Raw genomic sequence first — 57,671 nt, 5'->3', positions numbered from 1 at the left:
TTTTTCAAACTCCATACCTTCAACAACATCTAAAGACGTTTCTAAAGAACGTGCTTCTTCAACACTGATTACCCCACTTTCACCAACTTTATCCATAGCTTTAGCGATAAGAGACCCGATCTCACTATCTCCTGCAGAGATGGATGCAACTTGAGATATTTCGCTGTTAGATTGAACTTTTTTTGATTTTTCTAAAAGTAATTCAATAGCTTTTTTAGTAGCTTTCTCAATTCCTTTTTTTACAAAAATAGGATTAGCTCCAGCAGAAACCATTTTAAGTCCTTCTTTTACGATGGCTTGAGCTAAGATTGTTGCTGTAGTAGTTCCGTCTCCAGCAACATCATTAGCTTTAGTAGCAACCTCTTTTATAAGTTGTGCTCCCATATTTTCGAAAGGATCTTCTAATTCAATTTCCTTCGCAATAGAAACACCATCATTTGTAATAAGAGGAGGTCCATATGCTTTTTCTAAAACAACATTTCTTCCTCTAGGTCCTAAAGTGATTTTAACAGCATCAGCTAAAATATTAACTCCATTTTCTAATTTTTTTCTTGCATCAGCATTAAATTTTAATAATTTAGCCATGATAAAAATCCTCCGTTAAAACTTGATTTCCTCTTTTAAATATTTTATAAGGTCATCTTTTGTTTCTTCATTTCTAAGTCCAAATTCAATGTTGGCTTTTAAAAGACCTATTTTGTTTCCAATATCGTATCTTTTTCCTTCAAAATTATATGCAACAACCTTTTTATTGTCATTTAACATTTGTAAAATAGCATCTGTTAATTGAATCTCTCCACCTTTTCCAGGAGTAGTAGTTTCTAGATATTTAAATATCTCACCATCTAAAAGATATCTTCCAAGACAAGCAAGGTTTGATGGAGCTTCTTCTAGTGATGGTTTTTCAATAAAGTCAACCATTTCTACAGTATTTTCATCTAAAGTTGCAGATGGTTTAACGATTCCATATTTAGAAACATCATTGTTTTCAACTTCTTGAACTCCAATTACGCTACTTCCATATTTTTCGTAGACATCAATTAGTTGCTTAGCTACAGGTGCGTCAGGATTATAAACGATATCATCTCCAAGAGCGATAACAAATGGGTCATCTCCAATAAATGATTTAGCTTTTAAAATAGCATGTCCAAGACCTAAAGGATGGTTTTGTCTAACATAATAGATATTTGCCATACTTGAGATATCATCAATTTTTTTTAGAAGATCAAATTTTCCATCTCTTTCTAAAGTATTTTCTAATTCAAAAGAGAAATCAAAGTGATCTTCGATAGAGTTTTTGTTTCTTCCAGTAACAATTACAATGTCGGTAATTCCAGACTCTACAAGTTCCTCGACAATGTATTGAAGAGATGGCTTGTCAACTATAACAAGCATCTCTTTTGGTTGGGCTTTTGTTGCAGGTAAAACTCTAGTCCCTAATCCCGCTGCAGGTATAACAGCTTTTGTAACTTTTTTCATAGATAAATCCCCCTAAAAATTATTTTATTTTAGCTCCAACTTTAACAGTTGAGTCTACTTCAACAAGTTTTAATCTTTTCTTTTCAGTAGAGCTTAAAAGCATTCCTTGAGAAAGAACCCCTCTTAAATTAACCGGTGGAAGGTTTAAAATAGCTAAAACTTTCTTTCCAACAAGTTCAGAAGGTGTTGGATAGTATTTTGCAATTCCAGAAACAATTTGTCTAACTTCGTTAGCAGTTTTTACTTTGAATTTAAGAAGCTTATCAGCGCCTTCGATGTTACTAGCTTCTAATATTTCAACTACTTGGATATCTACTTTATCGAAATCAGCAATTTCGATTGGGTTTTCAATTTTTAAGTCTTCATTTATAGCAAGAGGATCTTTTTTAGCCTCTTTCTTTTCAACTTCAAGTCTAGGGAATATAGGTTCAGCAGTACCTAAAACATGACCTTCAGAGAATAAATTCCATCCGTTTACAGAATCTAAATTAGCATCTAAGATGTTAGTGTTAACACCAAGCTGATTCCAAATCTTTTGTGATGCAGTTGGCATATATGGAGCTGTTAAAATAGCAACTTTGTATAATGATTGAACTAAGAAGTTCATAACAGTTGCAAGTCTCTCTTTTTTAGCTTCATCTTTTATAAGAAGCCAAGGAGCAGTTTCATCAACATATTTATTCATTCTAGAGATAAATTTCCAGATAGCTTCTAAAGCTCTAGAGAATTCAACTCTATTTATATGATAATCTACAGCTGAAATTGTTTCATCCCAAAGAGTTTTAACAGTTTCATCAATCTCTTCAAGAACCTCTCCTTTTGTAATAACTCCATTGAAGTATTTACCGTACATTCCAAGAGTTCTATTTAAAAGATTTCCAAGGTCGTTAGCAAGGTCAGAGTTAATTCTTGTAACGATAGATGGAGTTGAATAATCTCCGTCATTTCCGAAATTAACTTCTCTCATTAAACAGTATCTAAAAGCGTCAACACCATATTTTGCAATTTCATCTAATGGAGCTACTACGTTTCCTTTAGATTTTGACATTTTTTCACCTTCAGAAGTCCACCATCCGTGAGCAACTATTTTATCTGGAAGTTTTACTCCAGCAGAAAGTAACATACAAGGCCAAATAATAGCATGGAATCTTAAGATATCTTTTCCTAAAAGGTGAACAACTTCTCCATTATTCCAGAATTTATCGAATAATTCAGCACTATTTTCATATCCAACAGCAGTTAGATAGTTTGTAAGAGCATCAAACCAAACATAAGTTATATGTCCAGGTGCAAACTCTATAGGGATTCCCCATTCAAATGTATTTCTAGAGATAGAAAGATCTTGTAATCCTTGCTTTATGAAAGATACAACTTCATTTTTTCTAGAGTGAGGAAGAATAAAATCAGGGTGTTTTTCAATATGATCAAGTAAAGCATCTTGATATTTTGACATTTTAAAGAAGTATGACTCCTCTTTAACTGTTCTTAACTCTTTTCCACAGTCAGGGCAGTGATTACCATTTACAATTTGATTTTCAGGAACGAAAGTTTCACAAGAAACACAGTATTTACCTTCGTATTCACCCTTATATATATCTCCTTTATCATGAACTGTTTTTAATATTTTTTTAACAGCATCTTTGTGTCTAGGCTCAGTTGTTCTGATAAAATCAGTATAGTTTATATCTAATGCTTTCCACATATCTATAAATCTAGGAGCCATAGAATCTGTCCAAGCTTGAGGAGTTAAGTCTCTCATTTTAGCTGCTTCCTCAACTTTTTGTCCGTGTTCATCAGTTCCTGTAAGGAAGAAAACATCGAATCCTTTAGATTTTTTATATCTAGCTAAAACATCAGCTGCGATAGTCGTATAGGCACTTCCAACATGTGGATCTCCATTAACGTAGTATATAGGTGTAGTTACATAAAAATTTTTACTCATCTATTAATCTCCTTTCAAATCATTATTTTCTTTTAGTTTTTTGTATTCAATTTTTGTTCAGCTATTTTATCCATTTCGAATAATGTAGTTTTAACTAATTCTAGATAGTCATCTAGATTAGCATCACTTGGAATAAAAATAGGTTCACCAATTACACAAACCATTTTAGAAAATGGTTTTGGCATTTGGAATTTATCCCAAGCTTTTTCAAAAATCCATTTATTGTTAAAAGCAACTCCAACAGGTACGAGAGCTTTTCCAGATTTTTGAGCAAGGTAAAGCATTCCAGGCTTAACTTCGTAGATAGGTCCTTTTGGTCCATCTAAAGGAGTTCCAGCACTATATCCAGCTTTAACAAGTTTGATAAGTTTTAAAACAGATTTTATCGAGTCTTTACCAGAAGACCCTCTAACCATAGTGAAGCCCATTTTTTCTAAAGGAACAGAGATTAGCTCTCCATCTTTAGAAGGACTTGCTAAAACGGCTTTTTTTTCTGAGAAGTTTAGGAGACCTAAAGATGCACCAACAAGTTTATTGTGCCAGAATCCACAAACATACCCTTCACCATCTATAAGTTTAGGACTTTTAATAACCTCTATTTTCATTGTTTTAGAAATAATTTTTAGTAGGTAGTAAAGCATTAAACCATATTTTTTATATTTGTTATTTTCCATTAAAAAACCACCTATAATCAAAGTATTTTCAAATAATTATAACATAAATTTAGAGTAAAAAAAAGCACCAATACTTATTGTATCGGTGCTTTAAATTGAGATTAGAATAATCCAGGGATGTTGATTCCACCAGTAACAGCAGACATCTCTTTTTCAGCTAACTCATCAGCTTGTCTCATAGCTTCAGTAACAGCAGAAAGAACTAAATCTTCTAACATCTCTTTATCTTCAACAGCATCTTTTATAGTCTCTTCAGATATTTTAATAGAAACGATATCTTTTTGTCCGTTAGCTCTAACTACAACAGCTCCACCACCAACAGAAGCCTCAACTTCTTTCTCTTTTAATGAATCTTGAACAGCAAGCATTTGTTGTTGCATAGCTTGAGCTTGTCTTAAAATATCAGATTGAGAGTTTCCTCCAGTAGTTTTTTGTCCTTTTATTTTTCTAACCAATTTAATCCCTCCTAGAACATATTATGTAATTGTTATGATTATATCATAATTTAGAGTAGATTTTCAACCAAAGATTTAAAAGCTTAAATATAAAATCGGTTTGAAAAAGATCTCTTCATTTTCTACAAAGCTTTTAAGATTCTTTGTATTGGTAAGGTTTTTTAAAGATAGAATTTTTTGTATAGGAAGTAGCGAAGCTTCGAAGATAGATCTTAAATCCTCTTCATATGCGATCTCTATAACACTGAAATTATCAGCTATTTCTAAATCTGTTGCTAGAGTTGTAACTGTAGTATTAAGACTTCCTAAAGAGTCTATAAGACCATTATCTAAAGCTTCTTTTCCTAACCAAATTTTTCCTTGAGCAATTTTTTCAACATCTTCAATAGTCATACCTCTTCCAGAGGCCACTCTATTCAAAAATTCGTGATAAACTTTGAAGTTAGCTGAATAGATTTTTTCCTTTCTTTCATCAGTCATAGGTGAAGTTAAAGAGTATAAATCAGCAAATTTTCCTAAGTTTATTTCGTTCATATTTATTCCAACTTTATCACTTAAAGTTTTAAAGTTTGGAATTAAGCTAACCACACCAATAGAACCTGTAATACTATTTTTATCTGCAAAAATCTTTTTTGCTGCAGTAGAGATATAATATCCACCAGATGCTGCGACACTTCCGATAGATATATAAACTGGTTTTTCAATATTTTTGATAGAGTTATAGATAATATCAGAAGCTAAAGCAGACCCACCTGGTGAATTAACTCTTATAACAATTCCTTTGATAGAGTTATCTTCAGAGGCTTTTTCTAAAGCTGAAATAAATCTATCTGGAGTTATAGTACTGGCTGTCGGATTTCTAGAAGCGGTATAGTTAATTTCACCATCAGCATATATAATGGCAATTTTGTTATCTGCTGAAACAGATTTTAAAGTAGTAGCATAGCTTTCTATATCCATTATATTATCAATATTTTTTTCTTTTTTAAAGTTCTCCCAATATTTAAGAGAGGTTATTAAATTATATTTAGATAGAGCTTCAGATGATTCACCCATCAACTCGCCATTTAAAATAGCATCATCAATAGAACCTTTTTCGATAGAAAGATTTTTAGATATATCTTCTACGAAATAAGAATAACCTTTATTTAAAACTCTTTTTAAATCAGAACGATTTTCTTCCGACATCTCATTTCTCGTATAATTTTCACCATAGGTTTTGAAATCACCAACATGAATGACATTGACATCAATACCTAATTTTTCAGTTAAATTTTTAAAATAAGGAATATCCTTACTATAACCACTTATATTAACTGAAGTTGATGCAGAAGGTGGCATCAAAGTTTCGGTAGAATAACTACTTAAAAGTAAAGAGTTATTGTCCATTAAAGCACCATATGAGTATATAGGTTTATTAGAGACTTTAAATTCATTTAAAACCTCTCCTAATTCATTAATTTGACTTTTACTTAAAGTATTATTATCGAAAAATAATAAGATACCTTCAACATTTGAATCATCTTTCGAAAGCGATATAGACTTTAAAAGTTGATAAAAGTTAATGCCTTTAGAATTGAAACTCAACGGATTTTGAATAAGAGTTTCAGTGTAAGTTTTTGAAAGATCAACTTTTAAATATGATTTTTTAGTTATTGTAGTCTTTTTGTTATTTGAAAAATAATTGAAAGCAATAACTCCTAGAAGTATAAGAAAAGCAAACTTTATAATCATAGATGAAATCTCTCTGACAATAAATTTAATAAAGTTAAAAAGCCACTTAAAAACAAACATATTATATAGCACCTTTCTCTTTTTCTAATTCAGCTTCCAATAAATCAAGTAATCTGTTGAACTCTGTAGATACAGCAGTGAAGGCTTCTTTTTTACTTAAATCTACTCCTGCTTTTTTTAATTGGTTCATCGGATGGTCATTTCCACCTGACTTTAAAAGAGTTAGATACTGCTCTTTAGCAGAATATCTTTCTTGTTCAGAGTATTTTTCATTTGTTATTCTATCGTATAGATTTGCAGAAGCAGCAAAGCTAGTTGCGTATTGGTAAACATAGTATGGTGAATTAAAGAAGTGAGGAATTCTAGACCAAATAATCTTTTGTAATTCATCCATAGTAAGTTCGTTTCCAAAATAATCTTTAAAAAGATTTTCCATGATTTTATTTAAAACTTCAGGAGTAATAGCTCCTCCTTTTTCAACAATTTCATGAGCGGCATATTCATAATCAGCAAATAAGGTTTGAATATAATAAGTCCCAACAATTCCGCCAATAGCTTGTTCAATAAGAGCTATTTTTTCTTTTGAATCAGTTGTATTTTTTAGCATATTATCTAAAAGTAATCTTTCGTTAAATGTTGAAGCAACTTCTGCAACAAAGATAGTATAACTACTTGTTGGATAAGGTTGATTTTCAGTAGATAACATAGAATGCATAGTGTGTCCTAATTCATGAGCTAAAGTAAAAACAGCGTCCATAGTGCCATTATAGTTTAGCAACATATAAGGATGAACATCATAAATATTTAAAGAATAAGCTCCGCTTCTCTTATTTGGTGTTTCATAAACGTCTAACCATCCTTCACTAAGAGCATTACTTAACCCTTTATAATAATCTATTCCTAAAGGTTTAACAGATTCTAACACAGTAGTTTTGGCCTCTTCATATGAAAACTCTTTATTGTAGTCTACAATATTAATTGAGTTATCATAGTAATAGTAGTTTTTAAGATCTAAAGCTTTTTTTCTTAATGCGATGTATCTTTTAAGTGGAGCAGTATTCTCTCTAGTAGATTGAATTAAAGTTTTATAGACATCTAAAGGTATATTTTTAGGGTTTAAAGCTTTTTCTAAACTAGAGTTATAATTTCTAGATTGAGCAGCAGCAAAATCTCTTTGAAGGATACTTTTATAGATTGCAGCATATGTATTTTTATTTACATTAAATGAATTATAAAGAGCTTCAAAAGCTTTTCTTCTATCATTTTGATTTCTATTTGTCGAAACTATTTTAGAATAAACTCCATTAGTAACAGTTGTTTTAGTTCCATCGTTTAGTTCAATTTCATTCCATTTGATATCAGAGGTTGAAAGTTCACTGTAAATATCAGAAGGAACACCTAGATATTGACCAAAATATGAAAGTAATTTTTCTTTATCAGCAGAAAGAACATGCTCTTGTAATCTATAAATTTCCATCAAAGGGAATCTATTGTTTTCAAGTACAGTATTTCCTTCAATCCATGTTAACATAGTTTCCTTTGGAATTGTTAAAATTTCAGGTGTAATCCAAGATGAAGAGATAGAGTAGTTAGCATATATGCTTTCAATCTCTTGTAGTTTTACAGAAGCGTTTTCATTAGTTGAATCTAAATCTCTTTGAAGATATGGATATAGATAAACTTTATCTAGTAATCTAGAAACTTTTTCTTCGAGTTCTATAAACTCTACAAAAGTTGAAGAGTTTTGTGAAATCTTTCCCTGATATTTAGGAACTTCACTCATAAGTTCTTTAAGTTTTATTAAGTCTTTATCCCACTCATTCCAGTTAGAGTAGATATCATTTAAATTCCATTTGTATTCTTGAGAAATATTATCTCTATTTTTTTCCATAGAAAAATCCTCCTTAGTATTTTTTACTGTAGTTTGTTGTAAAGTGCTTTGAGAGTGTGACGATTTTTTTTCATAAAAATATTTTCCAATAAAAGCTGTATTAGCAATAAGAATAAGAACTATAAATTTTTTCATCGAATCCCCCTATCTTCCTTTAATATATTTTATATATTACAACAAAAAATAAAAAATAGAAAGAAAAGGTTTCCCGATTCTCTCTATTTTTTAGAAATTAATTATCTATTTGATCTTTTGGTAGGATTTTATTCAATGTCACTCCTATAAGAGCAGCGATTGCTAATCCAGAAAGTGAGACAGTTTTCCAAATAATGATATTATCAATAGCTATTCCAAGAACAAAGATAAGAGAAGCGATTAAAAGATTTCTAGAGTGAGAGAAATCAATTTCGGCATCAATAACTGTTCTAACACCAACTGAAGCAATCATTCCGAAAAGAATAACTGAAACTCCACCCATAACAGGAGTAGGAATAGTTTGTAAGATAACTCCAAATTTTCCAATAAAGCTAAGAGCTATAGCATAACAAGCGGCGATTCTCAAAATTGTAGGATCGTATACTTTTGTAACCGCAAGAACTCCAGTATTTTCTCCATAAGTAGTGTTAGCAGGACCACCTAAAAGTCCAGCAGCAACAGTTGCAACTCCATCACCTAAAAGTGTTCTTGAAATTCCAGGGTTTTTAAAGAAATCTTTTCCAACAACAGCACCATTAGTTGTGATGTCACCAATATGCTCAATAAAAACAACAAGAGCGATAGGAGCAATAGCTAAAACTGCAGTTGTAGAAAACTTAGGTAGAGTAAGTAAATCTTTTAAAGCTTCAGATGAGAATCCAATCCAGTTAGCAGCAGCGATAGGAGTAAAATCAACTAATCCTAAGAAGATAGAAACAACATAACCTAAAATAACTGATATTAAGATTGGTACTAATCTAAAGAATGATTTTTCTAAAATTGAAATGGTAATCATAGATATGATAACTATCATAGCTACGGCTAAGCTTTTTAAATCAAAATGTCCATTTGAGTATCCAGCCATTGATAGAGCTACAGGACTTAGTCTAAGTCCAATAACCATAATAATTGGACCAACTACAACAGGTGGGAAAAATGATTTGATTTTTTCAACACCAAAAACCTTTATCATCCAAGACATAAAGATGTATACAAAACCAGCAGAGATAACCCCACCTTTAATTGCGGCAATTCCCTCTTCTTTTAAAACAAGAGCTAGAGCTCCAATAAAAGCAAAAGATGAACCTAAGAAAACAGGAACAATTCCTTTAGTACAAAGGTGAAAAAGTAAAGTTCCTATTCCAGCAGATAAAAGTGCAACTGAAGGATTTAAACCAGTTAAAAATGGAACTAAAACTGTGGCTCCAAACATAGCTAGTACGTGCTGAATCCCAAGTAAAAGCTTACTTTTTGTTGATAAATTAGTCATTGTAAAACGCCTCCCGAATTTTTTTTGCTATTAAATAGCCTACATTATTTTAAAATGAAAGTCAATCTAAACTTAAACTTCCTAAAAGTTTTCCTTCGGAATAAGAGATAAAAGCTTTGTTTTGAGTAATAATGTTACTTAAACATGTTGAGTCACCTCTGTTTAGTGTATGTTTATCTAAAGAGTACTTAAATCCTTTTAAAGTTAAAGCTGTAACTTTATCTGAGAAAGGAATGAATGATATAGTTTTTCCGATTTTATTTTCAATTTCAAAACTTTGTGGTACAAAAAATAATTCTTCTATTTCACTAACAAATTTAAGTTTTGGATATTTAAAAATAAGATTTATATTTGTTAAAGTATGATCTATTCTTCCTCCAAATCCACCGATAACAATAATTTCATTATATTTTAAAGATGAAACGTATGAGATAAGAAGTTCTCCATCGGTGAAATCTTTATCCTTATTAAAAATATTTAAAATAATATCTTGAGTTTTTAAATATTCAAAGTCTTCACTTTCAAGAGAATCAAAATCTCCCCAAACTTCTTTAGGGCTCAATCCAAGTTGAATTGCTTTTTTACTTCCTCCATCAGCACAATAGAGATGTTTTTCATCTATATTTAAAGATTTATAAAAATCAGGTGAGTTTGAAAACTCACCATTTAAAAAGATAAATGCTTTAGTCATCATCAATATCTGTATCTACTATTATAAAAATAGGTAGATGATCAGAGACCTCCTTTCTAGTTTTAATATAATCATCTCTAGTAATATCTAGAGCACCACTTTTTCCTTTAAATTCAGTGGTGAATTTTTTAGAAAGAAAGATATTGTCATAAGAGTTTGCAAAACCTTTAGTTCCAATTGTTGTTTTAATTGAGGGATCTAAAGAGTAGATGATATTATCTTTATGATTTAAAAGATTTTCAAAGGCTGAATCATTAGCAGCTAAATTGAAGTCACCACCTATCAAAATATCGTTTTCTACAGGATCCAAATTTTGAAAATAGTTGTAAACCTCTATGATTTTATTGGCTTCAAATTGTCTTTGTGAAACTTTCTTACCATAGATAGAGTGTATTAAGACATATGTAAAATCAAAATTATTAATTTTAAAAGTTGCACCATATGGTTCACGTATAAAATCATCATTTGTATCTGGATAAAACCCTTCACTTTTTATAAATTGAACTTTATTTTTTTTATATAAAAAAGCGTAGTACTCTTTGTACTCTGCAGTTCCAACAGGATATGGAGAGATTTCATACCCCCATTTTGAATTACTTATTTTTTCAACCTCAGATATTAATTTATAAAGTCCTTTTTTATTCATAACTTCAACCAATCCAATGATATCGAATGGTTCAATAGATTTGGCAAGATGTGTGTAGTCTTTTTCTCCTTTTCCAAGTCTTAGAGTATTAAAAGAAGCAATATAAGCTTCTGTTTTTGAGTTTGAGTCGCTTGAAAAAGTTAAAATGGATATAATAAAAAATAAAAAAATTTTCTTTAACATAAAATCACCTCAAAAAAAATACCCTAAAAAGGGTATTTTTAATAATTTTCTGGGAACATTATTTTTTCTACACCTTCAATAATAATATGTAATATCATCATGTGTATTTCTTGGATTCTATCAGAAGTTTCTCCAGGAATGATGAACTCATAATCACACATTCCTTTAAGTTTTCCTCCATCTTTTCCAAGAAGTACAGTAGTTTTTAGTCCCATTTTTTTAGCTGCTTCAACAGCTTTTATAACATTAGCAGAGTTCCCACTTGTAGAGATACCAATAAACATATCTCCCTCTTTACCGTAAGCTTCAACACCTCTAGAGAAGATGTAATCAAATCCATAATCATTTCCAACACAAGTTATATGTGATGAATCTGATAATGATATTGCAGGTAAAGCTCTTCTATCTTTTCTAAATCTTCCTGTAAACTCTTCTGCAAAGTGTAGAGCATCACAGTTACTTCCTCCGTTTCCACAGATTAGTACTTTGTTTCCATTTTCAAAGATAGATGCAAGATCTTTCGCAACTTTTTCAGTTTCTTTTTTTTCAGCTTCCTCTTTTATAAATTTTTCTAAAAGATCAGCAGTTATTTTGTACGAATCTAATAAGTTCATATTAGCCTCCTAAATTACATAGATTAAAGTTTAAAATTTTTAACGAAATTGATAAATTTAATGATGTGTGCTAAATTTTTCTTATCTTTTGTTATAACTATTTGATAAGAATCAGTAACTTCATCGATAGTTCTAATAACTTTAAATTCATCGCTTTGTATCTCTTTATAAACAGCATAATAAGGCAGAATAACGTTTCCAATCCCTTCTTTTACCATCCCTTTAATAACTCCTAAATTTCCTAGTACAGGAATTTTAGTGTTGAAACAAACATGGTTTTTATCCTCTAGATAGCTGATAGCTTTTTCATTATTATAAATATTTTTTCTAGATATTAAAGGTTCTTTAGATATAGCTTCTAATTTTTGTGTATTCTTTGTTCCTACAAGAATATAAGGAACAGAACCAACAGTTAAAACTTCTAAATTAGGATCTGTTATATGTTCTTCATCAATTAAAAGAATATCCAGTTCTCCCTCTTTTAAAAGCTTTAAAAGCCAAGCTTTAGTAGATATTGTAATATCGTATTCTATCTCGTCATGTAAAGATATAAAATCTTTCATTAAAAGAGGAAGTAAAGGTTCACCAATAACAGATGTAGCACCGATTGAAATCTTAGCTTTATCTAAGTTAATGATTCTTTCCATCTCTTTTTCAGCTCTTTTAACTTTTTCAAAAATTTCCTCTGCCATTTTGAAAAGAGCTTCCCCAGTATAAGTTAATTTTATCTTCTTTGAACTTCTATCAAAAAGTTTAGAATTTAAAATTTCCTCAAATTTTTTAACTTGAATTGAAACCGCTGATTGATTTATGTATAATTTATTAGCTGCTTTAGTAAAACTTTTTTCTTTGGCTACTTCATAAAATATTCTAAGATAATGTAAATCCAATTGTATCACTCCCAACTATTATTCTTATGTATAGTTACTATTCTATTTTAGCATAATTTTAACACAATGAATACAATTTATTTTAAAAAAGTAGTAGGAAGTTTATTTCCTACTACTCAATAAAGGTTAAAAGTACTTTATTATTGGAAGTTTTTTAAGTTTTCCATTAGTTTATCATACTTATCTTGGAATTCTTGTTGAATTCTTCTCTCTCTATCTAAGATATGAGCCGGAGCTTTAGATGTAAATCTTTCGTCAGAAAGTTTAGCATTAGCTTTATCTAAATCTTTTTTTACTTTCTCAAGTTGCTCATTTATTTTTTTAATTTCAGACTCTACGTCTAAAAGACCAGTTAAGATCATAAATACTTCAGAGTTTCCATTAACTCTAAATCCACTTTGCTCAGGAGTCGCTAAATCAGATCCAACCGTTAATTCTTCAATTTTAGCAAGTTTAGTTATGAATAACTCATTTGCTTTTAAAGTTTCTAATTCAACAGGATTTGATGTTCTAATAACAACTTTAGCTTCTTTAGCAGGTGATATTCCTCTTTCAGCTCTTATATTTCTTAATGAAGAGATTAAACCTTGAATATATTCAAAAGCTTTTTCTTTTTCGTCACTAACTAAAGAGTCGTCACAAACAGGGTAGCTAGAAAGCATAATAGTCTCTCCATCTACTTTTATTTTTTGCCAAATCTCTTCAGTTATATAAGGCATGAATGGGTGAAGAAGTTTTAATCCAGCGTCTAAAACTGTCCATAAAACATATTGAGCAGTTTGTCTAGATTGAATTCCAGATTCTTCTTTGTTGTATAGTCTAACTTTAGCTAACTCAACATACCAGTCACAGAAGTCTCCTCTTAAGAATTCGTATAATGATTTAGCAGCTTCATCTAATTGGAATTTTTCTAATTTATCTGCAACATCTTTAGAAGTTTTATTTAATTTAGAGAAAATCCATTCGTCAACTAATTCAAGTTGAACATTAGATTTATCAAATGATTTCATATCGAAATCTTCAAGGTTCATTAGAACGAATCTTGAAACGTTCCAAATTTTATTAGCGAAGTTTCTTCCCATCTCAATTAATTTTTCAGAGAAGTGAACATCTTGTCCCTGAGAAGTATTATATAACATAGTAAATCTTATGGCATCAGCACCATACTCTTCAATTAAGTTTAATGGATCAGGAGAGTTACCTAATGATTTAGACATCTTTCTTCCAATCTCATCTCTTACAATACCGTGTAAGTAAACATTTTCAAATGGAATATCATCCATAGTATACATACCAAACATAACCATTCTAGCAACCCAGAAGAACAGAATATCTGCTCCAGTAACTAGAGTAGATGTAGGGTAGAATTTAGCTAATTCAGTTGTTTTATCAGGCCAACCTAAAGTTGAGAATGGCCATAGAGCAGATGAGAACCAAGTATCAAGAACATCAGTTTCTTGAGTTAATTCAACATCATGTCCGTAGTGAGCTTTAGCTTGAGCAAAAGCCTCCTCTTCAGTTTTAGCTACGAAGATATGCATATCAGGACCATACCAAGCAGGAATTCTATGCCCCCACCAGATTTGTCTAGAGATACACCAGTCTCTTATATTTTCTAACCAGTTGTAGTAAACTTTTTCCCATCTCTTAGGCATAAGTTTAACTTTTCCGTTTCTAACAACTTCTAAAGCCTTTTCAGCTAAAGGTTTCATTTTAACGAACCATTGCTTAGATACTCTAGGCTCTACAACAGTGTTACATCTATAGCATCCACCAACATTGTGTGAGTGAGATTCAACTTTAACTAAGAATCCACCTTCTTCTAAATCAGCTACCATTTTCTTTCTAGCATCGAATCTATCCATTCCAGCGTAAGCAGGATAATCGTTAGAAACTTTACCTTCAGGAGTCATCATATTGATGATTGGTAAGTTGAATTTTTGTCCTAAAGTGAAATCATTAGGGTCATGTGCAGGAGTTATTTTTAAAGCACCCGTACCGAATTCCATATCAACATACTCATCAGCGATTACAGGAATCTCTCTTCCAACTAATGGTAAAATTACATTTTTACCAACAAGGTGTGAATATCTTTCATCGTTAGGATTTACAGCAATAGCAACGTCAGCAAGCATAGTTTCAGGTCTTGTAGTTGCAATTATTAAAAATTCGTCAGAATCTTTAACAGGATATTTTATATTCCATAAAGAACCAGCTTTTTCTTCATGCTCTACTTCATCATCGGCAAGAGCTGTTCCACATCTTGGACACCAGTTAACCATATATTCACCTTGATAGATTAATCCATCGTTGAATAATTTGATAAAGATATCTTTTACAGATTCAGAAAGTCCTTCATCCATAGTAAATCTTTCTCTATCCCAGTCTAATGAAGCTCCAATTCTTCTTAATTGGTTAGTAATAGCTCCACCATATTGTTCTTTCCATTCCCAAACTTGTTTTATGAATTCGTCTCTTCCTAAATCTTCTTTAGTTAATCCGTTTTCAGCTAATTTTCTTTCAACTCTGTTTTGAGTCGCGATACCAGCATGATCTGTTCCAGGCATCCATAGAGTGTTGTATCCACTCATTCTTTTATATCTAACAAGTACATCTTGGATACTGTTATTAAGAATATGTCCCATATGTAATATTCCAGTTACATTTGGAGGTGGGATAACGATAGAGTAGTTTGCTTTATTATCATCTAAAGTAGCAGCAAAAAACTTTGACTCCTCCCAATATTTATACCATTTTCCCTCAATTTCATTAGGGGAATAAGTAGTAGCTAATTCATTCATTTAAAATCCTCCTATTCAATTTCTCCCTTTAAACAGTTTTCAATATATTCTAAAACTTGTTCTTTTCCATTATTATTAAGTGATGAGTGGAAGAAAACATCATCATTATGGAAATCAACCTTTGTTCTGATATCTTTTAAAGCTTTAAATTTCTCATTATTCGATACTTTATCCATTTTAGTAAAGATAATTTTAAATGGTGTTCCATAGTGGTCTAACCATCTAAGCATATCTAAATCTTCTCCACTTGGAATTCTTCTTATATCTAGAAGAACAAACACAAGTTTTTTTCTAGGGCTAGCAAGGTATCTCTCCATTGTTAATCCCCATTCTTTTTTCATCTCTTTAGGAACCTTAGCGAATCCATATCCAGGTAAATCAACAAAGAAGAATTCTTTGTTGATTAGGAAATAGTTAATTAACTGTGTTCTACCTGGAGTTTTACTAGTTTTAGCTAGTTTATTTCTTCCTGTGATACTGTTTATAAGAGATGATTTTCCAACGTTAGATCTTCCAACAAAGGCAAACTCTATATGGCTTAACTCTTCAGGATAATCTTTTTCAAATACAGCTGATTTTACGAAATCTGCTTGTTTTACAATCATCTTATTACCTCTTTCTATTATTTTTCAAGGGCAAGTTTTTCAACATCGTCATAAGTTGAAGCAAAGTAAATTTTAATATCTTTCATTACTTCTTCTGGGATTTCCTCTACATCTACCTTATTGTCCTCAGGTAAGATTATATTTTTAATTCCAGCTCTATGAGCCCCAATTACCTTCTCTTTGATTCCACCAACAGGTAAAACTTCACCAGTAATAGTGATTTCACCAGTCATAGCAAAAGTTTGCTTAACTTTTCTACCAGTTAACACTGATAAAATAGTTGTTGTGATAGCAGTACCAGCAGATGGTCCATCTTTTGGTGTTGCTCCTTCTGGGAAGTGAAGGTGAATATCTTTTTTATCTAAAACAGTTGGTTCAACATTGAATTTATCAAAGTTAGCTTTTAGATATGTAAAAGCAACCATAGCTGATTCCTTCATAACATTTCCAAGAGTACCAGTTAGAGAAAGGCTTCCTTTTCCTGGGATTTGTACACCTTGAACTTCAAGTGTCATTCCACCAACGGCTGTCCAAGCTAAACCATTTACAACTCCAACTTTAGAAACAGCTTTTTTCATTTTTTCAGGTCTAAATTTAGGATGACCTAAATAAGATTCTAAATTTTTAACAGTGATACTAGTAGATTTTGCATCTTTATCAATGACATCTCTAGCAACTTTTCTAAATAATCCAGAGATTTCTCTTTTCAGATTTCTGACACCAGCTTCTCTAGTATATTCATCTATAATTTTTAAAACAGCTTTATCTGTGATATTGATTTTAATATTAGATAAACCATTTTCAACTTGAGCTTGTTTAATAAGGTAGCTATTTGCTATATGAAGCTTTTCAAACTCAGTATATGAAGAAAGAGTTATTATTTCCATTCTGTCTCTTAAAGGACCAGGAATACTTCTTAAATCATTTGCTGTAGCAATAAAGAATACTTTAGATAAGTCAAATGGCATATCTAAATAGTGATCTTCAAAATGCTTGTTTTGCTCAGGGTCTAGAACTTCTAACATAGCAGAAGCAGGATCTCCTTTGAAGTCGCTTGACATCTTATCGATTTCATCAAGAAGGATAACAGGGTTAACACTTCCAGCATTTTTGATAGCCTTAATTATCTTTCCAGGCATAGAACCTATATAAGTTCTTCTGTGTCCTCTTATTTCAGCTTCATCTCTAACTCCACCTAAAGATATTCTGATAAAGTTTCTACCCAAAGCATCAGCAACAGATTTAGCTAAAGATGTTTTTCCAACTCCAGGAGGTCCAGCTAAACAAAGGATAGTTCCTTTCATATCTGGATTTAGTTTTTTTACAGCTAGATAATCAAGAATTCTATTTTTTACATCTTTAAGTCCATAATGGTCTTTTTCTAAAACTTCGTGAGCTATCTTCAGATCTAAAGTTTCTGTAGTTAAAACTCCCCAAGGAAGTTCTAAAACAGATTCAATATATGCTCTAGAAACAGTAGCTTCTGCAGAATAAGGAGCCATTTTACCTAATTTTTTTAGTTCTATTTCTAATTTATCTTTAGCTTCTTTTGGAAGAGGAGAGTTTCTAACTTTATCAAAAAGTTCATCAGTCTCTTCATCTCCACCATTTTTACCAAGCTCTTCTCTAAGAGTATTTATTTTTTCTCTTATAAAGTAGCTCTTTTGGCTTTCATTTATTTTTTCCTTAACTTTTTGATCTACTTTTTGTTCAATAGAAGCAATTTCAATTTCATTGTTTAAAATTTCAACTAATTTGTATCCTCTATCTTTAACATCAAGAAGTTCTAAAAGTTCAACTTTTAAAGATTCTTCAATTTCAAGATTAAATGCAATTGAATCAAAAATCTTTCCAGCTTTTCTAAGTCCTTTTAGTTGAACCATCAATTCAGCACTAACTTGGTTAGTTAGTGTTGAGTATTCTTCAAAAAGGTTGATAACTTTTCTTTTTAGAGCAGTCAACTCAGGAGAAGTTTCTTCAGTTGCAGATATAACACTGTAATCAGCAAAAAGAATTCCATCTTCCTCAACAATATTTTCAATAAGTACTCTTTTGTCTACATCTATAAGAACTTTTATACTTTTATTTGGTAGGGGAATAGATTGTACGATATTAGCTAAAACCCCAATTTTATGGATTCCTTCTGGAAGAGCTGGATTTTCTTCTAAAGAATCTTTTTGTAAACTTAAAACTAGTTTATTTTTTGTTTTCATTGCAAAATTCATCGTTAATAAGCTTCTTTCTCTTCCAACATAAAGAGGAGATGCTGTTCCTGGGAAAAGAACCATTTCCCTAGTAGGTAAAAAAGGTAATCTACTCATTAGTAATCACTCCTTAGTGTTCAATTTTAACTTTTGTAGAATCTTGAATTGAATCAGCGGTAATTGTAACCTTTTTGATAGATTTATCTGAAGGAATCTCAAACATAAGTTCTGTCATAATGTTTTCGATAATAGATCTAAGTCCTCTTGCACCAATTTTTCTTTCTAAAGCAAGAGTAGCAATTCTTTTTAGAGAGTCTTCTTCAAAATCAAGATCAACATTTTCCATCTCGAAGAATTTTTGATACTGTTTTACAATAGAGTTTTTAGGTTCTGATAAAATCTTTATCAGTGCAGATTCGTCCAGAGGAGATAAAGTAGTAATAACTGGAAGTCTACCAACTAGTTCAGGAATGATTCCTTGCTTTACTAAATCCTCAGGAAGAACTTTTCCTAAAAGTTCAATCTCTTTTTCAGTTTCTAAAGCTTCTTGAGAAGCTCCAAATCCAAGAACTTTTTTATTTGTTCTTGATTTGATAATTTTTTCCATACCTTCAAAAGCTCCACCAACTATAAATAAGATGTTTGTTGTATCTATTTCTATAAGTTCTTGATTAGGATGCTTTCTACCACCTTGTGGTGGAACTTGAGATTGTGTACCTTCAATAATTTTTAAAAGAGCCTGTTGAACTCCTTCTCCAGAAACATCTCTAGTAATTGAAACATTTTCAGATTTTCTTGCGATTTTATCAATCTCGTCTATATAGATAATTCCTCTTTCGGCAGCTTCAACATCATAGTCAGCAGCCTGTAGCAACCTAACTAGAACATTTTCAACGTCGTCTCCAACGTATCCAGCTTCAGTAAGCGTTGTAGCATCAGCGATAGCAAAAGGAACATGAAGTGTTCTAGCTAGAGTTTGAGCTAAAAGAGTTTTTCCAGAACCAGTAGGTCCAATAAGAAGTACGTTAGACTTTTGTAACTCAACATCTTTACTTCCTTGATCTTTATGCATAATTCTTTTATAGTGATTATAAACAGAAACAGCTAAAACTTTTTTACTATCATCTTGACCTATAACATATTCATCTAGTCTAGATTTGATTTCTTTAGGTGTAGGTAATTGAATTCCTGTTAAAGAGTTATTAGAAGTATCTTCTTTTTCTTGTTTTTCACCGTAATAGATATCATTTTCATATCCAAGCATATCAAAACAAGTTTCGATACACTCATCACAGATGAAAGATCCATCAATACCAGAGAAAAGTTTTGAAACTTCATCTTGTCCTCTTCCACAGAAAGAGCAATGTTCTTTTTTGTTCATCGTTTCCCTCCTTATCTAACGAATACGTGGTCGATTAAACCAAATTCTTTAGCTTCTTCAGCACTCATAAAGTTATCTCTTTCAGTTGCAGTTATAATCTCTTCAACTGATTTGTTTGTGTTTTTACTTAAAATTTTAGAAGTTAAATCCTTCATTCTTAAAATCTCTTTAGCTTGGATTTCAATATCAGTAGCTTGTCCTCTAGCTCCACCAAGAGGTTGGTGAATCATAATTCTAGAGTTTTCAAGAGAGTATCTCTTTCCTTTAGCTCCAGCTGAGAGTAATAGAGCCCCCATACTAGCAGCTTGTCCAATACAAACTGTCTGTACATCAGGTTTAATGTAATTCATAGTATCGTAGATTGCCATACCAGAAGTTATAACCCCTCCAGGACTATTTATATACATAATTATATCTTTATTAGGATCTTCAGCTTCTAAAAACAGGAGTTGAGCAACGATAGCATTGGCTATTTGATCATCAATCTCACTACCTAAGAATATAATTCTATCCTTAAGAAGTCTAGAGAAGACATCGTAAGCTCTTTCACCTTTTCCTGTGTTTTCAATAACTGTTGGACTGTACATTTTTATCCCTCCTTTAAAAACTTACTTTAAAAATTTAAAGTTAAATACTTAAAAACTTAGGTATTTAACACTAATTTTTTAAAAGTAGTATTGAGTAGAGGGTTATCTCTACTCAATACAGGATTTTATTACTTTGCGTTGTTTACAATAACTTCAACAGCTTTTTGAGCTAAGCTCTCAGTTTTTAAGCTATGGTTGAATTCGTCTAAGTTAGAGTTTTTAGTTAACTCAGCTTCTAATTGCTCTTTAGTCATACCGTACATTTTAGCGATATCTTCTATTTTAGCAGTTAACTCTTCAGCAGTAACTTCTAAGTTTTCAGCTTTAGCAATAGCTTCTAATATGATGTCAACTTGAACTTTGTTATGAGCCATTGGAGCGATTTGGTTGAAAGCTTGCTCTTTAGTCATACCAGTCATTTTTAAGTATTGATCGATATCCATTCCTTGCATAGCTAATTGTTGGTTCATTTCAGCCATTCTGTTTTCAACTTCTCTAACTACCATTGATCTAGGAACTTCTATTTTAGAGTCAGCAACTAATTTTTGGATTAATTTTCCAACGAAGTTGTTTTGAACTCTAGCTTCTTCTCTAGTAACGATTTCAGCAGTTTTCTTAGCTTTTAAATCTTCAACAGATTCAAATCCAGCTTCTGTAGCGAACTCTTCAGTTAACTCAGGTTTAGCTAAAGTTTTGATTGAGTTGATTTTTACTTTGAATACAGCAGGTTTTCCAGCTAAAGCTTCAGCATGGTATTCAGCAGGGAAAGTAACGTTAACTTCTCCTTCTTGTCCTACAGTGTATCCAACTAATTGATCTTCGAATGTATCGATGAACATTTTAGATCCTAATTTTAATTGGTGAGAATCAGCTTTTCCACCTTCGAAAGCAACACCGTCAACGAATCCTTCAAAAGCAAGGTCAACAGTATTTCCCATCTCAGCTTTGTGCCCTTCAGCAGCATCTTCTAATTTAGCTTTAGCGTTTAACATATTTTCAATCTCTTTATTTAAAAGCTCTTCTGTCATTTCGAAAGTTTCTTTTTCAACTTCTAAACCTTTGTACTCTCCTAAAGTGATTTCAGGATAGATATCAACTTTGAAAGTCATTTCAAGAGTATCTTTCATTTCAGTAACAAGATCATAAATGAAACTTACTGGAGCAATTTTCTCTTCAGAAACGATTTTTTCGAAGTTAGCTTTAAGAACAGATTCTACAACCTCTTCTTTTATAGCGTCAGCAAAAGCAGCTTCAACTTTGTTTAATGGTGCATGTCCTTTTCTAAATCCAGGAACCTCAACTTTAGTAGCTAAAGTTTTAACAACCTCTGATTTAATTGGTGATAACTCTTCAGCTGTTAAAGTAACTTTAATCTCAACTGCTGAGTGTTCGATTTTTTTTAATTCGTGTTTCATCATTTCCTCCTTAAAGTATTATGTATTAACGTCTTAAATCTTATGAGATTTAAGATCTTTTAAACGAAATTGATAATATTCCTCGCCTCTATTAATTATCTTTTCAGGATAGTAAATCACATCATAAAGAGTGTCTTTATTTGTGTGATGTAACTTAGAACTTAAGTCAAAAGCTACAAGAGGGTAGGATTTGCCATTTTTCAATAAGAAACCATTAAAGTGTCTATTTTCAATGCCAAAAAATTTTGTATCTATAATTTTAACTCCTCTATCTATAAAATAGGGATGCTTATTCTCAAGGCCAAAAGGACCCAATTTTTTAATATCATTTATATTATTTTTATTGATTTTATCAATAGGTAACTCTAAATCAATCTCTAAAAATTTAGGTTGATTAATGTTGTGTTCATGAACTTTAATCTCTCTTTGGAAGAGCAATTCAATCTCAGGGAGATCAGCTTCATTGGCAATAAATCCAGCTGCTAAGTCATGACCACCAAAACGTATCAATTTACTTTCAATAAGTTTTAAAATATTGAAAATATTTACACCAGGAATACTTCTACATGAAGCTTTTGCAAGACCATCTTTCAATGAAATCATAGCAACAGGTAGATTGTACTTTACACTTAATCTAGATGCAACCACACCAATAACTCCAGGATGCCATCTTTCAGATGCAACAAAAATATATTTAAGTTCATTCTTATCTATTTTTTGTGCGATCATTTTATTTGCTTCATCAAATATCATTCTTTCTAGTTCTCTTCTTTGCTTATTTGCTTTTTTCATCTCTTCAATAATGTTATATATTTCGAAATCGTCTGTTTTCATAAAGAAGTCAGCACCTAGTTTTGAGTTACCAAGTCTTCCTAAAGAGTTTATAAGAGGGGAAACAAAATAACTAATATCTGTGGTACTGATATCTTTGTTATAAAGTTTTAAGTACTTCATAAGATAAACAAGTCCTTTGATTTTAGTATTTTTAAGAGTTTCAAGCCCTTTACTTATAATAATTCTATTTTCATCAAACATAGGAACTACATCTGCAACAGTTCCAATCATAATAACATCCATAAATTGATAAAGTTTAGAGAAATCTTCATTGAGATGAGTATATACACCTTGAGCAACCTTTAAAGCTACTCCTGCACCTGCTAAAAATTTAAACTTATAATTATCACTAAGTTTAGGATTGATGAAGAGGATATTATCCTCTTCATCATCTTTAACACTTTTGTGGTGATCAGTAACAATAACCTCAATACCAAGACTACGTGCATACTCTACATCTTCATAGGAGTTGACACCTGTATCTACAGTAATCACTAGTTTTCCAGAATTTTTATGGATAAAGTCGATAGTCTTTTTGTCTAGCCCGTAACCTTCATCCATTCTATTAGGAATATAGTAATCAATATCAATTCCAATCTCTCTAAAAGCTAATACAAGGAAGATAGCTGCAGTGATTCCATCAACATCATAGTCTCCATAAATAAAAAGTTTTTCATTTTTGTTTTTAGCGGAAACTATTTTTTCTACAACGCTATCCATCATTTCGAAATCAAAAGGATTTCGAAATTTATTAATAGATGGATTAAGAAAATTCTCTACATCATCTTTTTCTAAAAAGCCCTTTTTAATTAATAAAGTAGCTAAAAATTTAGAAACATTCCATTGACTAGCCTTAGTTTCAATAAGATTTTCAGATACTGTCTTATATTCCCAGTGCATAAATTACCCTTTTAAGCTATCAAGTAACTGGGAGATTTTAATAGCGTGTTCTATAGTATCATCCAGTTTAATTCTCATTTCAGGAGTATATCTTAAGGCTAGTTCTTCAGATACTCTTTTTCTAAGAAAACCTTTTATTTCATTTAATCCTTCTAAAACTTCTTTTCTATTAACTGTTGCTCCAGCTATTGGCATGATGCTGAAGAATAAGTCCGCAAATTTTAAATCTTCAGTAACTCTTACGCTAGTAACAGAAACCATAGCTTTTTTTAATTTTGGATTTTTAATCTCTTCGAAAAGAGCTTTAGAAACAACTCTAGAAACTTCCTTTTCGATTGCAGCTAATCTTTTTTTATTCATAATAAATCACCTACTTTTACTTTAAAGTTCTTTTAACTTCGATAATATCGAATGCCTCTACGATATCTCCTTCTTTAATATCGTTGAAGTTTTCGATTCCTAAACCACACTCTTGACCAGCAACAACTTCTTTAGCGTCGTCTTTGTATCTCTTAAGAGTATTTAATTTTCCTTCATAAACAATAACACCATTTCTTAAGATTCTGATGTTAGATTCTTTTCTAACCTTACCATCAACAACAACACATCCAGCAATGTTTCCAACTTTAGAAACTTTGAATACTTTTTTGATTTCGATTCTTCCAGAGTACATCTCTTTGAACTCAGGGTCTAACATTCCTGTTAAAGCTTTTTCGATATCTTCAGTAATATGATAGATAATGTTTGAAGTTCTGATTTCAACACCGTTAGAGTCAGCTTCTTTTAAAGCGTTTGTAGTTGGTCTAACGTTGAATCCGATTATGATTGCATTTGAAGCTTCAGCTAGCTTTACGTCACTCTCTGTGATTGCTCCAGATGCAGCTTGAATTATATTAACAATAACTTCTTCATGAGAAAGTTTTAATAATGAATCTCTTAATGCTTCAACAGAACCTCTTGAATCAGCTCTTAAGATTAAGTTAAGTTCTTTTAAGTTTGCATGATCCATTTGTTGAGATAGAGTTTCAAGAGAGATAGATTTTCTGCTAATTTCAGAAATCTTTCTTTCTTTAGCAACTTCTTCTACGATTCTCTTAGCATGTTGCTCATTTTGAATAACATAGAATGTATCTCCAGCAGATGGAACATCATTGAATCCGATAATTTCTATAGGTTGAGAAACAGTTGCAGATTGAACTTTAGCTCCTAAATCATTAACAAGGGCTCTAACTTTTCCCATAGATTCTCCAGCAACGATAACCTCTCCAATTTTTAAAGTTCCTTCTTGGATTAGAACGTCGGCAATAGGTCCAACTTTAGGATCAAGTCTAGACTCTAGAACGATTCCTTTAGCTCTCTTTTTAGGGTTAGCTTTTAACTCTAAAATTTCAGCAGTGATTAGGATTGTATCTAATAGAATATCTAAGTTCATTTTAGCTTTAGCTGAAACTTCAACAAACTCAGTGTCTCCTCCCCATTCAACTGAAACTAAACCGTGCTCCATAAGCTCTTGTTTAACTCTCATTGGGTTAGAACCATCTTTATCGATTTTATTAATAGCAACGATAATAGGTACATTTGCAGCTTTAGCATGTGATAAAGCTTCTATAGTTTGTGGCATTACACCATCATCAGCAGCAACAACAAGGATTGCGATATCTGTAACTTGTGCTCCTCTTGCTCTCATATCAGTGAACGCCTCATGTCCAGGAGTATCTACGAAAGTGATTTTCTTTCCAGCTTTAGTAATTTGGTAAGCTCCAATCTTTTGTGTGATTCCTCCAGCTTCTCCAGAAGCAACAGAAGTAGTTCTGATAGCATCAAGTAAAGATGTCTTTCCGTGGTCAACATGTCCCATGATTGTTATAACAGGAGCTCTTTCAATAAGATCTTCAGCTCTATCTTCTATTTCAAGAGCAAATTTATCTCCGAAGTCTAATTGAATCTCTTCTTCAAGTTCAACGAAAGCATCGTAATCTTCAGCTAACTCTTCAGCTAATTCTAAAGATATAGTTGAGTTTATAGTTAACATTTGTCCTTTTAAGAATAGTTTTTTGATAAGTTCAGAACTTCCAACACCTAATCTATCAGCGAAGTCACCTAGAGTGATTTCTCCTCTGATTTTTATGATTTTCATTCCATCTTCTTCTATAATTTCAGGTCCTTGTTCAGCTTTATTTACGATAAAGTCAGCTCTTCTACCTTTTCTTTTTTTCTTAGATTTCCCTTCGTCATTTGAAGCGTCATTATTAGTTTTTGCTTTGTTTTTATTTTTGTTTTTATTTTTTTTAGCAGTAGTAGTCTCTTCTGTAAAATCTTCTGCGTCATTAAAATCCATAGTTTTCTTCATTGTTTCCTCCTCTATATAGGTATTACTAGAAACAACATCATCATTTTTTTTAGCAAAATGTGCCAGAACAATTTTTTCTTGTTCAGCAGTCAATCCACCTAGATGTGATTGCACATCAATTCCAATATTGTTTAAAATATCTAAAAACTCTTTGTTGCCATAACCGTATTTCTTAGCTAATTCGTGTACTCTTACTTTCATAAAATTAACACCTCCAAAATAGCCTAGTCTATCAATCCTCTTGCAACTTTTTTGTTTTTTATAGCAATAACATTAACTTCATCTTTATTAAAGATTTCGCCTAGTTGTGTTTTGTCTCCATAATGAGCATAAGGAATATTTAACTCCTTAGCTTTTGCAATTAATTTTTTATCGTTTTTCTCGCTGATATCTTCAGCAATTATAAGGAAATGAATATGTTGAATTTCTTCCATAACCATGTTGATACCAAAAGTTAAATGCTCAGAGTTTTTCATTGCCTTTAAAATGTTTAAGTAATCTTTAGATTGTTTTTTCAGAAGATTAACCATAAGTAATAAATCTTCTATTTTTAGGCTATATTTTTTATTTTTAGAAATTCTTTTTATACATTCGTGTGTTTTACAAACATAGATTGCTCTAGCTTGATGTTTTTGCTTTTCATCAAATGAATAGTTGTTTTCATTTATTTTAGCGATTCTAAAAAGATCGCTTTTCTCTCTTTTTTCTTTACAAACAACACATGTTCTTTCAGGCGTGTGATTATGCATTTTCTTCCTCGGCTAAAACTTCAGTATTAGTTGTATTTTCAGCGTTGTATGATTCAACAGTTTTAATATCAACTCTCATTCCAGTCAATTTAGCAGCAAGTCTAGCATTTTGTCCATTTTTACCAATAGCTAGTGATAGTTGAGAATTTTCAACTAGAACTCTAGCAGTAGCTCCCTCTTCAAGAACTTCAACGCTAATAACTTTAGCAGGGCTAAGAACAGCAGAAACGAACTCTTCAACATCTTCTTTCCAAACAACGATATCAATTTTTTCACCGTTTAGTTCATTAACTATGTTTCTGATTCTTAATCCTTTTTGTCCAATACAAGCTCCAACAGTATCGATATTTTCATCTGCAGAGAAAACAGCAACTTTAGCTCTAGAACCAGCTTCTCTAGCAACAGATTTAATTTCGATAACTCCTTCAGCAATTTCTGGAATTTCTAATTCAAATAACTTCTTTAAAAGTCCTTCGTTTTTTCTAGAAATTACTATTTTAGGGAATTTGTTTGTTTTTTCAACTTCAGCAACGTAAACTTTTATTCTTTCTCCAACTCTGTAAACATCAGCAGGAGATTGTTCAGCAGTTGTAAGAATTGCTTCTGAACCATCAAATTCAATGAATATGTTTCTCTTTTCATCAATTCTTCTGATAACTCCAGTTATAATATCGTGCTCTTTTCCTTTGAATTTATCGAATATGTTTTGTCTTTCAGCTTCTCTAACTTTTTGAATAACAATTTGTTTTCCATTTTGTATAGCGTTTCTTCTGAATTCCTCACAATTAACCTCTAATTTAACAATGTCACCAACTTTAGCTCTTTTGTGACCAGCCTCAATAGCATCCTCAACAGATACTTCAAGAGCAGCATCGTATAAATCTTCAGCTGTTGCAACAGTTTTAATTTCGAAGACTTTAACCTCTCCAGTTGATCTGTTGATTTCAACTTCTACATTTTCTTCCTCACCATAATGCTTTTTATAAGCAGCAAGCATAGCTTGTTCTACAGCCTCAAGAAGACTTTCTTTGTTTATTCCTTTTTCTTTTTCAAGCTGCTCAAGAGCTTCTAAAAAGATTTTTCCATCTTTACTTTTCATAATGTTTTTTCCTCCTAACTATAACCAAATAATAATTAAATATCACTAAAATCAAAGACAATATTTGCTTTTTTTATCTCTTTGAAAGGTATTTCAAGAGTTTGTCCTTTTATATTTAAGAAAAGTGTTTCGTTCTTAAAATCTTCAATAATACCCTCAAAATTCTTGTTATCATTAAGTTTGTGCTTTAAGCTAACTTTAATTTTTTCACCGTTGAATCTTATGAAGTCTGCTTCTTTTTTTAATGGTCTTTCAACACCAGGAGAAGAAACTTCTAAGAAGAATTTATGTGGAATTAATGCATCGATAGTTTCGTCAATATCGTTGCTAAGAGAACCACAATCTTCAAGAGTTATATCTCCGTCAGTCTTCTCTATAAAAATACGAACATAAAGATATCCACCTTCTTGGATATATTCTAAGTCCACAAGTTCAACATTTCTTTTTTCAACAGCTGGAATAACTACTTTCTCTATTTTTATAAGAGTTTCTTCCATCTCTCTTTTATCAAGTTTTATCATAATTTCACCTCTTTCCAAATAAAAACTATAAAGAAAGAGTGGGATTTCCCCACTCTTTTCAGCTCTAGTATAAATTATCCATTTAGAGTATAGCATAAGTATAAAAAAAAATCAATGAAATAGTGTTATTCAAAGTCGTTTATATATAATAATGTAGAAAAAAAGTAAAAATGACTAGAAGTGATGAATAGTTATAATATATTGTATAAATAGTTGAAAAAGTAACAATATAAATTTATTATTTGTATTGTGTTTTTTTAAAACGTAGTGTATAAAATATATTATAAAAGTTTGTTTTTTATTAGGAAAAAGAAATAGTGAGGTGTTATTTTCAATGAAAAATGGAAAGAAAGTAGTAATAGGTGTAATCGGTTCGGACTGTCATGCAGTAGGAAATAAAATTATTCATCACGTGTTAGAAAGTAATGGATTTGAAGTAATCAATATTGGGGTATTATCACCACAAATTGACTTCATAAATGCAGCTGTAGAAACAGAGGCAGACGCAATAATAGTTTCATCGCTATATGGGCATGGTGAATTAGATTGTCAAGGAATGAGAGAAAAGTGTGAAGAAGCTGGATTAAAGGATATTTTACTTTATGTTGGAGGAAATATTGTTGTTGGAAAACAAGAATGGTCAGATGTAGAATCAAGATTTAAAGCTATGGGATTCAACAGAGTTTACAGACCAGGAACTCCAATAGAACTTACTACTGAAGACTTAAAATCAGATTTAGGAATTTAAGCTAATAAAAATAAAGAAAAGAGATGATTTCTATGAGATGTTATCTAACTATTGACTTTGGAAGTACTTATACAAAGTTAACAGCGATAGACTTAGTAGGAGAAAGAATTCTAGCAACTGCAAAAGATATAACAACAGTTGAAGATGATATAATGATTGGTTTTAATAATGCATATAAAAAACTTGTAACTGAGATAGAAAAAGAGATTCCTATATCAGAGATTGAGTTTATAGATAAGATTGCGTGTTCGTCTGCAGCAGGTGGTTTGAAAATGGTGGCAATTGGATTAGTCCCAGAACTTACGGCAGAGGCGGCTAAAAAAGCGGCCCTAGGAGCAGGAGCAAGAGTTATAAAAACATATTCATATGAACTTAATTCTCGTGAAATGGAAGAAATAAAAAATACATCTGTGGATATAATTTTATTAGCAGGTGGAACAGATGGTGGAAATAAAGAGTGCATAATTCACAATGCAAGGCTAATAGTAGAACATGAGGTAAATAAACCTGTTGTTGTAGCAGGAAATAAAGCGGTAGCAGATGAAATAGAAAATATTTTTTCAGAAGCCGGAGTTGATTACTATTTAGCAGATAATGTTATGCCAAAAATAAATAAATTAAATGTAGAACCTGCTCGTGAAGAAATTAGAAAAGTATTTATGAGTAAAATAATAGAAGCAAAAGGAATGAAGAAGGCTGAAGACTTTATAAGTGGGATATTGATGCCAACGCCAGCAGCAGTTTTGAAAGCTGCAGAGGTCTTGTCTGAGGGGACTGATGAAGAGGATGGAATTGGAGATTTGATAATAGTTGATATTGGAGGAGCAACCACTGATATACATTCTATTGGAAAGGGAGAACCATCTAAACCAGGAGTACTGCTGAAAGGTCTAGAAGATCCATTCGCCAAAAGAACTGTTGAAGGAGATTTGGGAATGAGATACTCTGCAATCTCTTTATTGGAAGCAGCAGGAAGTAGAAAATTAAGAAATTATTTAAATGATGTAGAGAAAAAATGGGATATAAAAGGAATGTGTAATTTTAGACATGATAATATCAGAATGGTTCCTCAAACGAGAGAGGACGTTTTGTTTGATGAAGCTATGGCAAAAGTTGCTACTGAGTTATCTATGACAAGGCATTGCGGGGTTTTAGAATGTATCTATACGCCGATGGGAACAATGTTTAATCAGAGTGGAAAAGATCTTTTAAATGCACCATATATAATAGGAACTGGGGGAGTAATTGTTCATAGTGAAAATCCAAAAGGAATTTTAGAGGCTGGTAGATTTAATCCGGCTGAACCAATATACTTAAAACCAGAAAATCCAAAATACATGGTTGATAAGACATATATTTTATCAGCTATGGGGTTATTAGCTCAAAAAGAGCCAGATTTAGCAGTGAAAATAATGAAAAAATATCTAATTGAAGTATAAGTTTTGAGGAGGAGTCTGATCGATGAATTTAAAATTTAAAAAATGGACTGAAGAAGAGTTCTTTAAAGTGAGAGAAGAAGTTTTAAAACAATGGCCAACAGGGGCAGATGTAGATTTAGAAGAAGCAGTAGCTTATCATAAAACATTACCTGAGCACAAAAATTTTGCTAAAAAATTAATAGATGCTAAATCTAAAAATATAACACTAGCTCAACCAAGAGCAGGAGTAGCTTTAGTAGAGCAACATATAGAGTTATTAAACTTCCTTGATACAGAGGGAGGAGCAGATTTACTGCCTTCAACTATAGATTCTTATACAAGACAGAATAAATATGAGAATTGTGAAAAAGGAATAGAGGAATCTAAAAAAGCAGGAAGATCATTACTTAATGGATTCCCAGGTGTAAACCATGGAGTTAAAGGTTGTAGAGAGGTTGTAGAAGCAGTAAATTTACCTCTACAATTAAGACATGGAACTCCAGATGCAAGATTATTATCAGAGATAATGTTAGCAGCAGGATACACTTCAAACGAGGGTGGAGGAATATCTTATAACATTCCTTACGCAAAATCAGTTACTCTTGAGCAAACAATAAGAGATTGGCAATATTGTGATAGATTAGTTGGATTATATGAAGAAAAAGGGGTATCTATCAATAGAGAACCGTTTGGACCATTAACAGGAACTTTAGTTCCGCCATCAATATCAAATGCAGTTCAGATAATCGAATGTTTATTAGCAGCTGAGCAAGGAGTTAAAAATATAACTTTAGGATATGGACAATGTGGAAACTTAGTTCAAGACGTTGCAGCAGTAAGATCTATGATGGAGCAAGCTGAAGAGTATTGTAAAGAGTTTGGATATGAAAATATGCAACTGACATCTGTATTCCACCAATGGATGGGTGGATTCCCAGAGGATGAAGCTAAGGCGTTTGGAGTAATTTCAAATGGTGCTTCAGCAGCAGCATTAGCAGGAGCAACAAAAGTTATTGTAAAAACACCTCACGAAGCTATTGGAGTTCCAACAAAAGAGGCAAATGCAATGGGTATCAGAGCAACAAAAATGGTGTTAAACTTATTAAGAGGTCAAAAGTTACCAAACTCTGAAGAGGTTCAATTCGAGAAAGATATGATTAAAAAAGAAGTGAAGCAAATTATAGATAAAGTGTTAGAGTTAGGAGAGGGAGATTTAGCAGTAGGAACTGTTAAAGCTTTCGAGCAAGGAGTATTAGATATTCCGTTTGCACCATCTAAGTATAATGCAGGAAAAATGTTACCTGCAAGAGATAACAATGGAATGATCAGATACCTAAATGCAGGAAACTTACCACTATCAGAAGAAATAAAAGCTTTCCATACTGCAAAATTACAAGAGAGAGCAGAATTTGAAGGAAGAGAGATCAGTTTCCAAATGACAGTAGATGATATATTTGCTGTTGGAAAAGGAACTTTAATTGGAAGACCAGCAGGAAAATAGTTAGAATAAATAGAAGTTAAAAAGTTTGATTTATTATATAAGGTTAGGGGAAGAGATTCCCCTCGTAAAAATCAGGAGGAATTAAAATGAGAATAGTTGATGTAGTATGTTCAGCAGGAAAAACAGGATTCTATTTCGATGATCAAAGAGCTATAAAAAAGGGAGCAGGACATGATGGATTTGCTTATGTAGGAGAACCAATGACAGAAGGTTTTTCTTCAATAAGACAAGCTGGAGAGTCAATATCTGTTCAACTTATTTTAGAAGATGGTCAAGTTGCATTTGGAGATTGTGCAGCAGTACAATATTCAGGAGCGGGAGGAAGAGACCCATTATTCTTAGCTAAAGATTTTATTCCTGTAATAGAGAAAGAGATTGCTCCAAAATTAATAGGAAAAGAGTTAGAAAACTTTAAATGTTTAGCAGAAGAGTTTGATGGAATGTTGTTAGATGGAAAAAGATTACATACTGCAATCAGATATGGAATTACTCAAGCTTTACTAGATGCAGTAGCAAAAGCTAGAAGAGTTACTATGGCTGAAGTTATTCAAAAAGATTACAATACAGGTTTAGAGATTTCTAAGAGACCTATATTTACTCAATCAGGAGATAACAGATATGAAAATGCAGACAAAATGATTATAAAATCTGCTGATGTTTTACCTCATGCTTTAATAAATCATGTTGAAACAAAGTTAGGAAATAAAGGGGAGCTATTACTTGAGTATGTTGGATGGTTAAGAGATAGAATTATCCACTTAAGAGATACAGAAGATTACGCACCTATTTTACATATAGATGTATACGGAACAATTGGAGCGGCATTTGATTGTGATACTATAAAAATGGCAGATTATTTACAAACTTTAGTGGATGCAGCAAAACCATTTAAATTAAGAATCGAAGGTCCTATGGATGTAGAGGATAGAGATAAGCAAATTGAAGCTTTAGCAGCATTAACAGCTGAAGTGGATAAGAGAGATATGGGAATAGAGTTAGTTGCTGATGAATGGTGTAATACTTACGAGGATATCGTAGCTTTCGCAGATGCAAAAGCAGGTCACGTAGTTCAAATAAAAACTCCAGATTTAGGAGGAGTAAATAACATAGCAGAAGCAATTCTTTATTGTAATAAAGTTGGAATCGGGTCATATTCGGGTGGAACATGTAACGAGACTAACAGATCAGCTGAAGTTACTACAAATATAGCTATGGCTTGTGGAGCTCTTCAAGTATTAGCAAAACCAGGAATGGGTGTTGACGAAGGATTTATGATTGTGTTCAACGAAATGAGTAGAGTAGAAGCTTTAGTAAACAGAAGAAAGTAATAGACTTTTGATTCTGGAAAAGGTGGGGGTATCCTACCTTTTCCTTTAATTTTATAGAATAGTATAAGAGGTGAAAAAATGACAATAAATAAACCAGCGAAATGTGGAACATTAGAATCTAATGATATATTTATTATGCTAACTCCTTATGAAAATGGAGTTGTTATTGAATTAGAAAGTGTTGTAGAAAAGCAATTTGGAAATCATATCAGAATGGTTATAGAAGAAAAAATAAAAGAGATGGGAATTACATCTATATTAGTTAAAGCTCAAGATAAAGGGGCTCTTGATTATACAATAAGAGCAAGAGTAGAGGGAGCTATAAAAAGAGGTTATTAAAATTTCCTTTAAGGTGAGGTGTTAGTGTGAAATTAAGAAGAACGATGTTATTTATGCCAGGAAATAATCCAGGGATGCTTCAAACAGCAGATACATTTGGAGCAGATTCGGTTATATTTGATTTAGAAGATGCGGTGGCTTTGACTGAAAAGGATGCAGCGAGAATATTGGTAACAGAAGCTATGAAAACAATGAATTATGGAGATACAGAGGTTGTAATAAGAATAAATCCATTATCATCTCCGTTTGCAATGGAGGACATTGATAAAATGGCGAGATTAAAGCCGGATGCCATTCTTTTACCAAAAGCAACTCCCGAGGATATTGCTATATTAGAAAAAGAGTTGGAGAGAGTTGAGAAAGAGGAAGGGTTTGAGACCGGTGAGATAAAGGTTCATGCTTTAGTAGAAACAGCTTATGGAGTGGAGACGGTTTATGAAACTTTAAAAACATCTAAAAGAATAGAAGCTGTACTGTTAGGAGGAGAAGATTTAGCAGCGGACTTAGCAGTGAAAAGAACTAAAGATTCAGATGAGTTATTCTATGCTAGAACAAAAATTGTAAATGCTTGTAAAGCTTTAAAAATAGATGCTGTAGACACACCTTTTACAGATACAAACGACTATGAAGGATTAGAAGCTGATTCTAGAAAGGCTAAGATGCTAGGATTTACAGGGAAGTTAGCTATAAATCCAAGACAGATTGATACAATTCATAATGTATATTCTCCAACAAAACAAGAGATAAATCACGCATTAAGAGTAATGGCAGCAAAAGAGGATGCAGAAAAAGAGGGGTTAGGAGTATTCTCTCTAGATGGGAAAATGGTTGACCTTCCAATTATAAACAGAGCTATTCAGACTTTAGAGATTGCTGAAATGATTGGTTTAATAGATTAATTTTAAAGGTGAGGTGTTCTAATGAAAAATATTTTAGGAAGAGATATTCCTGAATTTATAGATGGATATGGAGAGGTAAAGCAATATGAGGGATACCTTTCAAAAAAAGATGGAGCAATAAAAAAGAATTTTAAGTTTAAAACTGTAACTAGAGAAGACTCTAAGTTACATAGAGATTTAAATGAATTAATGGATAAGTTACCATTAAAAGATGGTATGGTTGTATCTTTTCATCACCATTTGAGAAATGGAGACTATATTTTAAACATGGTTATGGAGGAGATTGCAAGAAGGGGCTATAAAGATATTACGATTGCAGCAAGTTCAATTTTTCCATGTCATAAAGGGTTAGTAAAGATGATGGAGGATAAAGTTGTAACAGGAATATATGCAGCTTATATCTCAGGACCAGTAGCAGAGGCTATATCTAACGGAAAGCTTTCTAAACCCGCAATCATGCATACTCATGGTGGAAGGGCGAGAATATTTGAATCAGGAGAGAGAAATATTGATATCGCATTTATGGCAGCTCCAACAAGTGATGAATATGGTAATATAAACGGTGTAGATGGGAAGTCAGCTTGTGGAGCTTTAGGCTATGCTCACACAGATGCAGAGCTAGCGGATATCGTTGTAGCGATAACAGATAATTTAGTAGAGTTTCCAAATTCAACAATAGAGATAAATCAAACATATGTCGATTATGTTTTAGTTGTAGACGCTATCGGAGATCCAAATGGAATTGTATCAGGAACAACTCAAATTACTAAAAATCCGATTGGATTAAAAGTAGCTGATTTAACGGCAAGATTTATAGAAGAGTCAGGATACTTAAAAAATGGAATGAGTTTCCAAACAGGAGCAGGAGGAATATCTTTAGCTGTAGCAGCTCAACTTAAAAATATAATGAAGCAAAAAGAGATTTGTGGAAGTTTTGCTTCAGGTGGAATAACAGGATATATAGTTGATATGTATAAAGAGGGATTGTTTAAAGCTTTATTTGATGTACAATGTTTTGATTTAGATGCCATAAAGTCAGCTAAAGAAAATTCAGCGCATATAACAATGTCAGCTTCTATGTATGCTAATGCAAACAATAAAGGAGCTGTAGTAAATAAGCTTGATGTTGTTATTTTAGGAGCAACAGAGATTGATACAAACTTTAATGTGAACGTAACGACAGGATCTAACGGAGTTATAATGGGAGGATCAGGAGGACATTCAGATACAGCAGCAGGATCAAAGCTTTGTATAATAGTATCTCAACTTGTAAACTCTAGACTATCTGTTGTAAAAGATAGAGTTACGACATTGACAACTCCAGGAGAAACAGTAGATATACTTGTTACTGAAAGAGGGATTGCAATAAATCCATTAAGAAAAGACTTGATTGAAATATTTAAGGATTCTAAGCTTCCTATAAAATCGATTGAGGAGTTAAGAGAGATTGCAAAAGCTATGACAGGACAAGAAAATGATATTGAGTTTGAAGAAGAAATTGTAGCAGTTGTAGAGTATAGAGATGGAACTGTTATTGATACAATAAAAAAAATAAAAAATTAAAACTTTTTTATAAAAAACTCGGTCTAAAAGTTATAATAAAGAATAAAAGTGTAAATAAAGTAATATCCCCCCGTTTTAAAAGAACCTCATTTGAGGTTCTTTTAATTTTTTGGAGAATAAATATAAAGGAAAAAAATGGTAAAATAGGAAATAATACTTCAGGAGGATGATGCAATGATACAAAATATAAAAAACTATGTAAGTGAGTTACAGTTAACACATTTTTATAGTCAAATGAAGGGGGCGTTTGAGAATTATAAACGTTCGAATTCAAATCTTTGGGCAAATACACTTTGTTATTTTACAACTCTATCTTTTATTCCAATATTAGCGATAGCTTTTAGTATTGGTCGATGGTTTGGTATAGATAATTATTATTTAAGGCAATTAACAGAAAGTTCTCCGTTGAATGAAGAAACTATCAAATTAATTTTAGATATAGCTCAAAATTTATTACAAAATACTCGGAGCGGAGTGATAGCAGGAGTTGGATTTATATCCTTGGGATGGGTTATTGTTTCGATGTTCTCTGTAATCGAAAAAGCTTTAAATAGTATTTGGGATATAAAAAGAACTAGAAATTTTTTTAGAAAAGTAAGTGACTATTTACTTGTGTTTTTTCTGTTGCCTATAAGTGTTATAGGTGCAAATGTTTTAAATAATATAAAAGTAGAATTTTTATATGTAGAGCATATATTGAATTTAGTGGCTCCATATTTAGCGTTATGGATATTTTTTATATTTTTTTATATGGTTTTACCAAATACAAAAGTAGCTTTAGTTCCAACTATTTGGAGTAGCTTTATAGTTTCGTTTTTACTTAATCAAAGCAATATGCTTTTAGTAAAATTACAAATAATAATAGCAACATATAATAAGATTTATGGAAGTTTTTCAGTATTGTTATTATCATTAATTTGGCTCAAAGTTGTTTGGTTTTTAATATTAATTGGAGCACATTTTTCATACGTTTTACAAAATAGAGAGAATTTGGGAAAAATAGAGGATATAAAAAAAATTAATTTCAAGTCTAAGTATTTAGTTACAAAAAAAGTATTGTTATTTTTAGTTAAAAATTATTTAGATAATGAGAAACCAGTTTCGGCTCTGCAAATTTCGCAAGAGTTGAAAATTCCGATGGAGTTAAGTAGAAATGTTTTAGAAGAGTTAAAAAAGTTAGAATATATCTCTGTAATAGAAAGTGATACCAACGATGAAAAAAGATGTAAGCTTACAATGAGTGTAGAGATTATAACGTTTAAAAAACTATATGAAGATTTAGAAACTGTAGGAGAGAATTTAGAAATTGAGGTTGTAAATTTTGATGAAAATATCAAACTAATAGACTATTTTAAAAATATTTGATTGACAAAGTTTTTAAAATATAATATATTTTATCTACATAACGTATGTAGGAGGATTTTCATGAGAGATAAAATACAAGAAATACTTACAAATGATGTGAAAGCATCTTTAAGTAAAGTGGCGAAAGAGTTAGAGATGCCGCTAATAGAAGTTTTAAGACAAGCACCAACAGTAAAAAAATATGATGTAGCTAAAATAGATGATCTATTTGCAGTTTTAAGAAGTTGGGAAAAAGTATTTTTAATAGTTATAACACCAGCATTTGTAATTGAGATTCAAGATAAATTTGCCGAAGGATTCTATGGACATGGATATTTCAATTTCCATGATAAAAACTCTTCTATTGGAGGACACTTAAGCGTTGACAAAATAAAAGAGATTTTCTTAGTAAAAGATGTTATGTTCGGAAGAGAAAGCTATTCAATTAGATTCTATGGAGAGGATGAAAAAGAGATTTTTGCAATCTACGTTCCAAGAGATGAAAAGAAGGAATTAATTCAAGAGTGTGTAGATAGTTTTAAAAGTTTATAAGAATGAAAAAAGGAAGAGAAATTTAAATCTCTTCCTTTTATTTTTATATAGTTATTTTATTGAATTCATTATAGAAAGTCCAAATTCTTTTGCTTTGTTTAAATCAGATTCATCTGGATGAGATTTAGCAGCTTCCCATCTCTTTGTTCTTTCTTCACTTGCGGCCATTCTATGATCTGAAGGTAGTGTTGAGAACCAAGCAATCAACTTAGGATCAATTGCACCTTGACAGAAGTAACCTCCAAGAACATTGTTGTTATTATCTTTTAAAAGTGTTTCGATATTAGTTACGCAATCTTTTGCGTGGTCTGAGTCAGGGTAAGCTCCTAAAGTAAAGAAATAAGCGACATTTTTATCGAAGATTTGTTTAGATAAAGTTAAAGCTGTTTGATCAAAAGTAGCTCTATCAATCCATCCTCCAACAAAGATTAAATCGTAGTCTAAATTAACAATTTCAGAAATTGGAAGAAGACTAGCTTCTGGAATATTTTCATGTATAGCTTTTGCTACTTTTTCAGTATTTCCAGTTTTTGATGAGTATGTAATAAGTATTTTCATAAAATTTAAATCCTCCTATTATTTTTGATTAAATTTGAATTCTTTATAAAAATAAAGTTTAATAGCTTTTCCGTTTAACATAACAGGAGTAAGTTTCCATCTTTTTAAAGTTTTTTCAACTTCGTTTTGGAATCCTAAGCTATCTTTATTGTTGTAGAATTTAACCTCTTCAATTTCACCATTTAATCCAACAAGGAATCTAACTTTAATAGAAACTTCCTTATTATAACTAATTCTTTTAGCGGCTAAAGGATAGTCGGGATCTGGTTGAGAAATAAATGAATATGTTAAACCTTGCACACCTTGATTTTTAGCAGCAAAAACACCTTGAGATAATTCAATTAAATCATCGCTATTATTGCTTGGTGCTTTAGATTGCTGAGATTCAGATTTTTTTGTTGTTTTTTTATCTTCTGTAATCTCTTTTTTAGGAATCTTTTTTTCGGGTATTTTTTTTGGTTTTTCAACTTTTTTTTCAGGTTCCTTTTTAATAACTTCGAGTTTTTTTTCTTCAACTTTAGGTTCAGGAATTGGTTCTGGTTTTGGAACTTCTTCAATAATCTCTTCCTGAATTTCTTCGATTTGAGTTTGCTCTTGAACTGGCTCAGAAGGTTGGAATGAGTTAAAGTTTACAGAAATAGAAGGGGTACTAAAATCGTTTCCTATATTATCGATTTCATAGTTTTTATTGATATTTAGAGAAAAACCAAAAATAAAGATAAATATATGTAAAGCAATAGAATAAATAACAAATTTCATAATTCCTCCAAAAAACAAGTAATAATTTTGTAATAATTATATCAAAAAATATTTTAATTATCAAATTATTTATTAAAAAATACTTTGTGTGAAAAATATATTGACTATTTGGTACAAAGTTAATATAATAACTTTGAATATCAAATTATTAAAAATTAGGAGGGAAATAGATGATAGATATGATCAAAGCTGGAGGACCACTTATGGGAGTGATAATTTTCCTTTCGGTAGCAGGATTAACAGTAATATTAGAGAGAGGTTACTATTTCTTTAAGAACGAAAAAGATAACGGTGAATTATTGATAACACATTTAGAAAAATTTATAAAAAATAATGAAAAAGATAGAGCAATAAAAGCTTGTGATTCTTTTAAGAATACATCTGCAAAAGTTATGAAAACAATTTTAATAGAGTATAACGGTGGAAAAATGAACTGTTGCACTTATGATTACTTGGAAGAAAAGGCAAGAGAGTGTGCGCTAAGAGAGATGCCAAAATTAGAAAGACATATGTGGATATTAGCATTAGCAGCTAATGTTACACCACTGGCAGGACTGTTAGGAACAGTTACAGGAATGATTGGTGCGTTTACAGCGATGTCAAAGCATGGAGCAGGAGATCCAACAGTTTTAGCATTTGGAATATCTCAAGCACTTATTACAACAGCATCAGGTCTTATAGTTGCTATTCCAGCACTTATATTCTATAACTTCTATCAAAAGAAGATAGAAAAAGCTATGCTTGATATGGAAAAAAATGTAGTGGAGTTTATAAATATATTAAGAAAAATGTAGGAGAGTAGTAATGTTAAAATCAAAAGGATTTTTGAACTATCAAAGAAAGCAATTGACACCTGATTTAACACCTTTAATTGATGTTGTATTCTTGTTGCTAATATTTTTTATGGTTGCAACAACATTTGATGATATGAAAGGAATGAAAATAGATTTACCAAAATCTGAAGTTGCTGAAATAGTAGAAGCAACAGATAAGGTATCAGTTTTAGTGACGGTTGATGGTCAATTAAAATTAAAAATAGATAGAAGAAATGATAGTTCGATGATAGATATAACAAAAGATGAATTGTCAGAAAAAATTAAACAAACAATCGTAACGATGGAGAACAAAAGAGTTGCAATATTAGCTGATAGAGGAATAGATTATGGAGATGTTGTCGATATAATGTCAGATATAAAGTTAGCAGGAGCAGCAGCGATAGATATAGAGACTAAAGGGAAGTGATTAAACAATGCGTTTTGAAGTTAGACATAAAAGCCACCATAATTCATCAGGATTAATAGGAAAATATTATCCACAAAGGAGAATTACAGAGCAAGATTTCTTAAATAAATTATCAGAGGAGCCAAAGGATGTACCAAGAGCAATCTATGTACATACACCATACTGCGATAAAATCTGTTCGTTCTGTAACTTAAATAGAGAGCAACTTAGTGGAAGTTTAGATTCTTATGCTGATTACCTAGTTGAAGAGTTTGATAAATATGGACAATATAGATACTTTAAAGAAAAAGGTGTCGATGTAATATATTTTGGTGGAGGAACACCGACTGTTTATAAAAATGATCAGCTAGAAAGAATACTTCAAAGTGTAAATAGAAATATAATCTTTGCAGAGGGATATGAGTTTACATTAGAAACAACACTACACAACTTAAATCCAGAAAAAATAGAGTTAATGAACAAATATGGAGTAAATAGGTTATCTGTAGGAATTCAAAGTTTCTCAGACGAAGGAAGAAAATTCTACAATAGAACTTATACTAAAGCTGAAGTGAAAGATAGATTGTTAGATTTAAAATCAAAGTTTAACGGTGAAGTATGTATAGATATTATCTATAATCATCCAACTCAAACAGTAGAGGATGCAAGAGAAGATGCAAGAGTTATAAAAGAGTTAGATTTAGGAAGTTCGAGCTTCTACTCGTTAATGGTTCATGAAGGTTCAACACTATCTCATGATATAAAGGATGAGAAGGTAAAACTACAAGATGATTTAAAAAGAGAGAGAGAGTTACATGACGCTTTCGTAAAAGAGTTAACAACAGATAGCGATTACTATGTTTTAGAATTAACTAAGATAGCTAAAGCAGGAAGAGATAACTATAAATATATAAAAACAAGAACATTCGGAGGAGATACGTTCCCAATCGGTGTAGGTGCTGGTGGAAATGTTGATAATGTATCTGTATTTAGAATGAAAAAAGAGATGGGAATGTTTGTTGAGAAAAGTGAGTATCAACAAAGATTAGATAGGTTTAATGGATTATTCCAGTTCCCAACAGTTGAAAAAGATGTAGTGAATGAGATTTTAAACTTTACAGAGCAAAAAGTATTTGAAGAGGTAATGTCTGAATTAAAGGCTGATGGGTTTGTAACAGAAAATGAAACACATTACCATTTAACGAGTGACGGTCTATTTTGGGGTAACAATATATCTAGAGAGGTTTTAACTACTGTAGTTGAAAAAACTTTAGAGGTAACAAAAAAGTAAAGTTTAGAGAGGGATTAAAGAAATGAACAAAAAAATAGCAGTATTAAGTTTACTAGTAACAGCTTTAGGTTATTCGAATGATGAATTTTTCTATGAAGAAGCTAGTAAAGGTGTTAAATTAAACGAGAGTGTTATATCTACAACAGGGTTTGAAACAGCACAAAGAAATGTAACAAATACAGTTACAGTTATAACAGCAAAAGATATTGAAGAGAAAAATTACCAATCAGTATCAGATGCTTTAAGAGATGTTCCAAGTGTAAATATAATTGGAGATCCAAAAGATCCGATTATAGATATGAGAGGGCAAGGAACAAAGGCAGCAGAGAATGTACAAGTTTTAATTGATGGAATTTCAACAGGATCATTAGATTCAAGTCATGGAAGAATGCCTATAAATACAGTTCCAGTTGAAAATATAGAAAAGATAGAAGTGATTCCAGGTGGAGGAGCGATACTTTATGGAAGTGGAACTAGAGGAGGAGTAATTAATATAATTACTAAATCTGGTGCGGGATATAAAGGTGGATCTGTATCTAGTGAATTTACTAGTTTTGGAACTAAAAAAGGTGATGTATCATTTGGAACTACTGTAGGAGATTTCGGAGTAGGAATTAACTATACAAAAAATGATTACAAAGGTTTCAGAGATGGAGATGAATCAGATTCAGAATTCTTCGAAGGAAGTTTAAAGTATAAAATTGATGAAAATCAAAATATTACTTTAAAATATTCAAGATATGATGAAAATGCAACATCACCAGAAAGATTGACAAAAGAGCAGTTATCAGACCCAACACAGTCAGGGCTTACAAGTTCAAAAGATTTAGCGATGCTTGATGTGATTAAAGATGAATTTAACTTAAAATATGAAAATAAAATAAATGATAATTTAAAGTTAGACATACTATCGTTCTATCAAGAATCAGATATTGAAACTGTAGGAACTAAGGGAAGTGGAAGAATAGAACTAGAGGATAAAAAAGTTGGATTTAAACCGAAGCTTCAATTAAAGTATGGAGAAAATAATGAGATTGTATTCGGGTATGATTTTATATCTCAAGAGATGAATAGAGTTACAGGTTCGAGTACAAACTATAATCTAAGTGATTTTACTAAAATGACAAACAGTGGGTTTGTTTTAAATAGAAATAGATTTGGAAAGATTGAATTCACTCAAGGTTTCAGATATGAACGTGCTGATTATGATTTAAAAAGAAAAGATAATACTAGAAACCTAGATGAAAAAATAACAAAAGAAAATTATGCAGCAGAAGCGACAGTGAATTATCTGTATTCAGATACAGGAAATGTATATGCAAAGATAGAAAGAGGATTTAGATCACCTCTTCCACCAGAGATGGCAAATACGAAGGATTATTCATTAAGTAAGGCTGATTCAGAAACATATTTAACTTATGAGTTAGGTGCAAAAGACTATATTTTAGGAAGTTATGTAAATGGAGCAGTATACTATACAGAAACAGATAATGAGATAGCAAGAGTAGCTATTCCGGGGACATTCTATTTCGATTACTATAATATAGGAAAAACTAAAAGATATGGAGCTGAGTTATCAGCAGAGCAATACTTTGGAAAATTAACTGTTAGAGAAAGTTATGCTCTTATAAAAACAGAGATATTAGAATCAGCAAATTCTAAATTAGAAGGAAAAGAGATAAGCGATGTACCTACGAATAAGTTATCGTTAGGATTATCTTATGAGGTAACACCAAAGTTTACAGTTTTAACAGAGACTGTTTATACATCAGCTTATTACATAAATGATGAAAACACTGGAGGAAAACAAAACGAAAATATTGTTACAAATGTAACATTTAACTATAATCCAACAGAAACATTAAAATTATACACAGGGGTAAGAAACCTGTTTAATGAGAAATACTATAACTCTATAAAATCAGATGGAAAATATTTTGATCCAGCAGCAGAAAGAAGTTTCTATGCAGGATTTAAATATAACTTCTAAAAACAGGGAGAATTAATATGAAGAAACATGTGTCATTAATATTAATTCTGGGAATAATACTGACAGGAACACTTTCTATTGGTTTAGGAAGTGTTTCTGTGCCATTGGAGCAATTATTTTCAATGTCAACTGCCCCAGATTATATAAAAACAATAATTTATGAAATAAGATTACCAAGAATAATTATGGCGCTATTAATAGGGATGATGCTATCATCAAGTGGTGTTGTGGTTCAAGCTGTGTTTCAAAATCCTTTAGCGGATCCTTATATAATAGGGATAGCAGCAAGTGCGACATTTGGAGCAGTAATAGCTTATGTATTCCAATTACCAGATATATTTTACGGAGTGCTAGCATTCTTATCTTGTTTAATAAGTACTTTTGTAATATTCAAGCTTTCAAATAGAAATGGAAAAGTTGATATAACAACACTATTGATAGTAGGGATAGCTGTCTCGTCATTTATAGGTGCGTTTACATCGTTTGCTATGTATCTTATAGGTGAGGAATCATTTAAAATTACTATGTGGTTAATGGGGTATTTAGGAGGAGCAACGTGGACAAAGGTAGCACTTTTATTTGTACCATTAGTATTTTCTCTAATCTTCTTCTATCTACAAAGAAATCAGTTGGATGCTCTGCTATCAGGAGATGAAGAAGCAAACTCTTTAGGAGTTGATGTTCATGCATTAAAAGCAAAGGTTTTAACTGTTTCTGCTTTAGTAGTAGCTTTTTCAGTAGCTTTTTCAGGAATGATAGGATTTGTAGGTTTAATTATACCTCATTCAATAAGAATGTTGGTGGGACCTTCAAACTCAAAACTAATTCCAAATTCAGCTTTAGCAGGAGGATTCTTCTTACTAATTTGTGATACTATTGGAAGACTTTTATTAGCACCAGTTGAGATTCCTATAGGTGTGGTTACAGCCTTCTTTGGAGCGCCATTCTTTTTATATCTAGCATTTAAATCTAAAGGAGGAAGATAAGATGGGTATTAAAGTTGAAAATCTATCTTTTTCTTATGGAGATAGAGCTATTTTAAAGAATTTAAAAGTTCAAATAAAAAAAGGAAAGATGACAGGAATATTAGGGCCGAATGGATGTGGAAAGTCAACTTTTTTAAAAAATATACTTGGTTATTTAACTCCAAATAGTGGGGAGATTATTTTCAATGGAAAAGATACAGCTGGGTTATCTAAAAAAGATAAAGCTAAACTTGTATCGTTAGTTCCACAAAAATCAAATTTAATGACAAATATGTCTGTGAAAGATTTCGTTTTAATGGGGAGATTACCTCATTTAAAATCGAGTTGGGCAGGATATACATTTGATGATAAAAAAAAGGTAGAGGATAATCTAAATTTTTTAGGATTATATAAATTTAGTGAAAGAGTAGCGGTAAGTTTATCTGGAGGAGAGTTCCAAAGGGTATTGTTAGCAAGAGCATTAACTCAAGAACCAGAGATACTACTTTTAGATGAACCAACTTCGGCACTTGATTTAAATCACGCTGTAGAGTTACTAAATAAAGTTAAGAGTTTATCTTTAGAAAAATCACTGACAAGTGTCGCAGTTCTTCATGATCTTAATTTAGCGGCAATGTTTTGTGATGAATTAATAATGATGAAAGATGGAGAGATTAAGTTCCAAGGGACACCATTAGAAGTTTTAACAGAGGAAAATTTAAGAGCAGTTTATAATCTGAAATCAAAGGTTATAAAAGATGAAAATGGGATACCATATATTATTCCATTAGTATAGGGAGAGATTATGAAAAAATTAGCAATTTTAGCATTCACAGTTTTGATGAGTAATTTTGCCTTTGCTTTAAAGTTAGAGAATGGATTTATTGTAGATTCTAGAGGTAACAAAGTAGAGGAAAAAGAATATAAGAAAGTTTTAATATTAGACCCCGCAGCGGTTGAATCATTTTATTTGATTGAAGGAGAGAAAAGTATTGTAGCTATAGCAGATACAGCAAAAAATCCTATATGGCCACAAGAGAAAACAAAAGACCTCCCAAAAGCAGGAACTATAATGAAGCCATCGATAGAGCAGGTTCTAAGTTTTACTCCAGACCTTGTAATATTAAATACAATGTCTGAAGCATTTGGAGAGAGCTTAAAAGCTAGAAAATTAAATTTTATAATAAATGAAGCGAACTCTTTTGATCAAATTTTAGAAAATTTAGAGGTGTATGGGGTAATAACTGGTCAAAGAGAAAAATCAGAAAAGTTAGTACAGGATTATAAATCTAAGTTAGGTGAGATAAAACAAAAGATAGAGGAAAAACCATTGAATATTAAGGGAGCGTTTTTATTCTCGACATCTCCAATGATGGTGTTTACTCCGAACTCTTTACCAGGACAGATATTTGATACCTTAGGTATTGAGAATATAGCAAAAGGGTTGCCAGGAGGAAGACCAATACTTTCACCAGAATATTTATTAGCTCAAAATCCAGATCTATTAGTTGGATCAATGGCGATAAAAAATAAAAATGATATTTTAAATAGCAACCCAGTTGTAAAACAAACTAAAGCAGGGCAAAAAGGTAATATGATGATAATTGATTCAGATAAAATACTGAGAGGAACTCCGAGAGTTATAGATGCTCTAGAAGAGTTGTATCAGGAGTTATCGAATGTTAAATAGTATTTTTAAATACTATCTAAAAGAAAGAAAACTGCTAACTTATTTTTTAGTTAGCAGTTTTTTTGTAACTGGTTTGGACTTATATGGCCCGATAGTAGTTCAAAACCTGATAGATACATCAATACCGAATAAAAATGTTAAAGAGTTCTTTATGTTCTCAGCAGCCCTTTTAGGAATATATGTGTTTAGGTTATTGTTGTCTGTTTATTCTAGTTCGAGAGGACAGTTGATGGGAAATAGAATAAAGTTTCTGATGAGAGAGGATTTGTTCAAGAAAATTTTAAGTCAACCAGATACATATTTTATGAAAAATCAAAGTGGAGATATAATATCAAGAGTGACAAGTGATTTAGAAAATGTTTCAGCTCTTTTATACAGAGGTTTAGAAGATTTTCTATTTTCTATACTATCGATAATTGGTGCAGTTGTTCTTATGGCTAATTTCAATTTAAAATTGACCCTATTAACGATGATACCTCTGCCTTTAGCTGTTTATTTTACAATTTATCAAAATAAAAAGTTAAAGATAGGTTATGGTTTAGTAAGAGAGAGATTTTCAGGTCTTACTTCAAAAATTCACGACTCTTTAAAAACTGTATTTTTTATAAAGGATAATGTTTTAGAAGATGATATATTAGAAAAGTTTTCAGAAAAAAATAAAGAGCTTTTAGATGTAGAGAAAACAAATATATTTAATACATCTGCTCTTATGTCAGGAGTTAATTTTTACAATCAACTTACACAACTGATAGTGATATTTATAGGTGGGTATATGCATATAAATGATGAAATAAGTCTAGGAGTTATCGTAGGGTTCATATTACTGACAAATAGATTTAGGATATATCTACTAAGATTGATGGGATTGATAGATGTTTTCCAAAGAGGAGCAACAGGAATTGGAAGATTTTTAGATATTATGAATATTCCAGATGAAAAGAATGGAGATATTCAAATGACTGACGAGATAAAAAAAATAGAAGTTAAAGGTTTAAGCTTCTCTTTTGGCAATCAAGATGTAATAAAAGATTTGTCTTTAGTGATTGAAAAAGGTGAAAAAGTAGCCTTCGTAGGAGAGAGTGGAGTTGGAAAAACAACGATTTTCTCACTTTTAAAAAGAACATTTCTACCTGAAGAAAACAGGATATTAATAAATAATCACTGTATAACAGATTTAGAAAGAGAGAGTCTACTTAATAAAATAGCAGTAGTTGATCAAAGAGATAGTTTGATGAATGAAACAATTTTAGATAATATAAAAGTTGTGAAAAAGGACGCTACTGATCAGGAGATAATGAAAGCCTTAGAATTAGCTCAATTGAAGGAGTTTGTAGAGAATCTTGAGCACAAAGAAAAGACTAAGTTAGGTCAAGGTGGAGTTAATTTGAGTTCGGGGCAAAAGCAAAGATTAGCTATGGCAAGGCTCTTTTTAAAGAATCCAGAGATTATAATGTTAGATGAAGGAACATCAGCACTAGATAATATCCTAGAGAAAAAAATTATGGATAACATCTTAGAAAAGTTTGATGATAAAATAATAATCTCGATTGCTCATAGATTAAATACGATAAAAGAGTTTGATAAAATTGTTGTTTTGGGAAAAGAGGGTATCAAAGAGATGGGAGATTATAAAACCTTAATGGAAAAACAGGGAGAGTTCTTCAGAATGTATAAAGCCGGGAATTTATAATCATACAAAAAAAGTGTAATTAATTCTTGACAAAGTTTGTAAAAAAATATACTATATGAGTATATAATATTTTGAGATACAAACTTAAAGGAGATTGAATATTTATGATGAAAATGGCAATGAATTTAAATAAAGATGAATTAAGAAAAGAGATAGATGAGTTTGAAGGAAGTTTTAAATCAGTAGTTTTAGGAACGGTTTCTAAAAATGGAGAGATTGATGTTACTTATGCTCCGTATGTAAAATATGAAGGTGCAGGATACATTTTTATCAGTGAAATAGGAGATCACTATGATAACTTAGTAGAGAACACTCAAAAGTTTGAGATTATGTTCTTACAAGATGAAAGTGAAGCGGCATCAGTGTTAGTAAGAAAGAGATTAAGATATAATGTTACAGCTGAATTCCAACCAAGAGATGAGAGATTTGAAACTATTTTAGATATTTTCGAAGAGAGAATGGGACATGGAGTTAAGGTAGTGCGTAAGATGGAAGATTTCCATTTAGTAAAATTAGATGTAATTGATGGAAGATTTGTTAAAGGTTTTGGTCAAGCGTTTAATTTAAAAGGTGATGATATCATTCATATGACTGGAGATAAAAAAACTCATAGATAAGAAAAGGATTATTGTGACTCTGTAAAGTTACAATAATCCTTTTTTTTAGAACTTATCAATATGAATTTTAGAAAAGTCCATATCGTTTTCATTTCGAGGTATTTTTTCTTCGTTTGGATATCCTAGTGAAATAATTGAAACTATTTTGAAATGAGATGGAATTGATAATAAATTTTTTATATAAATTTCAGAATCGATTCCATCACTAGTTTTTCTATCTTTTACATTTATCCAGCAACTACCTAATCCAAGTTGAAAAGCTTTTAGTTGAATTGTGAATGATGCAATAGAGGAGTCTTCGTTCCAAGTGTTTGATGTCTCAGGATTTCCGAGAACAACAATTGCTGCATTAGCTTCACTTAGCATAGCTGAACCAACTTTTTTGGAAAGAGATAATTTATTTAAAATATCTTTGTTTTGAGTTAGAATTAATTCAAATGGTTTTAAGTTTCTTCCAGAAGGTGAGGCTAAAGTGGTTTTTAAAATTTCATTTAATTTTTCTTTTTCAATATTTTGTGTAGTATATTTTCTAATGGTTCTTCTTGATAAAAAATCCATATATCCTCCTCGTATAATTTTATTTTCTATATTATCATATAAAATAAAAAAATAAAAAGGAAAAAAATAAAAAGATAGAATAATATCAAAGAATACAAATAAGGAGGTAACAGGATAAAATGGTAAAATCGATTAAGGGATCTAGAACTGAGCAAAATTTATTAAAAGCTTTTGCAGGAGAGTCACAAGCAAGACAAAGATATACGATGTTTGCTGAAAAAGCTAAGAGTGAAGGGTATGAGCAGATAGCTGCATTGTTTGAAGAAACAGCTTTAAATGAGCAATATCATGCTAGAAGATTTTTCTCATTTTTAGAGGGAGGACCTGTTGAGATAACAGCAACATATCCAGCTGGAATTGTTGGAACAACTATGGAAAATTTAGAAGAGGCTGCTGAAGGTGAATATGAGGAGTGGGCAGAGCTTTATCCAGGATTTGCTGAGGTAGCAATAGAAGAGGGATATCCACAGGTAGCAGCAGCGTTTAAAGCTATAGTTGAAGTAGAAAAATTACATGAAAAAAGATATCGTAAACTTCTTGACAATTTAGGTAGAGAGTTAGTGTTTAAAAAAGATGAAGATGTGAGATGGAAGTGTAGAAAGTGTGGGTATGTTCATGCAGGTAAAGAAGCTCCTAAGGTGTGCCCATCATGCTTAGAAAAACAGAAAGAGTTTGAAATGGAATGTGTAAACTATTAAGATTGATTTAGAGAGGATATAATCCTCTCTATTTTTTCATTTCAAATTAAATTAAAAATAGTGTAGAATAGTAAAAAAGAAAAATAGGGGGGGAGAACAATGATGGGGGAAAGTTTAGCACTTTTAGCAGCTTTTGGATGGGTAGGAAGTTCTATTTTTTTAGAGAAAGCAAGTAAAGAAGCGGGAAGTTTGGCAGTAAACTTAATAAGATTAGTTTTAGCTATGGTATTTTTAGGTATGATAACACAGATGAATAGAGGGATGTTACTACCTTTAGATGTTTCTAAAGAATCTTTAAAGTATCTATCTGTATCAGGATTATTTGGATTATTTTTAGGAGATTTCTTTTTATTTAAAGCTTATTTGAAAATAGGTCCTCGAATTACACTGCTTGTGATGACATTTAGTCCTATAGCGGTGTCAATATTAAGCTTTTTTATTTTAGAGGAGAAAATAGAGTTATTTAAAGTAATAGGGATGTTATTGACAATAAGTGGAATTGCAATAGTCATTTTAAAGAAGAAAAGTGACCAGACTTTTTCAAAAGTAGGGTTTATGTATGCTGTATTAGCTATGTTAGGAGAGAGTTTTGGAATAGTTTTTACTCGGATGGGGTCGATAGATTATGATTCTTTTGCAACAATACAGGTTAGAACAATTCCAGCTATATTAGCTTTTATTTTATATATAACATATCGTAAAGAGTGGATGGATATAAAAGATGGAATAGTGAATAAAAAAGCGATGTTATATATAGTGTTAGGGACAATTGTAGCAACGATGGGTGTGACGTCTTTAGTTGAAGCTATGAAACATGCACACGTTGGGATTGTGAGTACGCTAGCTGCAACAAGTCCAATATTAATAATTCCAATATCAATAGTTTGTTTTAAAGAAAAAATATCTCCTTCAGAAGTAGTCGGTGCAATAATTTCTTTTGTTGGAATAACAACATTTTTCATACTATAAAACTTGATTTTTTGTAATAAAAACAATATAATTATTTTTAATAAAATAAAAAAGGAAGGGATAGAAGATAGAAATACAGGTCTTGGTTGAAAATAAAAGCTCAAATAAAGAGTTAGCGAAGGAGCATGGCCTCTCTTTATATATAGAAACAAAAGGTTTGAAAATATTATTTGATGTTGGAGAGAGCAAAAAGTTTTGGAAAAATGCTGAAAAATTAGGTTTAAATTTAGAAGAGGTAGATTATTTGATTTTATCTCATGGTCATAAAGATCATGGAGGCGGACTTTCATATTTTTTAAAGAAAAATAAAAAAGCAAAGATTTATTGTAGTGAATATTATTTTGAAAAGCACTATAAGAAAATCTTTGGAGCGTATATAGATATAGGAATACCATACGAGTATCTGGATGTTGAAAGATTTAATTTTGTAGAGAATATTTTAGAAATTGAGAATTTAAAATTATTCCATTGTTTTAATAGAGAGAGCTATAATCCTCTGAACGAAAGTCTTTATATAAAAAGTGATAATGGTGAGTATATAAAAGATAATTTCAAACACGAATTAAACTTGATAGTTGAGGAGGAAAAAGTTAAAGCTTTATTTATTGGATGTGCTCATAAGGGAGTAAATAATATCTTAGATGAATGTGAAGCTTATGGTGATAAAGTAAATGTAATAGTAGGAGGTTTTCACCTTTCGAGCAGAACAAGTTTAAATAAAAATGAAAAATATATAGATGAAGTTATAGATTATCTGAATAAAAGTAAAGTTGAAAGTCTGTATCCTTGTCACTGTACTGGCGAGTATGGTATAAAGCGAATGATAGAGAAGACTGGGATTTATATATCTGATATTCAAGTAGGGAATAAAATAAATTTATAATTGAAATAGGGAGAGAGCGTTGAAGTATAAAAAATTAGATGAAAAATTTCCAGAGTTTATAGAAAGTTTAAATAAAATAGTAAAAATCCCCAGCTTCTTAAAAGAAGATAAAAGTGGTTATCCGTTTGGAGAAGATATACAAAATGTATTAGAGGAAACTTTGAAAATATGTGAGGAGTTAGGTTTTAAAACTTTTATTGATCCAGAAGGGTATTATGGTTATGCTGAAATTGGAGATGGAGAAAAATTAGTAGGTGTTTTAGGACACTTGGATGTAGTTCCACCAGGTGATTTGAAAAAATGGAAAAATCCGCCATTTGAACCAAAAATTGAAGATGGGAAATATTTTGGAAGAGGAGCTCAAGATGACAAGGGGCCTACATTAGCTGCTATATATGCTCTGAAAATTTTATTAGAAACTGGATTTGAATTAGATTACAGAGTAAGATTTATCTTTGGTACAGATGAAGAAAATCTATGGAGAGATATGCCTAAATATGTAGAAAAAGAGGAGATGCCTACAGTAGGGTTTACACCAGATTCTAAATTTCCATTGATATATGCAGAAAAGGGTTTGTTGCAATGTAAGCTTATCGCTGAAAATGAAAGTGGAATGATATTTAAAGGTGGAGATGCATTTAACTCGGTTCCTTCGACGATTACAGTTGAAAACTCAAAAGGTCTTATAGAGACATTAGAAAAATTGAATTACGAGTATTTAGAAAAAAATGGATGCGTTGAAATAATTGGAAAAAGTGTTCATGCTCAAGTAGCTGAAACAGGTGTAAATGCAATCAATAGATATATGCATGCTTTGAATGAAAGTGGACAAAATACAAAATCTGGTAAATTTATAGTGGAAAATATTATTGGTTATAATTTTGCAGAACCTATTTTTGGAGAGATTAAAGATGAACATTCAGGAGAGTTAAAATTTAATATTGGTAAAATCGAATTTACAGAGAAAGAAGAAATTTTATGTATTGATATGAGAATACCGGTGACGTATAGTGTAGAAAATATAATAGAAACAATAACTAAAAAGGCTTCTGATTATGGATTTAGATATCAGGCACATGATTATTTGAAATCAATATATACACCTCTAGATTCTAGTTTAGTAAAAACATTGATGTCAGCTTATCAAGAAGTGACAGGAGATTTAATTTCTAGACCGATAGCTGGAGGGGGAGCTACATATGCAAGAGCAATAAATAACTGTGTAGCATTTGGTGCAGTTTTACCAAATAGCCCAAAAACAGAGCATCAACCGAATGAGTATATCGTGTTAGAAGACATAAAATTAGCTATGAAAATATATATGAGAGCATTTGAAAAATTTAAAGAGTACATATAAAAATAAAAGAATTAACGAGGATAAAAAAACATCCTCGTTTTTATTTTGATTAAAAAAAAATGAATTCAAGGTCATATTTTAATCGTAAAAACAATTGACTTCAGAATACTAAAAAGGTATACTTTGATTGAATATATATCAAATAAAATGAATTTTAGGAGGCAATTATGAGTAAAATAGTAGTAGTAGGAGCAAATCACGCTGGAACAGCAGCAATTAACACAATCTTATCGAACTACCCAAATCAAGAGGTGGTAGTATTTGACAAAAACTCAAACATTAGCTTTTTAGGATGTGGAATGGCTTTATGGATAGGAAAGCAAATTTCAGGACCTGAAGGATTATTCTACTCTTCACAAGAAAAATTAGAATGTAATGGTGCTAAAGTTCATATGGAAACAGAGATAAAAAGAGTAGATTTTGATAATAAAGTTGTTTATGGAATGGATAAGAATGGAAATGAGATAGTAGAATCTTATGATAAATTAATATTATCAACAGGATCGTTACCAATAGATTTACCAATTCCTGGAAAAGATTTAGAAAATGTTCAATTCGTAAAACTATATCAACATGCTGAAGATGTAATAAAAAAATTAGAAAATAAAGAGTTAAAAAATATAGTAGTAGTTGGAGCAGGGTATATTGGTGTTGAATTAGCTGAAGCTTTCCAAAGATGTGGAAAGAATGTAGAGCTAGTTGATTTAAGTGACAGTTGCTTATCAGGTTACTATGATTCTGAATTCAGAGAGATGATGAAAGAAAATATGGTAAAAAATGGAGTTAATGTAAACTTTGGAGAGAAAGTATTAGAGATCAAAGGAAATGGAAAAGTTGAGGAAGTTGTAACAGACAAGAAAACTTACAAAGCTGATATGGTTATTTTAGCTGTTGGTTTTGTACCAAATAATATCTTAGGAAAAGAAAAGTTAGAGTTATTTAGAAATGGAGCTTACAGAGTAGATTTAACTCAAAAATCAAGTTTAGAAGATGTTTATGCAATTGGAGATTGTGCTACAGTTTATGACAACTCAATCGAAGATACAAACTACATAGCTTTAGCAACAAATGCGGTTCGTTCAGGTATCGTTGCAGCTCATAACGTGTGTGGAACTAAATTAGAAAGTATTGGAGTTCAAGGTTCGAATGGAATCTCAATATATGGGTTAAATATGGTTTCAACAGGATTAACTTTAGAGAAAGCAAAAGCTTTAGGATATGATGCAATTGCAACTGAGTTTGCAGATTTACAAAAACCTGGATTTATCGAACATGATAATGATACTGTATTCTTAAAAATAGTTTATGATAAAAATACAAGAAGAGTACTAGGAGCTCAAATGGCTTCAAGACAAGATATATCAATGGGAATTCATATGTTCTCACTTGCTATTCAAGAGAAAGTGACTATAGATAAAATTAAATTATTAGATATATTCTTCTTACCTCATTTTAATCAACCATATAACTATATAACAATGGCTGCATTAAGTGCAAAGTAATTATCAAGTTAGTTAGAAAAGTAACATAGAATTCTTGACATGTTCCTTTATATATTAGATAATATAAGAAGTATCAAAATAGGAGGAACAAAATGAGAAACAAGAAAACAATAGCTATGTTACTACTGACGACATCTCTTTTAGGGGCTTGTAGTACTGCAGATAAAAAAACTAGTGGAACTGTAAAAGGTGCAGCAGCAGGAGCACTGATAGGTCAATTAGTAGGAAAAGATACAAAGGGAACGCTTATAGGTGCTGGAATAGGTGCTTTAGCAGGACTTGGTTGGGGAGCTTACAAAGATGCTCAATACAAAGAGTTTATAAATGCTCTAAATAGTACAAATATAACAGTAACAAATAATAAAGACAATATAAATTTAAGATTACCTGGTGAATCTTCATTTAAAAGTGGAAGTTCTGTCTTAAACGGAGGATTCTATGCACCGTTAAATTCTATTGCGGATATCATGAATAGATATCCTGATACAAAAATCCAAATTTCTGGATATACAGACAATACGGGAAATCCAAATTCTAATTTAAATCTTTCATTACAAAGAGCACAAAGTGTAGCAAATTATTTAGCAACACAGGGAGTATCACCGAGTAGAATTTCAAGTGTTGGTTATGGGGATAGAAATCCAGTAGCTTCAAATGCGACAGTTGATGGAAAGGCGTTAAATAGAAGAGTAGAAATTAATATATATCAAAAATAAAAAAGGCTTTAAAGCCTTTTTTTATTTTGAAAGATAGATATACAAGTTGTTGTAAATTAATTTATAAACTTATTTAGAGGAGAGAGAAGTGGAAAAGATAAGAATATTATTAGACGGTTATTTGAAAGCGCCTAAATTAATAAAAGAATTAGGGTTAAGATGGGGATATTTGGTTGGAGGATTTGTAGGCGTATTATTACTTTTATTTTTTTATTGGATTTCTGGATATATAGGGGATTGGATATTCAAAGAAGTAAGTAATGTTTTTGATTTTCAAGAATATTCTAGAATAGTAAGATGGTTGTTTATCTTTTTAATAAGAACGATTATGATTTCAGTAGAGTATTTCTTTTTTAAAACGATTTTATTGGCAATATTAGCACCTTTTTTTAGTTATATATCCGAAAAGATTGAATGCTACGAAGAGGGAGTTGTGTATAAATTCACGGTCAAAGAAAATTTGTTTTTTATATTAAGGGGAATAAAAATTGCGGGTAAAAGTTTTTTTAAAGAATTTTTTTTTACGAGTATAGTTATTTTATTGGGATTTATTCCTGTTATAAATATAATCGTACCGATTTTAATTTATATTATTCAAAGTTACTTTATATCGTATAATTTTGTTGATTATACACTTGAAAGACACAAGATGTCAGCAGAGGAAAGTTCAGATTTTATATGGCAAAATAAGATCGTATTTACAATTGGAGGTGGAATATTTACTTTGATATATTTTATTCCTATCATAGGGATAATCGTGGCTCCATTGATAAGCATAACTGCATTCACAACAACAACATTGAAACTTTTAAAAACAAAAAAAGGTATTTAAGTATATAAAAATACAATTTAAGTTTATAAATAGTCGTTTTATTCCAAAAAAAATACATTTTGATAAAAAACAATTATAATATATTAGAAAAAATATCAGAGTGTGGAGGTTTAAGATGATTAGTTTTATAGGATCGTTGATAGCGTTAATTTTAGGTTATGCAATCTATGGAAAGTATGTAGAGAAAGTATTTGGTATTAGTGATAAGGAAACTCCTGCAGTTCGTCTAGCAGACGGAGTTGATTATGTTGAATTAGATTGGAAAAAAGCATTTTTAATTCAGTTTTTAAATATAGCTGGATTAGGACCTATCTTTGGAGCAGTAGCGGGAGCGCTTTGGGGACCAGCAGCTTTTCTATGGATTGTATTTGGATGTATTTTTGCGGGAGCAACACATGATTATTTATCAGGAATGCTTTCGGTGAGACACGATGGAGCAACTATAGCGGAAATTGTAGGGCATTACTTGGGTGACAATGCAAAAAAACTTATGAGAGTATTTTCAGTTGTATTATTAGTACTTGTTGGAGTTGTATTTGTAAATGGACCAGCCGGAATATTAGCAAGCATGACAAGTATAGGAACTTTAACATGGGTAGCAATAATAATTGCATATTATATGCTTGCCACAGTTTTACCTGTTGATAAATTAATAGGAAAAATATATCCAATATTTGGAGCTTCATTGATTATTATGGGAATAGGTATTGGTGGAGGACTAATCTTCCAAGGATATAATATACCAGAGATTTCATTAGTAAACTTACATCCTAAAGGAACATCAATCTATCCATATCTATTTATAACAATAGCGTGTGGAGCGATTTCTGGATTCCATGCAACACAATCACCTCTTATGGCTAGATGTATGAAGAGTGAAAAAGAGGGAAGAAGAGTATTTTATGGATCAATGATAGCAGAGGGTGTTATTGCACTTGTTTGGGCAGCGGCAGCAATGTCATTCTTTGGTGGAACTGAAGGACTTATGAATGCAGGACCAGCAGGAGTTGTAGTAAATACAATATCAAATAGTATATTAGGAAAAGTTGGGGGAGCTTTAGCATTATTAGGAGTTGTAGCTTGTCCAATAACATCAGGAGATACAGCATTTAGAAGTGCAAGATTAGCAATAGCAGATGCAATTGACTACAAGCAAGGACCAATAAAAAATAGATTTATGATAGCAATACCACTATTTGCAGTAGGAATTGGTTTATGTTTTATAGATTTCGCAATTATTTGGAGATATTTTGCATGGTCAAACCAAACTTTAGCAACGATAGCATTATGGGCTGGAGCAGTATATTTAGCTAAAGGAGAAAAAAATCATTGGATAGCAACTATACCGGCGACATTTATGACTGCGGTAGTTACAACATACATACTGATAGCACCAGAAGGATTTAGATTATCAGAAACTATAGGTTATGTAGTTGGAATAGCGGGGGCAGTAGTGGCATTAGGATTATTCTTAAAAAAAATAAAAAAGTAATAAATAAAAAATCTCTCTAATTTAGGAGAGATTTTTTATTTTATAGTTAAAATTTCTTTGAGTTCTTTGACTTTATTTCTA

At 31.3% G+C, this 57,671-nt stretch carries 54 protein-coding genes (2 of these 54 cut by a window edge); 26 read left to right on the top strand and 28 right to left on the bottom strand.

Annotated elements, in window-relative coordinates; all coding sequences use genetic code 11:
* The 24 genes from groL to rimP all read right to left on the bottom strand — a co-directional run.
* Positions 1–585: the beginning of a chaperonin GroEL gene (gene groL / locus L988_RS03710; RefSeq protein WP_047381708.1), read on the bottom strand. Its footprint begins 1,026 nt before the window's first position; the window shows 585 of its 1,611 coding nt (coding positions 1–585); its start codon is at positions 583–585; the stop codon falls past the left edge of the window.
* Positions 586–600: 15 nt separating this feature from the next.
* Positions 601–1,479 carry a UTP--glucose-1-phosphate uridylyltransferase GalU gene (gene galU, locus L988_RS03705; RefSeq protein WP_047381707.1) on the bottom strand — a complete coding sequence of 293 codons (879 nt, stop codon included), beginning with the start codon at positions 1,477–1,479 and terminating at the stop codon, positions 601–603.
* Between the two features lie 19 nt (positions 1,480–1,498).
* The gene (gene metG, locus L988_RS03700; protein WP_047381706.1) at positions 1,499–3,421 is read right to left on the bottom strand and encodes a methionine--tRNA ligase; all 1,923 of its coding nucleotides are present in this window, start codon (positions 3,419–3,421) and stop codon (positions 1,499–1,501) included.
* A 32-nt stretch (positions 3,422–3,453) separates the two neighbouring features.
* Complete coding sequence (locus tag L988_RS03695) at positions 3,454–4,095, bottom strand: lysophospholipid acyltransferase family protein (protein WP_047381704.1); 642 nt, start codon at positions 4,093–4,095, stop codon at positions 3,454–3,456.
* Positions 4,096–4,196: 101 nt separating this feature from the next.
* Positions 4,197–4,550, bottom strand: coding sequence for a YbaB/EbfC family nucleoid-associated protein (locus L988_RS03690; protein ID WP_047381702.1), 354 nt, complete (start codon positions 4,548–4,550; stop codon positions 4,197–4,199).
* Positions 4,551–4,625: 75 nt separating this feature from the next.
* Positions 4,626–6,344, bottom strand: a complete 1,719-nt coding sequence (sppA, locus tag L988_RS03685) for a signal peptide peptidase SppA (RefSeq protein ID WP_047381699.1) — start codon at positions 6,342–6,344, stop codon at positions 4,626–4,628.
* Position 6,345: 1 nt separating this feature from the next.
* A complete protein-coding gene (gene pepF / locus L988_RS03680; RefSeq protein ID WP_047381767.1) occupies positions 6,346–8,175 on the bottom strand; it encodes an oligoendopeptidase F in 1,830 nt (609 codons plus the stop codon).
* A 232-nt stretch (positions 8,176–8,407) separates the two neighbouring features.
* Positions 8,408–9,640 carry a uracil-xanthine permease family protein gene (locus L988_RS03675; RefSeq protein WP_047381697.1) on the bottom strand — a complete coding sequence of 411 codons (1,233 nt, stop codon included), beginning with the start codon at positions 9,638–9,640 and terminating at the stop codon, positions 8,408–8,410.
* A gap of 61 nt (positions 9,641–9,701) precedes the next feature.
* Positions 9,702–10,331 carry a thiamine diphosphokinase gene (locus tag L988_RS03670; RefSeq protein ID WP_047381765.1) on the bottom strand — a complete coding sequence of 210 codons (630 nt, stop codon included), beginning with the start codon at positions 10,329–10,331 and terminating at the stop codon, positions 9,702–9,704.
* Positions 10,324–11,160 carry an endonuclease/exonuclease/phosphatase family protein gene (locus tag L988_RS03665; RefSeq protein WP_047381696.1) on the bottom strand — a complete coding sequence of 279 codons (837 nt, stop codon included), beginning with the start codon at positions 11,158–11,160 and terminating at the stop codon, positions 10,324–10,326. Before L988_RS03665 ends, L988_RS03670 begins: the two co-directional genes overlap by 8 nt.
* Positions 11,161–11,198: 38 nt before the next feature.
* Entirely contained in the window at positions 11,199–11,774 is a 576-nt protein-coding gene (gene gmhA, locus L988_RS03660; protein WP_047381694.1) for a D-sedoheptulose 7-phosphate isomerase, read from the bottom strand.
* A 23-nt stretch (positions 11,775–11,797) separates the two neighbouring features.
* A complete protein-coding gene (locus L988_RS03655; RefSeq protein WP_047381692.1) occupies positions 11,798–12,664 on the bottom strand; it encodes a LysR family transcriptional regulator in 867 nt (288 codons plus the stop codon).
* Positions 12,665–12,804: 140 nt separating this feature from the next.
* Complete coding sequence (locus L988_RS03650) at positions 12,805–15,465, bottom strand: valine--tRNA ligase (RefSeq protein ID WP_047381690.1); 2,661 nt, start codon at positions 15,463–15,465, stop codon at positions 12,805–12,807.
* Positions 15,466–15,476: 11 nt separating this feature from the next.
* Positions 15,477–16,070, bottom strand: a complete 594-nt coding sequence (yihA, locus tag L988_RS03645) for a ribosome biogenesis GTP-binding protein YihA/YsxC (protein ID WP_047381688.1) — start codon at positions 16,068–16,070, stop codon at positions 15,477–15,479.
* Between the two features lie 17 nt (positions 16,071–16,087).
* Entirely contained in the window at positions 16,088–18,391 is a 2,304-nt protein-coding gene (gene lon, locus L988_RS03640) for an endopeptidase La (RefSeq protein ID WP_047381686.1), read from the bottom strand.
* A 13-nt stretch (positions 18,392–18,404) separates the two neighbouring features.
* Entirely contained in the window at positions 18,405–19,655 is a 1,251-nt protein-coding gene (gene clpX / locus L988_RS03635; RefSeq protein WP_047381684.1) for an ATP-dependent Clp protease ATP-binding subunit ClpX, read from the bottom strand.
* Positions 19,656–19,666: 11 nt separating this feature from the next.
* Entirely contained in the window at positions 19,667–20,242 is a 576-nt protein-coding gene (gene clpP, locus L988_RS03630) for an ATP-dependent Clp endopeptidase proteolytic subunit ClpP (RefSeq protein WP_047381681.1), read from the bottom strand.
* Positions 20,243–20,370: 128 nt separating this feature from the next.
* Positions 20,371–21,657: a trigger factor gene (gene tig, locus L988_RS03625; RefSeq protein ID WP_047381679.1), complete on the bottom strand. Its 1,287-nt coding sequence runs from the start codon at positions 21,655–21,657 to the stop codon at positions 20,371–20,373.
* Between the two features lie 33 nt (positions 21,658–21,690).
* Entirely contained in the window at positions 21,691–23,391 is a 1,701-nt protein-coding gene (recJ, locus tag L988_RS03620) for a single-stranded-DNA-specific exonuclease RecJ (RefSeq protein WP_052191669.1), read from the bottom strand.
* A gap of 3 nt (positions 23,392–23,394) precedes the next feature.
* The gene (gene rbfA, locus L988_RS03615; protein ID WP_047381677.1) at positions 23,395–23,751 is read right to left on the bottom strand and encodes a 30S ribosome-binding factor RbfA; all 357 of its coding nucleotides are present in this window, start codon (positions 23,749–23,751) and stop codon (positions 23,395–23,397) included.
* Between the two features lie 16 nt (positions 23,752–23,767).
* A complete protein-coding gene (gene infB / locus L988_RS03610) occupies positions 23,768–25,942 on the bottom strand; it encodes a translation initiation factor IF-2 (protein ID WP_047381675.1) in 2,175 nt (724 codons plus the stop codon).
* A 23-nt stretch (positions 25,943–25,965) separates the two neighbouring features.
* Positions 25,966–26,490 carry a DUF448 domain-containing protein gene (locus L988_RS03605; protein ID WP_047381673.1) on the bottom strand — a complete coding sequence of 175 codons (525 nt, stop codon included), beginning with the start codon at positions 26,488–26,490 and terminating at the stop codon, positions 25,966–25,968.
* Positions 26,483–27,589: a transcription termination factor NusA gene (gene nusA, locus L988_RS03600; RefSeq protein WP_047381672.1), complete on the bottom strand. Its 1,107-nt coding sequence runs from the start codon at positions 27,587–27,589 to the stop codon at positions 26,483–26,485. The genes L988_RS03605 and nusA overlap by 8 nt, the downstream gene beginning before the upstream one ends.
* A gap of 35 nt (positions 27,590–27,624) precedes the next feature.
* Positions 27,625–28,086 carry a ribosome maturation factor RimP gene (gene rimP / locus L988_RS03595; protein ID WP_047381761.1) on the bottom strand — a complete coding sequence of 154 codons (462 nt, stop codon included), beginning with the start codon at positions 28,084–28,086 and terminating at the stop codon, positions 27,625–27,627.
* Positions 28,087–28,444: 358 nt separating this feature from the next.
* Between rimP and glmS the strand changes: the two genes are divergently transcribed.
* The 9 genes from glmS (at position 28,445) to hutX (ending at position 37,802) form a co-directional block, all read left to right on the top strand.
* A complete protein-coding gene (gene glmS / locus L988_RS03590; protein WP_047381668.1) occupies positions 28,445–28,858 on the top strand; it encodes a methylaspartate mutase subunit S in 414 nt (137 codons plus the stop codon).
* Between the two features lie 32 nt (positions 28,859–28,890).
* Positions 28,891–30,297 (top strand): methylaspartate mutase accessory protein GlmL, encoded by a 1,407-nt coding sequence (gene glmL / locus L988_RS03585; RefSeq protein WP_047381664.1) that lies wholly within the window; start codon positions 28,891–28,893, stop codon positions 30,295–30,297.
* Between the two features lie 22 nt (positions 30,298–30,319).
* The gene (locus tag L988_RS03580) at positions 30,320–31,777 is read left to right on the top strand and encodes a methylaspartate mutase subunit E (RefSeq protein ID WP_047381661.1); all 1,458 of its coding nucleotides are present in this window, start codon (positions 30,320–30,322) and stop codon (positions 31,775–31,777) included.
* Between the two features lie 86 nt (positions 31,778–31,863).
* The gene (locus L988_RS03575) at positions 31,864–33,105 is read left to right on the top strand and encodes a methylaspartate ammonia-lyase (RefSeq protein WP_047381658.1); all 1,242 of its coding nucleotides are present in this window, start codon (positions 31,864–31,866) and stop codon (positions 33,103–33,105) included.
* A 78-nt stretch (positions 33,106–33,183) separates the two neighbouring features.
* Positions 33,184–33,444 carry a citrate lyase acyl carrier protein gene (gene citD, locus L988_RS03570; RefSeq protein WP_047381655.1) on the top strand — a complete coding sequence of 87 codons (261 nt, stop codon included), beginning with the start codon at positions 33,184–33,186 and terminating at the stop codon, positions 33,442–33,444.
* Between the two features lie 26 nt (positions 33,445–33,470).
* Positions 33,471–34,343, top strand: coding sequence for a CoA ester lyase (locus L988_RS03565; RefSeq protein ID WP_047381654.1), 873 nt, complete (start codon positions 33,471–33,473; stop codon positions 34,341–34,343).
* Positions 34,344–34,364: 21 nt separating this feature from the next.
* The gene (gene citF / locus L988_RS03560; RefSeq protein WP_047381651.1) at positions 34,365–35,906 is read left to right on the top strand and encodes a citrate lyase subunit alpha; all 1,542 of its coding nucleotides are present in this window, start codon (positions 34,365–34,367) and stop codon (positions 35,904–35,906) included.
* Positions 35,907–36,080: 174 nt separating this feature from the next.
* On the top strand, positions 36,081–37,271 hold the full coding sequence (locus L988_RS03555) for a YihY/virulence factor BrkB family protein (protein ID WP_052191668.1): 1,191 nt from the start codon (positions 36,081–36,083) through the stop codon (positions 37,269–37,271).
* A 60-nt stretch (positions 37,272–37,331) separates the two neighbouring features.
* Complete coding sequence (gene hutX, locus L988_RS03550) at positions 37,332–37,802, top strand: heme utilization cystosolic carrier protein HutX (protein ID WP_047381648.1); 471 nt, start codon at positions 37,332–37,334, stop codon at positions 37,800–37,802.
* A 51-nt stretch (positions 37,803–37,853) separates the two neighbouring features.
* Here hutX and L988_RS03545 read toward each other — a convergent pair whose 3' ends face one another.
* Together L988_RS03545 and L988_RS03540 are read right to left on the bottom strand one after the other, a co-directional pair.
* Positions 37,854–38,360 (bottom strand): flavodoxin family protein, encoded by a 507-nt coding sequence (locus L988_RS03545; RefSeq protein WP_047381646.1) that lies wholly within the window; start codon positions 38,358–38,360, stop codon positions 37,854–37,856.
* Positions 38,361–38,378: 18 nt separating this feature from the next.
* A complete protein-coding gene (locus L988_RS03540) occupies positions 38,379–39,119 on the bottom strand; it encodes an energy transducer TonB (RefSeq protein ID WP_052191667.1) in 741 nt (246 codons plus the stop codon).
* Between the two features lie 170 nt (positions 39,120–39,289).
* On the opposite strand from L988_RS03540, the gene L988_RS03535 reads away from it, so the two are divergent.
* The 9 genes from L988_RS03535 (at position 39,290) to L988_RS03495 (ending at position 48,583) form a co-directional block, all read left to right on the top strand.
* The gene (locus L988_RS03535; protein ID WP_047381644.1) at positions 39,290–39,913 is read left to right on the top strand and encodes a MotA/TolQ/ExbB proton channel family protein; all 624 of its coding nucleotides are present in this window, start codon (positions 39,290–39,292) and stop codon (positions 39,911–39,913) included.
* Between the two features lie 10 nt (positions 39,914–39,923).
* A complete protein-coding gene (locus L988_RS03530; RefSeq protein WP_052191666.1) occupies positions 39,924–40,361 on the top strand; it encodes a biopolymer transporter ExbD in 438 nt (145 codons plus the stop codon).
* A 7-nt stretch (positions 40,362–40,368) separates the two neighbouring features.
* Positions 40,369–41,631: a coproporphyrinogen-III oxidase family protein gene (locus tag L988_RS03525; RefSeq protein ID WP_047381640.1), complete on the top strand. Its 1,263-nt coding sequence runs from the start codon at positions 40,369–40,371 to the stop codon at positions 41,629–41,631.
* Between the two features lie 22 nt (positions 41,632–41,653).
* Entirely contained in the window at positions 41,654–43,621 is a 1,968-nt protein-coding gene (locus tag L988_RS03520; protein ID WP_047381638.1) for a TonB-dependent receptor, read from the top strand.
* A gap of 17 nt (positions 43,622–43,638) precedes the next feature.
* Positions 43,639–44,607 (top strand): iron ABC transporter permease, encoded by a 969-nt coding sequence (locus L988_RS03515; RefSeq protein WP_047381635.1) that lies wholly within the window; start codon positions 43,639–43,641, stop codon positions 44,605–44,607.
* Position 44,608: 1 nt separating this feature from the next.
* Complete coding sequence (locus L988_RS03510) at positions 44,609–45,382, top strand: ABC transporter ATP-binding protein (protein WP_047381634.1); 774 nt, start codon at positions 44,609–44,611, stop codon at positions 45,380–45,382.
* A gap of 9 nt (positions 45,383–45,391) precedes the next feature.
* Positions 45,392–46,276, top strand: coding sequence for an ABC transporter substrate-binding protein (locus L988_RS03505; RefSeq protein ID WP_047381632.1), 885 nt, complete (start codon positions 45,392–45,394; stop codon positions 46,274–46,276).
* On the top strand, positions 46,266–47,966 hold the full coding sequence (locus tag L988_RS03500; RefSeq protein ID WP_047381630.1) for an ABC transporter ATP-binding protein: 1,701 nt from the start codon (positions 46,266–46,268) through the stop codon (positions 47,964–47,966). The genes L988_RS03505 and L988_RS03500 overlap by 11 nt, the downstream gene beginning before the upstream one ends.
* 104 nt (positions 47,967–48,070) lie before the next feature.
* Entirely contained in the window at positions 48,071–48,583 is a 513-nt protein-coding gene (locus tag L988_RS03495; RefSeq protein WP_052191665.1) for a pyridoxamine 5'-phosphate oxidase family protein, read from the top strand.
* A gap of 45 nt (positions 48,584–48,628) precedes the next feature.
* Here L988_RS03495 and L988_RS03490 read toward each other — a convergent pair whose 3' ends face one another.
* Entirely contained in the window at positions 48,629–49,141 is a 513-nt protein-coding gene (locus L988_RS03490) for a nitroreductase family protein (RefSeq protein ID WP_047381629.1), read from the bottom strand.
* Positions 49,142–49,260: 119 nt separating this feature from the next.
* Between L988_RS03490 and rbr the strand changes: the two genes are divergently transcribed.
* The 8 genes from rbr to L988_RS03450 all read left to right on the top strand — a co-directional run bounded on the left by rbr (position 49,261) and on the right by L988_RS03450 (position 57,590).
* A complete protein-coding gene (rbr, locus tag L988_RS03485; RefSeq protein WP_047381627.1) occupies positions 49,261–49,839 on the top strand; it encodes a rubrerythrin in 579 nt (192 codons plus the stop codon).
* Positions 49,840–49,938: 99 nt separating this feature from the next.
* The gene (locus tag L988_RS03480; RefSeq protein ID WP_047381624.1) at positions 49,939–50,808 is read left to right on the top strand and encodes a DMT family transporter; all 870 of its coding nucleotides are present in this window, start codon (positions 49,939–49,941) and stop codon (positions 50,806–50,808) included.
* Positions 50,809–50,890: 82 nt separating this feature from the next.
* A complete protein-coding gene (locus L988_RS03475; RefSeq protein ID WP_052191664.1) occupies positions 50,891–51,691 on the top strand; it encodes an MBL fold metallo-hydrolase in 801 nt (266 codons plus the stop codon).
* 19 nt (positions 51,692–51,710) lie between these two features.
* Positions 51,711–53,048, top strand: a complete 1,338-nt coding sequence (locus tag L988_RS03470) for a Sapep family Mn(2+)-dependent dipeptidase (protein ID WP_047381620.1) — start codon at positions 51,711–51,713, stop codon at positions 53,046–53,048.
* Between the two features lie 167 nt (positions 53,049–53,215).
* Positions 53,216–54,550, top strand: a complete 1,335-nt coding sequence (nox, locus tag L988_RS03465) for a H2O-forming NADH oxidase (protein ID WP_047381619.1) — start codon at positions 53,216–53,218, stop codon at positions 54,548–54,550.
* Positions 54,551–54,642: 92 nt separating this feature from the next.
* Entirely contained in the window at positions 54,643–55,266 is a 624-nt protein-coding gene (locus L988_RS03460; protein WP_047381616.1) for an OmpA family protein, read from the top strand.
* Between the two features lie 88 nt (positions 55,267–55,354).
* The gene (locus L988_RS03455) at positions 55,355–56,098 is read left to right on the top strand and encodes an EI24 domain-containing protein (protein WP_047381615.1); all 744 of its coding nucleotides are present in this window, start codon (positions 55,355–55,357) and stop codon (positions 56,096–56,098) included.
* Positions 56,099–56,213: 115 nt separating this feature from the next.
* A complete protein-coding gene (locus L988_RS03450; RefSeq protein WP_047381614.1) occupies positions 56,214–57,590 on the top strand; it encodes a carbon starvation protein A in 1,377 nt (458 codons plus the stop codon).
* A gap of 35 nt (positions 57,591–57,625) precedes the next feature.
* Here L988_RS03450 and L988_RS03445 read toward each other — a convergent pair whose 3' ends face one another.
* Positions 57,626–57,671 carry the final stretch of a LytTR family DNA-binding domain-containing protein gene (locus L988_RS03445; protein WP_047381612.1) on the bottom strand. The gene runs 680 nt beyond the window's last position, so the window shows 46 of its 726 coding nt (coding positions 681–726); the start codon falls outside the window, past its right edge — the gene reads right to left on this strand; the stop codon is at positions 57,626–57,628.

The organism is Cetobacterium sp. ZWU0022 (genome assembly GCF_000800875.1).
In the GTDB taxonomy this organism is placed as follows: Bacteria; Fusobacteriota; Fusobacteriia; order Fusobacteriales; family Fusobacteriaceae; genus Cetobacterium_A.
Note: the sequence above shows the minus strand (reverse complement) of the source record. Positions and strands in the feature narration are given on the sequence as shown.

Coding starts and splice junctions, on each gene's coding strand:
- galU (WP_047381707.1), bottom strand. CDS start 1,479: ATGAAAAAAGTTACAAAAGCTGTTATACCTGCAGCGGGATTAGGGACT.
- metG (WP_047381706.1), bottom strand. CDS start 3,421: ATGAGTAAAAATTTTTATGTAACTACACCTATATACTACGTTAATGGA.
- L988_RS03695 (WP_047381704.1), bottom strand. CDS start 4,095: ATGGAAAATAACAAATATAAAAAATATGGTTTAATGCTTTACTACCTA.
- sppA (WP_047381699.1), bottom strand. CDS start 6,344: ATGTTTGTTTTTAAGTGGCTTTTTAACTTTATTAAATTTATTGTCAGA.
- pepF (WP_047381767.1), bottom strand. CDS start 8,175: ATGGAAAAAAATAGAGATAATATTTCTCAAGAATACAAATGGAATTTA.
- L988_RS03675 (WP_047381697.1), bottom strand. CDS start 9,640: ATGACTAATTTATCAACAAAAAGTAAGCTTTTACTTGGGATTCAGCAC.
- L988_RS03670 (WP_047381765.1), bottom strand. CDS start 10,331: ATGACTAAAGCATTTATCTTTTTAAATGGTGAGTTTTCAAACTCACCT.
- L988_RS03665 (WP_047381696.1), bottom strand. CDS start 11,160: ATGTTAAAGAAAATTTTTTTATTTTTTATTATATCCATTTTAACTTTT.
- gmhA (WP_047381694.1), bottom strand. CDS start 11,774: ATGAACTTATTAGATTCGTACAAAATAACTGCTGATCTTTTAGAAAAA.
- L988_RS03650 (WP_047381690.1), bottom strand. CDS start 15,465: ATGAATGAATTAGCTACTACTTATTCCCCTAATGAAATTGAGGGAAAA.
- yihA (WP_047381688.1), bottom strand. CDS start 16,070: ATGATTGTAAAACAAGCAGATTTCGTAAAATCAGCTGTATTTGAAAAA.
- lon (WP_047381686.1), bottom strand. CDS start 18,391: ATGAGTAGATTACCTTTTTTACCTACTAGGGAAATGGTTCTTTTCCCA.
- clpX (WP_047381684.1), bottom strand. CDS start 19,655: ATGAACAAAAAAGAACATTGCTCTTTCTGTGGAAGAGGACAAGATGAA.
- clpP (WP_047381681.1), bottom strand. CDS start 20,242: ATGTACAGTCCAACAGTTATTGAAAACACAGGAAAAGGTGAAAGAGCT.
- tig (WP_047381679.1), bottom strand. CDS start 21,657: ATGAAACACGAATTAAAAAAAATCGAACACTCAGCAGTTGAGATTAAA.
- recJ (WP_052191669.1), bottom strand. CDS start 23,391: ATGCACTGGGAATATAAGACAGTATCTGAAAATCTTATTGAAACTAAG.
- rbfA (WP_047381677.1), bottom strand. CDS start 23,751: ATGAATAAAAAAAGATTAGCTGCAATCGAAAAGGAAGTTTCTAGAGTT.
- infB (WP_047381675.1), bottom strand. CDS start 25,942: ATGAAAGTAAGAGTACACGAATTAGCTAAGAAATACGGTTATGGCAAC.
- L988_RS03605 (WP_047381673.1), bottom strand. CDS start 26,490: ATGCATAATCACACGCCTGAAAGAACATGTGTTGTTTGTAAAGAAAAA.
- nusA (WP_047381672.1), bottom strand. CDS start 27,589: ATGAAAAGTAAAGATGGAAAAATCTTTTTAGAAGCTCTTGAGCAGCTT.
- rimP (WP_047381761.1), bottom strand. CDS start 28,086: ATGGAAGAAACTCTTATAAAAATAGAGAAAGTAGTTATTCCAGCTGTT.
- glmS (WP_047381668.1), top strand. CDS start 28,445: ATGAAAAATGGAAAGAAAGTAGTAATAGGTGTAATCGGTTCGGACTGT.
- glmL (WP_047381664.1), top strand. CDS start 28,891: ATGAGATGTTATCTAACTATTGACTTTGGAAGTACTTATACAAAGTTA.
- L988_RS03580 (WP_047381661.1), top strand. CDS start 30,320: ATGAATTTAAAATTTAAAAAATGGACTGAAGAAGAGTTCTTTAAAGTG.
- L988_RS03575 (WP_047381658.1), top strand. CDS start 31,864: ATGAGAATAGTTGATGTAGTATGTTCAGCAGGAAAAACAGGATTCTAT.
- citD (WP_047381655.1), top strand. CDS start 33,184: ATGACAATAAATAAACCAGCGAAATGTGGAACATTAGAATCTAATGAT.
- citF (WP_047381651.1), top strand. CDS start 34,365: ATGAAAAATATTTTAGGAAGAGATATTCCTGAATTTATAGATGGATAT.
- L988_RS03555 (WP_052191668.1), top strand. CDS start 36,081: ATGATACAAAATATAAAAAACTATGTAAGTGAGTTACAGTTAACACAT.
- hutX (WP_047381648.1), top strand. CDS start 37,332: ATGAGAGATAAAATACAAGAAATACTTACAAATGATGTGAAAGCATCT.
- L988_RS03545 (WP_047381646.1), bottom strand. CDS start 38,360: ATGAAAATACTTATTACATACTCATCAAAAACTGGAAATACTGAAAAA.
- L988_RS03540 (WP_052191667.1), bottom strand. CDS start 39,119: ATGAAATTTGTTATTTATTCTATTGCTTTACATATATTTATCTTTATT.
- L988_RS03535 (WP_047381644.1), top strand. CDS start 39,290: ATGATAGATATGATCAAAGCTGGAGGACCACTTATGGGAGTGATAATT.
- L988_RS03530 (WP_052191666.1), top strand. CDS start 39,924: ATGTTAAAATCAAAAGGATTTTTGAACTATCAAAGAAAGCAATTGACA.
- L988_RS03525 (WP_047381640.1), top strand. CDS start 40,369: ATGCGTTTTGAAGTTAGACATAAAAGCCACCATAATTCATCAGGATTA.
- L988_RS03520 (WP_047381638.1), top strand. CDS start 41,654: ATGAACAAAAAAATAGCAGTATTAAGTTTACTAGTAACAGCTTTAGGT.
- L988_RS03515 (WP_047381635.1), top strand. CDS start 43,639: ATGAAGAAACATGTGTCATTAATATTAATTCTGGGAATAATACTGACA.
- L988_RS03510 (WP_047381634.1), top strand. CDS start 44,609: ATGGGTATTAAAGTTGAAAATCTATCTTTTTCTTATGGAGATAGAGCT.
- L988_RS03505 (WP_047381632.1), top strand. CDS start 45,392: ATGAAAAAATTAGCAATTTTAGCATTCACAGTTTTGATGAGTAATTTT.
- L988_RS03500 (WP_047381630.1), top strand. CDS start 46,266: ATGTTAAATAGTATTTTTAAATACTATCTAAAAGAAAGAAAACTGCTA.
- L988_RS03495 (WP_052191665.1), top strand. CDS start 48,071: ATGATGAAAATGGCAATGAATTTAAATAAAGATGAATTAAGAAAAGAG.
- L988_RS03490 (WP_047381629.1), bottom strand. CDS start 49,141: ATGGATTTTTTATCAAGAAGAACCATTAGAAAATATACTACACAAAAT.
- rbr (WP_047381627.1), top strand. CDS start 49,261: ATGGTAAAATCGATTAAGGGATCTAGAACTGAGCAAAATTTATTAAAA.
- L988_RS03480 (WP_047381624.1), top strand. CDS start 49,939: ATGATGGGGGAAAGTTTAGCACTTTTAGCAGCTTTTGGATGGGTAGGA.
- nox (WP_047381619.1), top strand. CDS start 53,216: ATGAGTAAAATAGTAGTAGTAGGAGCAAATCACGCTGGAACAGCAGCA.
- L988_RS03460 (WP_047381616.1), top strand. CDS start 54,643: ATGAGAAACAAGAAAACAATAGCTATGTTACTACTGACGACATCTCTT.
- L988_RS03450 (WP_047381614.1), top strand. CDS start 56,214: ATGATTAGTTTTATAGGATCGTTGATAGCGTTAATTTTAGGTTATGCA.